The sequence below is a fragment of the Streptomyces sp. NPDC048606 genome (assembly GCF_040650855.1).
Taxonomy (GTDB): Bacteria; Actinomycetota; Actinomycetes; order Streptomycetales; family Streptomycetaceae; genus Streptomyces.
This window is the reverse complement of record NZ_JBEZIB010000027.1, coordinates 57672-113215: the sequence shown is the minus strand read 5'-3', so window position 1 is coordinate 113215 and position 55544 is coordinate 57672. Positions and strand designations below refer to the sequence as shown.

Here is a 55544-nt window from a genome sequence, read left to right as displayed (position 1 = left end):
GACGCCAGCGGAGTCAAGTTCCTCGGTACCGAGTCCACCGTCGAGGTGTACCGCATCTGTCAGGAGGCCGTCGGCGAGGAGGCCCTGGTCAGGGGCGCCGCGGCCTTCGCCGGCGGTGAGCTGGAGCGGATGAACCGCGCCGCCCAGATCAACACCTTCGGCGGCGGGGTGAGCGAGGTCCAACGGGAGATCGTCGCCATGATGCGCCTCGGCATGAAGGGGAGGAAGCGATGACCACGGCACCATCGGACACACCCCACGGCCCCCACGACCCCGGCGGTCCGCACGACGGGCCCGAGTCCGCGCAGGCGCGGTTCCACGCCCTGCTCCGGACCTTCGAGGGCCGCCCCGCCGCCACCGCCGGCCGGGCCAAGGACCCGGTGAACGCGCCGATGATCCGGCACTGGTGCGAGGCGATGGGCGACACCAACCCGGCCTACACCGGCCCCGACGCCATCGCCCCGCCCACCATGCTCCAGGCCTGGACGATGGGCGGGCTCTCGGGCCACACCGACCGCTCCTCCGCCTACGAGGAACTGTTCGGGCTCCTCGACGGCGCGGGCTGCACCTCCGTGGTCGCCACCGACTGCGAGCAGGAGTACCTGCGCCCCCTGCGCCCCGGCGACGAGGTCACCTTCGACGCCGTCATCGAGTCGGTCTCGCCGCGCAAGACCACCAAACTGGGCACCGGGCACTTCGTGACCACCCGGATGGACGTCCACGCGAACGGCGAACCCGCGGGAACGCACCGCTTCCGCATCCTCAAGTACGCCCCGGCCGCCCGCCCGCGCCCCGCCTCCCCACCGCCCGCACCCGCACCCGCACCCGCCGCCCGCCCGCGCCCCGTGATCAACCGCGACAACCAGGGCTTCTGGGACGGGGTGCGCGAACACCGACTGCTGATCCAGCGCTGCACCGCCTGCCGGACCCTGCGCCTGCCCTGGCTCCCCGGCTGCAACGCCTGCTCCTCCCCCGACTGGGACACCGTCGAGGCGAGCGGCTCCGGCACGGTCTACTCGTACGTCGTCATGCACCACCCGCCCTTCCCCGCCTTCGACCCCCCGTACGCGGTGGCCCTCGTCGAGCTGGCGGAGGGCGTGCGGATCATCACCAACATCACCGGCGTCCCCTACGACAAGGTCCGCATCGGCCTGCCCGTCCGCCTGGAGTTCCTGCGCGTCGACGACACGCTCGAACTCCCCGTCTTCCGAGGAGGAACGGGCTGACATGGACTTCCACCCCACCGAGGAACAGGCCGAGGCCGTCGCCCTCGCCGCCCGGATCTTCCGCGACCTCGCCACCCACGAACGCCTCGCCGCCGCCGGCACCGCGAGCGACGCCGAACTGTGGAAGGCGCTCACCACCGCCGGGCTCACCGCGGCGGTGGAGGACCTCGGACTGCTCGGCCTGGTGCTGCTGCTGGAGGAGCAGGGCCGCACCACCGCGCAGGTCCCGTACGCCGCCACCTGCGCCTACGGGATCCTCCCCGTCGCCGCGCACGGCACCGACGCCCAGCGGGCCCGACTCCTGCCCGCGCTGGGCAGCGGCGAAGCCGTCGCCACGGGCGCCTTCCCGGCCCGCGGCCGTGTCACCGCGGCCGCGGACGGACGCCTCACCGGTGTCGCGCCCGTCGTGCCCTGGCTGCGCGACGCCACGCACGTCCTCGTGCCCGACGCCGATCGGGCGCTGTGGATCGTACGGACGGACGCACCCGGAGCGGTCACGGAGCCCGTGGAGACCACCGCCCCCTGGGCGGCGGGCCGGCTCACCCTCACCGGCGCCCCGGCGGAGCGCCTCGGCGGGGAGGGCGCCTACGAGGCCACCCTGGCCGCCGCCCGCACCGCGTTCGCCGGCCTCCAGGCGGGCGTCTGCGCCGGCTCGCTCGCGCGCGCCGTGGAGTACACCTCCACCCGCGAACAGTTCGGGCGACCGCTGTCCACGAACCAGGGCGTGATGCTGCGCGCGGCCGACGCGTACATGGACACCGAGGCGATCCGCGTCACCGCCTACGAGGCCGCCTGGCGTCTCGACGAGGGGCTCGCGGCGCGCGAACACGTGCTGACGGCGGCCTGGTGGGCCTCGGAGGCCGGCAAACGGGTCGTGCACGCGGGCCAGCACCTGCACGGGGGCATGGGTGCCGACCTGGACCATCCGGTCCACCGCCACTTCCTGTGGGGCCGCCAACTGGACGCCTACCTGGGCTGCGGCGGCGAACTCCTGGAGGAGCTCGGCGCATCGATGGACAGGGAGCCGATCGAGGAGGAGGAACCCGCATGAACGTCGGCGACGCGCTGCCGCCACTGGAGATCCCGGTGACCCGCACCCTGATCGTCGCGGGAGCCATCGCCTCCCGCGACTACCAGGACGTCCACCATGACGCGCGGAGCGCCCGCGACAAGGGTTCCCCGGACGTCTTCATGAACATCCTCACGACCAACGGCCTGGTCGGGCGGTACGTCACCGACCACCTCGGACCGCGCTGCGTGCTGCGAAGGGTCGCCATCCGGCTCGGCGCCCCCAACTACCCGGGGGACACGATGACGCTGAGCGGCACCGTCACCGCCGTCGACGGGGACACCGCCGAGATCCGGATCGTGGGCGCCAACGGCATCGGCCACCACGTCACGGGCACGGTCACGGTGACCCTGGCGGACGCGGACGGCCCGCCCGGCCCGCCCGGCGCGTCCGTCGCGGCGGGCTCGGAGCGCGCGGGGGGTGCGGCATGAGCGTGCGGAGCAGGGACGAGCTGGGCGGACGGGCCGCCGTCGTCGGGATCGGGGCCACCGAGTTCTCCAAGGACTCCGGTCGCAGCGAGCTGAAGCTGGCCGTCGAGGCGGTGCACGCGGCCCTGGACGACGCCGGGCTCGCCCCGGCCGACGTCGACGGCATGGTCACCTTCACCATGGACACCAGCCCCGAGATCACCGTCGCCCAGGCGGCCGGCATCGGGGACCTGTCCTTTTTCTCCCGCGTCCACTACGGCGGCGGCGCGGCCTGCGCGACCGTTCAACAGGCCGCCCTGGCCGTCGCCACCGGGGTCGCGGAGGTAGTGGTCTGCTACCGGGCCTTCAACGAGCGTTCCGGGCGCCGCTTCGGCTCCGGCGTCCAGCAGCGCGAACCCTCGGCGGAGGGGGCGGCGCTGGGGTGGTCGCTGCCCTGGGGGCTGCTGACCCCGGCGTCCTGGGTCGCCATGACCGCCCAGCGCTACCTGCACGCGTACGGGCTGACCCCGGAGGCCTTCGGGCACGTCGCGGTCACCGGCCGCCGGCACGCCGCGAACAACCCCGCCGCCTGGTTCCACGGCAAGCCGATCACCCTCGCCGACCACGCCGCCTCGCGCTGGATCGTGGAACCGCTGCGGCTGCTGGACTGCTGCCAGGAGACCGACGGCGGGCAGGCGCTCGTCGTCACCACCACCGAGCGGGCCCGTGACCTGCGGCGCAAGCCCGCCGTGATCACGGCCGCGGCGCAGGGAGCCGGCCGGCGCCAGGAGGGGATGACCTCCTTCTACCGCGACGACCTCACCGGGCTCCCGGAGATGGGCGTGGTGGCCCGCCAGCTGTGGCGGACCAGTGGGCTGCGACCCGGCGACATCGACGTGGGGATCCTGTACGACCACTTCACCCCCTTCGTGCTGATGCAGCTGGAGGAGTTCGGCTTCTGCGGGCCGGGTGAGGCCGCGGACTTCGTCGCGGCCGACGCGCTGCCGCTGAACACCCACGGCGGCCAGCTCGGCGAGGCGTACCTGCACGGCATGAACGGCATCGCCGAAGCCGTCCGCCAGATCCGCGGCACCTCCGTCAACCAGGTCCCGGGGGCCGCCCACGCCCTGGTCACGGCCGGGACCGGGGTACCGACGTCGGGCCTGGTCCTCGGAGCCGACGGCTGATCCACCCCGCCCCTCGGCCGCCGCCCCCTCCACCTTCAGGAGGTGGGGCGGGGGCCCGTCCTACAACCTGAGACGGACCCGGCTTCGGCACCTGCGGCCGATTCCAGGGCCGGCGCGCGCTCCTAGCGTGGAGCCATGACCACGCCTGTGTGCACGCTCGCCTCGAATCCGACGCCGTATCCGTCGTTCTCGGCGTACGTCCGGACCCGCGGCTCGGTCCTGATGCGTACGGCGCGTTCGCTCACCGCCAACCCCTGCGACGCCGAGGACCTGCTCCAGACGGCCCTCACCAAGACCTACGTCGCCTGGGACCGGATCGAGGACCACCGGGCCCTGGACGGCTACGTCCGGCGGGCCCTGGTCAACACCCGCACCTCGCAGTGGCGCAAGCGCAAGGTCGACGAGTTCGTCTGCGACGAGATCCCGGAACGCGAGGAGCCCCCGGGCGTCGACCCCGCCGAGGCGCAGGCCCTGCGCGACGCGATGTGGCGCGCGGTCACCCGGCTACCCGACCGGCAGCGGGCCATGGTCGTCCTGCGGTACTACGAGGACCTCAGCGAGGCGCAGACCGCCGAACTGCTCGGCGTCTCGGTGGGCACGGTCAAGAGCGCCGTCTCCCGGGCCCTGGGCAAGCTCCGCGAGGACCCCGAACTCACCCCCGTGCGGTGAGGCCGAGCCGGCGGGGCCGGTGTTTCACGTGAAACACCGGCACGTGAAACACCGGCCGCGACCGACTGCCCCCGGCCCGTGTTTCACGTGAAACATCCGTAGGGGAGCCGCCGCGCCCGGTGATCGACACCTCCGTTTGTACTCCCGGGTAGTGACATGCCGACCGGTACGTGCGCAGAATCGCAGCATCCGTAAGCCGCCGCAGCGCCGCAGCGCTCACCGGGAGGACGCTTTGCTGAGCACCATGCAGGACGTACCGCTCCTCGTCACCCGCATACTCCGACACGGGATGACGATCCACGGGAAGTCCCAGGTCACGACCTGGACCGGGGAGGCCGAGCCGCATCGCCGCAGCTTCGCCGAGATCGGTACCCGCGCCACCCGCCTCGCCAACGCCCTGCGGGACGAGCTGGGGGTCCGGCAGGACGACCGCGTGGCCACCCTGATGTGGAACAACGCCGAACACGTCGAGGCGTACTTCGCGATCCCTTCCATGGGCGCCGTGCTGCACACTCTGAACCTGCGTCTGCCTCCCGAGCAGCTGGTCTTCATCGTCAACCACGCGGTGGACAAGGTCGTCCTGGTCAACGGCACCCTCCTGCCGCTCCTGGCGCCCTTGCTGCCGCACCTGCCCACCGTCGAGCACGTCGTGGTCTCCGGCATCGGCGACCGCTCGGTCCTGGAGGGCCTCGCGGTGCGCGTCCACGAGTACGAGGAGCTCCTCGACGGTCGCCCCGACCACTACGACTGGCCCGAACTGGACGAACGCCAGGCCGCGGCCATGTGTTACACCTCGGGCACCACCGGGGACCCCAAGGGCGTCGTCTACTCCCACCGGTCCGTCTACCTGCACTCCATGCAGGTCAACATGACCGAGTCGATGGGCCTGACCGACAGGGACACCAGCCTCGTCGTCGTCCCGCAGTTCCACGTGAACGCCTGGGGGCTGCCCCACGCCACCTTCATGACCGGCATCAACATGCTGATGCCGGACCGCTTCCTCCAGCCGGCGCCGCTCGCCGAGATGATCGAACGGGAGAAGCCCACCCACGCCGCGGCGGTCCCCACCATCTGGCAGGGGCTGCTCGCCGAGGTCACCGCCAACCCGCGCGACCTGAGCTCGATGAAGCAGGTCACCATCGGCGGCGCGGCCTGCCCGCCCTCCCTGATGGAGGCCTACGACAGGCTCGGCGTACGCCTGTGCCACGCCTGGGGCATGACGGAGACCTCCCCGCTCGGCACCATGGCGCACCCGCCCGCCGGGCTGAGCCCCGAGGAGGAGTGGCCCTACCGCGTCACCCAGGGCCGATTCCCCGCGGGCGTCGAGGGGCGCCTCGTCGGCCCCGCCGGGGACCTGCTGCCCTGGGACGGAGAGTCCGCCGGCGAGCTGGAGGTGCGCGGCAACTGGATCGCCGCCTCCTACTTCGGCGGGGTGTCCGGCGAACCCGTACGCCCCGAGGACAAGTTCAGCGCGGACGGCTGGCTGAAGACCGGCGACGTCGGCGTGATCAGCCCGGACGGGTTCCTCACGCTCACCGACCGGGCCAAGGACGTCATCAAGTCCGGCGGGGAATGGATCTCCAGCGTCGAGTTGGAGAACGCCCTGATGGCCCACCCGGAGGTGGCGGAGGCGGCGGTCGTCGCCGTTCCCGACGAGAAGTGGGGCGAGCGCCCCCTGGCCACCGTCGTCCTCACGGACGGCGCCACGGTGGACTACGCCGGACTGCGCTCGTTCCTCGGCGGGACGATCGCCAAGTGGCAGCTGCCCGAGCGCTGGGCGCTCGTCGAGGCCGTCCCCAAGACGAGCGTCGGCAAGTTCGACAAGAAGGTGATCCGTCGCCAGTACGCCGAGGGCGAGCTGGACGTCACGCACCTGGACTGAGCCGGTCCACCGGGGCGCCCGGCCCCGCCCCGGGCGTCAGCCCTTCGTGAGCCATGGCCGCAGCAGCCTGCTGACCGCGGGCATGGCCACGTAGGTCATCAGGGTGCTGAAGACGACGGCGAACGCGGCCGTCCGCAGCACGAAGTGCACGTCGACCAGGTACGGCCCGAGCACCGCGTTGCCGGCCAGCGAGATCGGGAAGATGGCCAGCCCCGAGCTGATCGCCATCTTCCACCGCGGCGGCGCGGGCCGGGTCGTACCCGGCTTCGCGAACCAGGTCTCCATGCCGTGCAGTTCGCGCCGGGCTATCTCGGTGTGGTGGTGGCCCTCGCAGTGCGCGAACCAACGGGCCCGCTCCGGCGAGTCCTGCCACCGCTGGAAGGCGGCCTGGTCACGGAAGCGGTGCACCAGGAACCACGGGGCCCCCTCCGCCGCCGGACGGAACAGCCCGTAGCCGAGGTGGTCCGGGAAGCCAGCCGCGGTCTCCAGGATCCCGCGCGCCCACGTCTCGAAGGCCTCCTCGTAACCCGGCTCCACCTGCCGCGCGATGAGCAGGCTCACCTCCCCGTTGTCGGCGGGGACACTGTGCTCGGTCGTATCGGTGATGGCCATCGGCCCAGGATGGCTAGTTGGTGCCGATCTTGGCCAGCAGGTCCACGATCCGACCCTGCACGTCCGTCGTGGTCGCCCGCTCCGCGAGGAACAGCACGCTCTCCCCCGACGCCAGCCTCGGCAGGTCACCCGGCTCGATGCCGGCCGTGGTGTACACGACCAGGGGGGTGCGCGTCAGCTGCCCGTTGGCCCGCAACCAGTCCACGATCCCGGCCCGTCGACGCCGCACCTGCATCAGGTCCATGACGACCAGGTTGGGCCGCATCCGGGACGCCAGCTCCACCGCGTCGGTGTCGGCCCCGGCCCGACCGACCTGGAGGCCGCGCCGCTCCAGCGCGGCGGTCAGCGCGGTGGCGATCTCGTCGTGCTCCTCGATCAACAACACCCGGGACGGGTGCTGCTCGCTGTCGCGCGGCGCGAGCGCCTTCAGCAGCACGGCGGGATCGGCCCCGTACGCCGCCTCGCGCGTGGCGTGCCCCAGCCCGGCCGTCACCAGCACGGGCACCTCGGCGGCCACCGCGGCCTGACGCAGCGACTGCAGGGCGGTGCGGGTGATCGGACCGGTCAGCGGGTCGACGAACAGCGCGGCGGGGAAGGCGGCGATCTGCGCGTCCACCTCCTCACGGGAGTGCACGATCACCGGGCGGTAGCCCCGGTCGCTGAGCGCCTGCTGCGTCTGCGCGTCGGGCGCCGGCCACACCAGCAGTCGGCGCGGGTTGTCCAGCGGCTCGGGCGGCAGCTCGTCGTCCACGGGCTGCGGTACGGGCCGGTTGACCACCTCCACGGCCCCACCGGGACCGTCCAACGGTTCGGGACCCTCGGCGGCGCCCGCCTCGGGGGCCCCTATGGCGAAGGCCCGCCCCTGCGGGGTCGGTTCGGAGAGCCGGCGCCGCCGGCCGGAGCCGGAGCCGCCCGCCGTCTGGCCGGGGTCCACGGAGACGCCCTGGCCCAGGGTGCCGAGCGCACGCACGCTGATCGGCTGCCCGGCACCCGGGGCGTCCCCGGGCTGCCGCGCTCCGGGTACGGCGACCTGCCCCGCCCCGTCGGTGTCCTCGGCGGCGGTACGGGCCGCGGGAACGGGCCAGGCCGGGGTCGCCGGCAGCGCGCGCCGCCGCCCGGTCGGGTGGGCGGTGTCCTCGGCGGGAGCGTCCTGCGGCTCGGGCTCCGCGGCTGCGCCGGCGGGCGCGCCGAGCACGCGACGGCCGCGCCGTCCGCCCGGGGCCTCGGACCCGGCGTCGGCGGGCGCGGGAGCCGCACCGGCCATCGCGGGGGCCTGCGGGGCCTGCGGAGCCTGCGGTGCGGCGGCCGGGGTCGGGCCGGCGGGCAGGGCGAAACCCCCCTCGGGGGCCACGGGTCGGGGCGCGGCGGGCGGGGTGAGGCCGGCCGCCGGCACGGGACCACCGGGCTGCCCGGCGGCCCCGGCGGGGCCCAGGGTGCGGCGGCGTGCGGCCGGGTGCTCCGTCACCGGGACGGGGGGCACGGCCGGGACGGGCGGCAGCGCGGGCATGGCGGTCCCCTGCGGGGGAACGGGCCGTACGGCTCCGGGTCGGCCGGGGTCGTCCCCGTCGTCGCCCGCACGGCCGCGCCGGCGTCCCGTACCGAGCCCGGCCGGGTTCACGGGGGACTGGGCGAGTTCGGGGCCGGAGGCACCCGGTTCGGCGGCGTTGCCGTCCGCGCGGCGCCGCCCGGACGGCAACGCGAGCGCGCCCCCACCCTCGCGGGCCTCGGGGGACCGGGCTTCGTCCGCGTCGTCCTCCAGGAAGGCGTCCACCCCGCGCCGACCGCGCCGGCCACCGGACACCGTCGCCGGGCCACCGGTGCCGTCGGCCCCGTCGGACGTCTGGGCCGCCGCCTGCGCCGCGGGCTCCTCCGCCGGCTCCGGCAGGGTCACCGTCCCGGCCCCGGAACCCAGCGGCAGCTCCAGCACGTACGCCCCGCCGGGGGCGCCCGGAACCTCCACCGTCTGCAACACACCGCCGTGCGCGGCGACGATGCCCCGCACGATCGGCTCGTGGACCGGGTCGCCGCCCTCGTAGGGGCCGCGCACCTCGATCCGTACGACGTCACCGCGCTGCGCGGCGGCCACCACGATCGTGGAGTCCCCGTACCCGCTGCCCTGGGCCGTCTTGCCGGTCGCGTCCACCCCGGCGACGTCCGCGACGAGGTGCGCGAGGGCGGTCGCGATGTGCCGCTCGTCCACCTCGGCCTCGATGGTCGGGGCGTGGACCGCGAACTGGGCGCGCCCGGGGCCGATCAGCTCGACGGCGCCGTCGATGCCGGCCGCGACGACCGTGTTGATCAGGACGTTCTTCTTCTTCAGCTTCTCGCTGCCCGCGTCCAGGCGCTGGTAGCCGAGGACGTTGTCGACCAGGGTGGTCATCCGCGAGTAGCCGGCGGCCAGATGGTGCAGCAGCTGGTTGGCCTCGGGCCACAGCTGTCCGCCGTCGTCCGCGGCCAGGGTGGCCAGCTCCCCGCGCAGCTCCTCCAGGGGGCCGCGCAGGGACTCGCCGAGCACGGCCAGCAGCTGGGCGTGGCGCGCGGCGAGGGCGTCGTAGGGGCGCCGGTCGGTGAAGGTCATCACCGCGCCGACGAGGACCTCGCCGTCGCGCACGGGGGAGGTCGTCAGGTCGACGGCGACCGGCTGACCGGCCTTGTTCCACAGCACCTGCCCGCGGACGCGGTGCTTGCGTCCGCTGCGCAGGGTGTCGGCGAGCGGGGACTCGTCGAAGGGGAACGGCGAGCCGTCGGCGCGGGAGTGCTGGATCAGCCCGTGCAGTTCGCGGTTGCCGAGGTCGGTGGCGCGGTACCCGAGGATCTGGGCGGCGGCGGGGTTGACGAGGACGACGCGGCCCTCGGTGTCCGTGCCGACGACGCCCTCGGCGGCGGCGCGCAGGATCATCTCGGTCTGCCGCTGCGAGCGGGCCAGCTCGGCCTCGGTGTCCACGGTCTCGGAGAGGTCGCGGACGACGAGCATCAGCAGTTCGTCGCCGGTGTAGGCGGGCTGGGGCTCGCGGTAGGCGTCACGGCCGTCGAGGTGGGCGCTGGTGAGCTCGACGGGGAACTCGCTGCCGTCGGTACGGCGCGCGGTCATCCGGCGCGGCGCGGTCCGACCGGTCACGTCGTCGCCGGGACGACGCATCGAGCCGGGGATCAGTTTGGAGTCGAAGTCCGGGAAGAGGTCCAGGACGCCCCGGCCGACGAGACCGGTCCCGGGGCTCTCCATGACTTCGAGCGCGATCGAATTCGCGTTGACGACCGTGCCGTTGGCGTTGACGAGCAACAGCGCGTCCGGGAGCGCGTCGAGTATTGCTGCGAGGCGAGCAGCGCCTCGGGATGGCCTGCTGCTCACGACGAGCTTCCTCCCTGACCACGACTACCGGCATGTCACGGGAGGAGTCTAAGGGCACCGTCCCGCGGCGAGGTGGCGGATGGACGGGGGAAAACGTGCATCCGCCGCATCCTCCCTGGTCAGGAACGCGCAGTCGGAAGCAGAGGTTCCAGGGCGTTCCACCGGGCGATGTCGCACCCGTCCTTGCGGCGGAACGTGGCGTTCACCTTCTCGCCGCGCCATGTTCCCGTGACGCGGGCGGTGGCGGGACCGCCGTCCTGGAAGGTGCACATCTGCCGCTTGGGTTCGGGTGCGAAGGGGGCCTCGCCGTCCTTGTGGAAGCGGTCGAGGAGGGCACAGGCCTTCTCCGCCTCGGGGTGGTCGCCGCCCACGGGCCGGCATTCCAGCCGGTACTCGCCGTCGAGGGCGGGGTTGCCGGTGTGCGAGATGTTGACGGTGAGCCGGTCCGGCGTCGCCAGCAGCCGCGCGAGGGGCAGCGGCGGCAGCGGGCCGACGGCGGCGGCGGCCAGGGCCGAGGTGACGGCGAGGGCGGCGAGACGCAGCATGGGGTCACTCCAGGTCGTCCGTACGTCGTACGCCTCACCAACGACGGGCTCGCTCCGACGTTGCGTCCGTCCCGCCGCGCGGCGGGGGCGGACACCTGTGCCGCAGGTGTACGAGTGGTCTTAAGCCTTTGCCCTGCGGGCCCGGCTCCTTGTACCGTTGGCAGCGGATTGGTGACCGGCCCCGCGGCTGTGTCATCATCTGCACGCACCCTCGTACGCGTGGGGTGTGCTGGAGGCGTCGCCTAGTCCGGTCTATGGCGCCGCACTGCTAATGCGGTTTGGGTCTTACCACCCATCGAGGGTTCAAATCCCTCCGCCTCCGCGCTTCATCGAAGCCCCGGTCCTCACGGACCGGGGCTTCGATGTGTTCGGGGGCGTGTCGGGGGAGTTCTGCGGGTGTCCGCCGTCGGAGTGCCCGGCGCGGCCCGGCATGGCGCGGGGCCGGCGGGAGCGTGGTGTGGGTCCCGAGGGTCCGTTCAGGGCTTGGAGGCGCCGCGGGGGTGTTTCGGACGGCCCCCGAGGGGAACCGGATGGCCCGGCGGGCGTCGCGCGGATCCGGCCCGACGATCTTCATCTGAGGCGTTTCCGCAGGTCAGAGGCCCTTTGGCTAATGGATTTCGCGTCCCGGCGAGGTCCATGTATTGTTGTTCTCGCAAGGCCAACGGGGCGAAAAAAACCCGGGAAGCCCAAGCACTCGTAGCTTAACGGATAGAGCATCTGACTACGGATCAGAAGGTTGCAGGTTCGAATCCTGCCGAGTGCACAGCAGGCCAGAGGTCCTCAGGAGAAATCCTGAGGACCTCTGGTCGTATGTGGGCACATGCGTTGGTGTGCGGGGGGCGGGTGTGCGCGCCGGCGGAAACAGTCCTCAAGGACGAGGTTCCCCCGGAGATCCCCCTGAAGTGCCGAGGGTCGAGATGGCTCCCGCGGGGGACGTGGACCAGGCCGCCCCTTGCATAAGGTTTTCGAAGACGTTCGCAGACGTTCGCGAACGGTCGAAGACGAAGACTGAGGGGGACCCCATGGGACTGTTCGGAAACGCGCACACGGTCGATCCGGTTTCGGCGCAGCGCGACTTCGCGCGCCTGCTGGGCAACGGGGAGCAGGTCCACGCCGCCTACCTGCTGATCCGGGACACGATCCTGTTCACCGACCGGCGCCTGGTGCTGGTCGACAAGCAGGGCATCACCGGGAAGAAGGTGGAGTACCACTCCATCCCGTACCGGAGCATCACGCACTTCGCCGTGGAGACCGCCGGTCACTTCGATCTCGACGCCGAGCTGAAGATCTGGATATCGGGCAGCGCCACGCCGATCGAGAAGACCTTCACCAAGGGGGTCGACATCTACGAGGTGCAGGCGATCCTCACCCAGTTCGTCGCGCGCTGAGGCCTCACGCCCGTCGCCCGACGCCCGGCCCGCCCTGGGGTCGGGCATCGGGGTGGACGCGGGGCAGCCCGGTGACCGACAGCACCAGTGAGTACAGCGAGGTGGTGGCGGTGATGAACAGGCGGTTGTTCTTCGGTCCGCCGAAGGCGATGTTGGAGACCGGCTCGGGGACGCGCAGGCGGCCGATGAGGTCCCCGTCCGCCGCGTGGCACCGGACGCCCGATGCCATCGCGGCCGCCCACAGCCGGCCCTGGTCGTCGAAGCGGATGTTGTCCACGCCGGGGCAGTCGGCGAAGACCCGGTCGCCGCTCAGGGTGCCGTCCTCGCCGACCTTGAAGGCTCGGATGTGGCCCGCGCGGGTGTCGGCCGCGTACAGCTCGCTCTCGTCGGGGGAGAAGACCAGGCCGTTCGGGCCGAGGAAGCCGTCCGCGACGAGACGGACCTCGCCGGTGGTCGGGTCGGCCCGGTAGAGGTTGCAGGCCCCGATCTCGCTCGGCGCGCGGTAGCCCTCGTAGTCGCTGGTGATGCCGAAGTCCGGGTCCGAGAACCACACCGAGCCGTCGGAGCGCACCACGGCGTCGTTCGGGCTGTTGAGCCGCTTGCCGTTCCAGCGGTCGGCGATGACGGTGAGGGTGCCGTCGGGTTCGGTGCGGGTGACGCGCCGGTTGCCCTGCTCACAGGTGATCAGGCGGCCTTCACGGTCGAGGGTGTTGCCGTTGGGGTGTCCGGCCCGCTCGCGGAAGACGGAGACCGCTCCGGTCGCCTCGTCCCAGCGCAGCATCCGGTCGTTGGGGATGTCGCTCCACACCAGCTGGCGCCAGGCCGGCAGGTACAGGGGCCCCTCGGCCCAGCGGCAGTCGTCGTGGAGCCGCTCCAGGCGGGCGTCGCCGTTGGCGCAGCGCCCCGTACGGAAGCGTTCGTCCAGAATCTCGTACAAGTTAAGGTCGGCAATGCCAGACATAATCTGCCCCCGGAGGTGATTGGCCGAATTTTGTTCGGTGTGATGCTGAGATTGCAGGATCCGGTACCGTCTCCGCAAGAGTCGAGGGGTATCCGGGAGGAAGATCGCGTGGACGACATCGATCGGGCGCTGGTCCTGCGCCTCCAGCAGGACGCGGGCCAGTCGTACGCCGCTCTGGGCACCGCCGTCGGGCTTTCCGCCGGGGCGACCCACGAGCGCGTCCGCAAGCTGAGGGAGCGCGGGGTCATCCGGCGGACGACCATCGACGTGGACCCGGCCGCCGTCGGCAGCGGGGTGTTGGCCTACGTCATGGTCGACTCCGACGCCTGGATGGGCGACTCGGGCGCCGCCTTCGCCGCGATCCCCGAGATCCAGGAGGCGCACGTCATCGCCGGCAGCGCCTCGGTGCTGGTCAAGGTGCGCGCGGCCTCCACCGGGCAGCTCCAGGACGTCCTGCGCCGCCTCTACGCGATCGACGGGGTCAGCGGGACGCAGGCCACGGTGGTCCTGGACACCTTCTTCGAACGGCCGCTGCCACTGTGACCTGGCAGTGCGCCGGAATGCGGTGGACGGGTGGGCGCCCCGCCATCGGCTGGTACGGGCCCGGGGGCGCGGAGCGCGACAGCCCGCTCGTGCCCGGGCGGGTGCTGGCCTTCGTCGCGCGCGGCGAGCGGCGTTGCCCGGGCGTGTGGCGGGCCGGCCGGCGTACGCCGTGCCCGCGCGAGGCGGTCGTGCCCGGGCGGGCCGGGAACGCCCAGTGCCCCGAATGCGCCCGCCTGGACCGGTCCTTCTCGGTGGCCGCCGACACGAACGTCGCCGATCCGCGCACCTACCGCGTGTACCTGGCGTGGTTCGGGCCGGACATGGTCAAGGTCGGGATCACCGCCGAGGAGCGGGGATCCACCCGGCTCCTGGAGCAGGGCGCGGTGACCTGGGCCTGGCTGGGGCGGGGCCCGCTGATGGCCATGCGCCGTACCGAGGAGCTGCTGCGGGCCGCCCTCGGGGTCCCGGACCGGATCGCCTACTCCCGCAAGCGCGCCGCGCGCGCCGCACTGCCCCCCGAGCCCGAGCGGGCCCTGGAGGTGGCGCGGCTGCACGCCCGCGCGGCGGCTCTGGAGGGGTGGCCGGAATCCCTGGAGCGGCTGGAGTGCGAGGTTGTCGACCACGCCGGGCCGTTCCACCTGGCCGCGCTGCCGACCCCCGCGCGGTCGCCGTCGCAGCTGCTGTCCGGCGCCGCCGTCGTGGGGCGCCTCGTGGCCGCCGCCGGGCCGGACCTGCACTTCGCGGACGGGCTCGTCGTCGACACCCGACTGCTGACGGGGTGGGATCTGGCGCCGGCCCCCGAGGGCGCGGTCACCGACGCGCCGCTGGTGGACATCGCCCCGCCGGCGCCCCCGGTCGAACAGGACGGCCTCTTCTGATCGTGGCCCGCGCCCCGTGGGGGCGAAGGTCAAAACTTGGATCCCTTTGGCCTCCCGGGCCGGATTGCTGTGGACATGCCCGGGGGTCGCCACGGAGGGTGGAGGGCATGAAGATCGATCCTGTTCCCGCCTTCGAACCCCCTTACGTCATGGCCGTGTTCAGCAACGTGCGCACCCCCGACGAGACGGGTTTTCCTGATACCGAGGCCCGGATGGTCGAGATCGTCTCGAAGAACCCGGGACTGCTCGGCTACGAGTCCGCCCGCACCCCCGGCGGTCTCGGCATCACCGTCGCCTACTTCCGCGACCACGAGTCGCTGGCCGCCTGGCGCAAGGACACGGAGCACCAGGCGGCCATGAAGCACGGTCGCGCCCACTGGTACGAGAGCTACACGCTGCACGTCGGGACCGTGGAGCGGAGCCACGGGCATGTCCGCAACGCCTGATACGGCTGATACGGCCGGGCAGGCCCGGGCCGGGGCGGCGACGGCGGCGGCGACGGCCGAGGCGGTCCGGGCCTTCCGGGAGCGGCTCGCCGTACCGGCCCTGGTCGACGTGCACACGCACTTCATGCCCGAACGGGTCCTGGACAAGGTCTGGGGCTACTTCGACTCGGTCGGTCCCCTGACGGGCGTCGCGTGGCCGATCGTGTACCGGCACGAGGAGGAGCGACGGGTCGCCCTGTTGCGGGAGTTCGGCGTCCGGGCCTTCACCGCGATGCTCTACCCGCACAAGCCGGCGATGGCGGCCTGGCTGAACTCCTGGGCCGCGGAGTTCGCCGCCCGTACCCCCGACTGCCTGCACACCGCCACGTTCTTCCCGGAGGAGGGCGTCGAGACGTACGTACGGCAGGCCGTGGAACGCGGGGCCAGGGTCTTCAAGGCGCACCTCCAGGTCGGCGGGTACGACCCGAACGACGAACGCCTGGAGCCGGTGTGGGGGCTGTTGGCCGAGGCGGGGATCCCCGTCGTCGTCCACTGCGGTTCGGGACCGGCCCCCGGCAGGCACACCGGGCCCGGGCCCATCGGCCGGCTGTTGGCCCGCCACCCCCGGTTGCCCCTGATCGTCGCGCACATGGGGATGCCCGAGTACGCCGAGTTCCTCGACCTCGCCGCGCGCCACCGCGAGGTGCGGCTCGACACGACCATGGCCTTCACCGACTTCTCCGAGCGGCTCGCCGCCTTCCCCGCCGACCGGCTCGGCCGGCTCGCCGACCTCGGGGACAGGATCCTGCTGGGCACGGACTTCCCGAACATCCCCTACCCCTACGAGCACCAGTTGGCGGCCCTGGAACGGCTGGGCCTGGGCGACGCCTGGCTGCGCGCGGTCTGCCACGACAACGGCGCCCGCCTCTTCTCGCTCCGCTGAGGGGCCCGCCGCCCGGTGGACCGCGTTTCTCAGGAGATTCACAGGAACCGGCAAGAACGCTCTCAGGGGCGCCGGCCAGCCTGGGGCCATGACAGCGACGACCACCTCCCACGCGTCCCCGTCCACCGGCACCCCGACGGCCCTCGTGCGCCCCGACGGGGGACCCTGCCGGGTCCTCGTCGTCGACGACGAGGCCTCGCTCTCCGAGCTGCTGTCCATGGCCCTGCGCTACGAGGGCTGCGAGGTCCGCAGCGCCGGTGACGGCGCGGGCGCCGTACGGGCGGCCCGGGAGTTCCGCCCGGACGTGGTGGTCCTCGACATCATGCTTCCCGACATGGACGGGCTGACCGTGCTCGGTCGGCTGCGCCGGGAGATCCCGCAGGTCCCGGTGCTGTTCCTGACCGCGAAGGACTCGGTCGAGGACCGCATCGCGGGCCTGACGGCCGGCGGGGACGACTACGTCACCAAGCCCTTCAGCCTGGAGGAGGTCGTGGCACGGCTGCGCGGGCTGGTCCGTCGTTCGGGCGCCGCGCAGGCCGCGCGCGGCGGCTCGGTGCTCGCCGTCGGCGACCTGCTCCTGGACGAGGACAGCCACGAGGTGGTCCGGGGCGGTCGGGAGGTCCGGCTGACCGCCACCGAGTTCGAGCTGCTGCGCTACCTGATGCGCAACCCGCGTCGGGTGCTGAGCAAGGCGCAGATCCTGGACCGGGTGTGGTCCTACGACTTCGGCGGCCAGGCCAACGTGGTCGAGCTCTACATCTCCTACCTGCGTCGGAAGCTGGAAGCGGGCACCGGACTGCCCCCGATGATCCACACCCGGCGCGGCGCCGGATACCTGATCAAGCCGGCCGAGTAGTGGCGACCGGCTCCACCGGAACCGGGTCCGCGTCGACCGGCTCCACCGCGACCGGCTCCGCGTCGACCGGGTCCACCGCGACCGGTCCGGCGGGCGGGGGCCCGCGTCCGCGCCGCTTCGGGGGCGGCCGGCGGGCGGGTCGCGGCCCGCGCCGGCGCCCCTGGTCCCTGCGGACCCGGCTCGTCGTCTCGGCGGTGGCCCTGATCGCCGTCGTGGGGGCGGCGATCGGCACCGTCACCACCCTCACCCTGCGCTCGTACCTCGTCGACCGGCTCGACGAGCAGCTGCGGGTCTCCCTGGAGATGGCCACCCGGGGCCCCGGGGGCGGGAAGGCCGCGCGGGAGAACAGCATCGGCTTCGTCCTGGCCCCCGGAAACCCCTCCGGCACCGCCGGCGTCCGTCTCGACCCCTTCGGCAAGGTGCTCGCCACCGCGCGCAGCACCCCCGCCGGCCAGGAGTCCGTCGATCACGTGCAGCCCCTCACCGAGGCCCAGACGCGGGCCTTCACCGAGGCCGCCCGCGCGGCCGCCCGGGCCGGCTCGGGCACGGTCGACCTCGACGTACCCGAACTGGGCGCCTACCGGGTCCGTACCGCCCCCGACGGACGGCTCGTCCTCGGCCTCCCGCTGCGCGAGGTCGACTCCACCGTACGGATCCTGGTGGCCGCCGAGGTCTCCGTCACCGCGGCCGGACTCATCGCCGCCTCCCTCGCCGGCCAGGCCCTGGTCGGAGCCGCCCTGCGACCCCTGCGCAGGGTCGCCGCCACCGCCACCCGGGTCTCCGAACTCCCCCTGCACAGCGGTGAACCCGCCCTGCACGAGCGGGTGCCCGACGCCGAGGCCGACCCCCGTACCGAGGTCGGCCAGGTCGGCGCCGCCCTCAACCGGATGCTGGGCCACGTCTCCTCCGCGCTCACCGCCCGCCAGCACAGCGAGATGCGGGTCCGCCAGTTCGTCGCCGACGCGAGCCACGAACTGCGCACCCCCCTGGCCTCCATCCGCGGCTACGCCGAACTGACCCGCCGGGGCCGGGAGGAGACCGGACCCGACACCCGCCACGCACTGGCCCGCATCGAGTCCGAGGCCACCCGGATGACCGGGCTGGTCGAGGACCTGCTGCTGTTGGCCCGTCTCGACGCCGGCCGCCCGCTCGACACCGGGGACGAGGGCGACGACGGGATCGACCTCGCCCCGCTCGTCGTGGACGCCGTCAGCGACGCCCGCGCCGCCGGCCCGGACCACCACTGGAGGCTCGACCTCCCCGACGAGCCCGCGCCCGTACGGGCCGACGCGGCCCGGATCCAACAGGTGCTGGTGAACCTCCTCGCCAACGCCCGGACCCACACCCCGCCCGGCACCACCGTCACGGCCCGTGTTTCACGTGAAACATCCGCCGTCCGGCTCCGGATCGAGGACGACGGCCCCGGGATCCCGCCCGCCCTGCTGCCCCACGTCTTCGAACGCTTCGCCCGAGGAGACGCCTCCCGCTCCCGCGCCGCCGGATCCACCGGCCTCGGCCTCGCCATCGTCCAGGCCGTGGTGGCCGCGCACGGTGGCAGGGTCGGCGTGCGCAGCGAGCCGGGACGGACCGCCTTCGAGGTCGAACTCCCCCTCGCGGCCGGCGCCGCGCACTCACAGACGGGTCACAGCCTGAGCACACACCGGTGACAGCGCGCCCCGCGAGGGTCGGAGCATGCCAACCGACACCTCTCCCGGGGCCCTGCCCGCACGGACGCCGCTCGCGCCGCTGCCGGGGGTGCCCGTACTCGACGTGGTGATCCCGGTCTTCAACGAGGAGAAGGACCTCGGCCCGTGCGTGCGCCGGCTGCACGCGCACCTCACGCGGTCCTTCCCGTACCCCTTCCGCATCACCATCGCCGACAACGCGAGCACCGACCGCACCCCGCGGGTCGCGGCCGCCCTCGCCGCCGAGATCGAGGGGGTGCGCAGCACGCGGCTGGAGGAGAAGGGGCGCGGCCGGGCGCTGCGCACCGTGTGGTCCGCCTCCGAGGCACCCGTCCTCGCGTACATGGACGTGGACCTGTCGACCGACCTCAACGCGCTGCTGCCGCTCGTCGCGCCGCTGATCTCCGGCCACTCCGACCTCGCCATCGGCACCCGCCTCGCCCGTTCCTCGCGCGTGGTGCGCGGGGCGAAGCGGGAGTTCATCTCCCGCGCCTACAACCTGCTGCTGCGCTCCTCGCTCGCCGCCCGGTTCAGCGACGCCCAGTGCGGGTTCAAGGCCATCCGGCGCGAGGTCGCCGAACGGCTGCTGCCGCTCGTTGAGGACTCCGGCTGGTTCTTCGACACCGAGCTGCTGGTGCTGGCCGAACGGGCCGGACTGCGCATCCACGAGGTCCCCGTGGACTGGGTCGACGACCCCGACTCCACCGTCCACCTCGTCCGGACCGCCACCGAGGACCTCAAGGGCGTCTGGCGGGTCGGCCGGGCGCTGGCCGTCGGCGCGCTTCCGCTCGACCGGCTCGCCCGCCCCTTCGGCGACGACCCGCGCGACCGGACGGCGCTGCCCGGGGTGCCGCGCGGGCTGGCCCGCCAACTCCTCGGCTTCTGCGCGGTCGGCGTGCTCAGCACCCTGCTCTACCTGGTGCTCTACTCGGCGCTGCGCGCCCTGGCCGGGCCGCAGGGCGCCAACGCGGCGGCGCTGCTGCTGTGCGCCGTCGCCAACACCGCCGCCAACCGGCGGCTGACCTTCGGCGTGCGCGGCCGGGCCCGGGCGGTCCGCCACCAGGCCCAGGGGCTCGTGGTGTTCGGCATCGGCCTCGCCCTGACCAGCGGCTCGCTCGCCGCCCTCGCGGCGGCCGGCTCCCGACCGGGGCACGGCACGGAGCTGGCCGTGCTGATCACCGCGAACCTCGCCGCCACCGTGATCCGCTTCCTGCTCTTCCGGGCCTGGATCTTCCCCGAGCCCCGGCCCGCACCCTGGCCCGCACCCCGGCCCGAGCCCGGTCCCGAGCCGCGTTCGACCTCCCGATCCGACACCGCCGTCCACACCCCGACCATCACGAAGGAGGGCCCGTGACCACGGCCGCGCCGCCGCTCTTCCCGCCCACCGAGCCCGCGCCCCCCTCCGGGGCGACGGCCGGTTCCGCCACCACCCGGTACGCCGCCGCCCGCCCCCGGTGGGAACGGCCCGCCCTCGCCGCCCTGCTGCTCGCCACGGCCCTCCTGCTGCTGTGGAACCTCGCGGCCTCCGGCTACGCCAACTCCTTCTACTCCGCGGCCGTCCAGGCCGGTTCCGAAAGCTGGAAGGCCTTCTTCTTCGGCTCCTCCGACGCGGGGAACTCCATCACCGTCGACAAGCCCCCGGCCGCCCTGTGGCCGATGGCCCTGTCCGTACGGCTCTTCGGGCTCGGCTCCTGGCAGATCCTCGCCCCGCAGGCCCTGATGGGCGTCGCCACGACCGCCGTGCTGTACGCCTCCGTGCGCCGCTGGTTCGGACCGGCGGCCGGCCTGATCGCGGGCGCGGCCTTCGCACTGACGCCCGTCGCCGCGCTGATGTTCCGCTTCAACAACCCCGACGCGCTGCTCACGCTGCTGCTGACCGTCACCGTCCACTGCGTCCTGCGCGCCCTGGACGGGGCGCGCACCCGGTGGCTGGTGTGGGCGGGGGTCGCGGTCGGGTTCGGCTTCCTGACCAAGACCCTCCAGGCGTTCGTCATCCTGCCGCCCCTCGTCCTCCTCTACGCGTTCTGCGCGCCGACCCGCCCGCTGCGACGCCTGCGGCAGCTGTCGCTCGCCGGTCTCGCGATGGTGGCGGCCGGCGGCTGGTGGACGGCGATCGTGGAGCTGTGGCCCGCCGGGTCCCGCCCGTACATCGGCGGCTCGCAGAACAACTCGTTCCTGGAACTGACCCTCGGCTACAACGGCCTCGGCCGCATCAACGGCAACGAGACGGGCAGCGTCGGCGGCGGAGGCCGCTCCGGTGGTCCGGGCGGCGGGGGCTGGGGCGAGACCGGCGTGGACCGGCTGTTCTCGGCCAACATCGGCGGTCAGATCTCCTGGCTGCTGCCCGCGGCCCTGGTGCTGCTCGTGGCCGGCCTGGTCATCACCTGGCGGGCCCGCCGGACCACCGACTCCCTGGAGGGCATGGCCCGCGCCGCCTTCCTGGCCTGGGGCGGCGGCCTGCTGATCACGGCCGTGGTGTTCAGCTGGATGCAGGGCATCTTCCACGAGTACTACACGGTCGCGTTGGCGCCCTTCGTGGCCGCGCTGGTGGGCATGGGGGCGGCCGTCCTGTGGGAGGAGCGGGGGGCGTGGCCCGCCGCGCTGACCCTGTCCGGGACCCTCGCGCTGACCGCCTGCTGGGCCTTCGTCCTGCTCGGCCGCTCGACCGGGTACCTGCCGTGGCTGCGTTGGACGGTCCTGGTGGCGGGCGTGGGCGCGGCGCTCGCGCTGCCCTTCGCCGCGCGGCTGGGCCGTCGGGCGGTGCCCGTGGTGGTGGCGGTCGGGCTGGGCGCGGCGCTGGCCGGGCCGTTGGCGTACTGCCTGACGACGGTGAGCACGGGGCACACGGGTTCCATCGTGACCGCCGGTCCGGCGGTGGCCGGTGCCCGGGGCGGGCCGGGCGGTGCGGGAGGCCCCGGGGGCGCGCCGGCGCGGTTCGGCGCGGGCGGCGAAGCCCTCCCGCGGGGCGGCATGCGGGGCGGCTTCCCGGGCGGAGCGGCCGGAGGCTTCCCGGGCGGGGCCCCGGGCCGGGGTCCCGGCGGTCCGGGTACCGCCGCGGACGGCACGGGAGCACCCGACGGCGGTGCCACGGACCGCGCCGGCCAGGCCCGCCCCGGCGGCCAGGGGGGTCAGGCCCGTCCCGGCGGCCAGGGGGGCGGTCCCGGTGGGCTGCTGGGCGGGACCAGGGTCGGTGACGAGGCGAAGGCCGCGCTGCGCGACGGCGCCTCCCGCCACACCTGGGCCGCCGCGACCGTCGGCTCCCAGAACGCGGCGAGCTACCAGCTGGCCTCCGGGGAGCCGGTGATGGCGATCGGCGGGTTCAACGGCAGTGACCCCTCCCCGACCCTGGAGCGGTTCCAGGCGTACGTGAAGGAGGGCCGGATCCACTGGTTCATCGGCTCCGGCACGCTCCAGGGCGAGCCGGGCGGCGAGGGTGCCGGCGCCGCGGCACCGGGCGGCGCGCGCGCCGGTGGTCCCGGTGGGGCAGCGGGCAACGCCATCGACGGTTGGGTCCGGGCGAACTTCCGGGCGACCACCGTCGGCGGGGCCACCTTCTACGACCTCACGTCCCCGGTGTCCGGTACGTCCTGACGCGGGCGGGGGTCGCGGCCGCCGGCGCCCCGCCGCCGACCCGCCGCGACCCGCCGTCAACCCGCCTGGATCCGGCCCCGGTCAGGTCAGGATCCAGGCATCACCCCCTAGCATCAAGAGGGCGGACCGGGCATTCCGGGCTGATCCCCTTGTGGTGAGGAGGTGCCTCCATGGTGACCGAGGCCGATCCGGGCGAGGCCAGGGCGAGTGTGTGGCTGGCCGCCGGACGCGTCACCCCGGCCCGGCGGCGCGGCGAGGCGCCTTCGGCCCTGGACCGGGACCGGATCACGGCCGCCACCGTCCGGTTGCTCGACGCGCAGGGGCTGGCCCGCTTCTCGATGCGCAGGCTGGCGGCCGAGCTGGGGGTCACGGCGATGTCCCTGTACTGGTACGTCGACACCAAGCACGATCTGCTCGAACTCGCCCTGGACAGCGCGCTGGGAGGGCAGTCGCCGCCGGCCGGTCCGCCTCCGGGGGAGCCCTGGCCCGTCGGGCTGCGGGCGTTGGCCCGTGACTACCGTCGCCTGCTGGTGGAGCACCCGTGGGTGGCCCCGCTGAGCATGGCCTACCCGAACATCGGGCCGCACGCGCGGGCCTTCGACGCCGCCCTGCACCGGCTGTTGGACGCCGCCGACCTGGTGGACCCCGGCCGGACGGGTGCCCACCTTGCCGTGTCGCGGTTCCTCAAGGGGTGTGGGGCGGACGTACGGCGCGCCCCCGAGGCGGAGTTCGACCTCGCCGTCGACGTCCTGATCGCGGGCATCGAGGCGCAGGCCGCCCGCCACGCCCGCGGCTGACGGACGCGGGCCGTCGGGTGGACCCGGCTCCTCGTCCCCTCAGTCCCCCGTGACGGTGATCTCCGCGCTGTACGCGTCGGGCGCGCCGGCCGAGGTGACCAGGACGCGGTAGGTGCCGGCGGGAACCTCGGGCACGGTGATCGCGGTGCGCAGCTCCCCCGGCTCCAGGCCCTCGGCCAGGACGGCCGCGGTGCGGGCCAGACCGAACTCGATGGTGACGAGACGGACGTCGAGGGGGTGTCCGAGGACTCCCGCGAGTTGCCAGGCGACCTGTTGCGGGCTGCGGTGCGGCCAGCGCGCCCCGTGCTGCGGGGCGCGGACCAGCAGGTGGGCGGCGTCCGGGAGCACCGCCGCGTCCGGGTGTTCGGGGCGGCGCAGCCGGCGGGCGAGGGTCGTGAGGGTGGTTCGGATGGACATGCTGTTCCTCGCCGGGGGCCGGTGCGCGCGCCCGGGTCGGTCGTACGCCGGGCACGGGTTCCAGCATGGGCGCCCGGGCCGCGCGGGTCTCCGGGCCCGAGGTCACCGGTGTCGGGACCATGGGCCCGCGCCCGCCGGGACCCCCCCTCCCCCGAACGGCCGGTGCCCCGTCGCCCCCGGGCGGGGGTGACGGGGCACCGGTGGGTCGTCCCGGGGCGCGGGGCCTACGGCCGGTCGACGCTCGCGGACCCGGCGGACCCGGCGGACCCGATCGGGGCCGGAGCGGCCTGCGCGGAAGCGGTGGCCCGTGCCTCACCGCTCTGGGCCGGGACGGGGATCTGGGTGGTGCCCTCGGCGGCCGGGGTCGTGGCGGACGGCTTCGACTTCAGCGCGACCTCCTTGATGAAGAGGCACAGCACCAGCGACAGCAGCGCGAAGGGGGCGGCGTAGAGGAAGACGTCGCCGACGCCGTGCCCGTACGCGGACTCGATGACGGTGCGGATCGGCGCGGGCAGCTTGTCGAGGTCGGGGATCCCGCCCCCGCCGGTGCCGCCGTGGCCCATCGCGGCGGCCTTCGGGCCGAGTGCGGTGAGGCCGTCCTGGACGTAGTGGGTGACCCGGGTGGCCATGACGGCGCCGAGCGCGGAGACGCCCATGGCACCGCCCAGGGAACGGAAGAAGGTGACGACGGAGCTGGCCGCGCCGAGGTCCTCCGGGGCGACCTGGTTCTGGGTGGCGAGGACCAGGTTCTGCATCATCATGCCGAGGCCGAGGCCGGTCAGCGCCATGAAACAGGCGATCTGCCAGTACGCCGTGTCGTAGCGCAGGGTGCCCAGGAGGCCGAGTCCGGCGGTCAGCAGGACGCCGCCGGAGACCAGCCACGCCTTCCACCTGCCGGTCTTGGTGATGATCTGGCCGGAGACCGTCGAGGAGACGAAGAGGCCGCCGATCATGGGGATGGTCAGGACGCCCGACATGGTGGGGGACTCGTTCCGGGCCAGCTGGAAGTACTGGCTGAAGAAGACCGTGCCGGAGAACATCGCGATGCCGACGAAGAGCGAGGCCGCGGAGGCCAGGCTGATGGTCTTGTTGCGGAACAGGCGCAGGGGGATGATCGGGTCGCTCGCGCGGGACTCGACGAGCAGGAAGAGCAGGCCGAGCACGAGCGCGCCGCCGGTCATCGCCAGGGTGGTCCAGGACATCCAGGCGTACGAGTCCCCGGCCTGGGTCACCCAGATCAGCAGCAGGGACACCGCGCCGCTGATGAGGAAGGCGCCGAGCCAGTCGACCTTGACGTCGCGGCGGACGACCGGCAGGTGCAGGGTCCGCTGGAGGACGATCAGCGCGATGATCGCGAACGGTACGCCGACGTAGAAGCACCAGCGCCAGCCGAGCCAGTCGGTGTCGGTGATCACGCCGCCGAGCAGCGGGCCGCCGACGGTGGCGACGGCGAAGACCGCGCCGAGGTAGCCGCTGTAGCGGCCGCGCTCGCGCGGGGAGATCATCGCGGCCATCACGATCTGGGCGAGGGCGGAGAGGCCGCCGACGCCGATGCCCTGGACCACGCGGCAGGCGATCAGCATGCCGGTGTTCTGGGAGAGGCCGGCCACGACGGAGCCGAGGACGTAGATCACCAGGGATATCTGGACGAGCAGCTTCTTGCTGAAGAGGTCGGACAGCTTGCCCCACAGGGGGGTGGCGGCCGTCATCGACAGCAGGGCGGCGGTGACGACCCAGGTGTAGGAGGACTGGGTGCCGCCGAGGTCGCTGATGATCTGCGGCAGGGCGTTGGAGACGATCGTGGAGGACAGGATCGCCACGAACATGCCGAGCATGAGCCCGGACAGCGCCTTCATGATCTGGGGGTGGGTCATGGGTGCGCCGTCGGACGAGGCCTTCGACCGGCCGCCTTCCCGCACACCGGAGGGTGTGGTCGTAGCCATGTGGTTCCTTTGGTCTAGAAGCTCGATCGGAGTCGGGCCAGCAGGGTGTTGAGCGTGTCGATGTCCTCGGCCGACCAGTCGGCGAGCGCCTTCTCCAGCGCGACCGTGTACCGGGCGCCGAGCTCGGCGAGCAGGTCACGGCCCGCCGGGGTCAGGCGCAGGATCCGGCAGCGTCCGTCGCCGGGGTCGGTCTCCCGGTCGATCCAGCCGCGTTCCGCCACGTGGGCGACGTGTCTGCTGGAGACCGAGATGTCGACGGCCATCAGCTCGGACAGCCTGCTGAGCCGCATCGGGCCGTGCCGGTCGAGCACGGTCAGCACGGCGGCGGCTCCGGGCGGGCAGTCGGCGGGCAGGGTGCGGGCGAGGTCCCTCTTGACCGCGCCGATCCCGGTGAGCCGGCGGGCCAGCTCCTCGTAGCGGGTGCCCCGTGCCGTCGGCGCCTGCGTGGTCACGGGACCACCCCCCATCTCGTTGCTTAGGGCAACGATAGAAGCGGATGGTTGCTACAGGCAAATGAATTCGGGGGGTGGGGCGGTAAAGGAATCGGAAAACCCCGCAGCGGGCCCCGGAGGGCTCGCCACGGGGTCGCGGCAGGGGCGCCGCAGGGTTGCGGCGGGGTCCGTCAGCTCCAGCCGGCCGTGACCGCGCGGGTCTCGACGCGCATGCCCAGGGGGACCCGCCAGGCCTCCACGCACACCGTGTAGGTCTGCGTCTTCGAGGCGCCTCCGGCGAGGGGGGCGGGCAGGGGCTGCGTGGTGGTGACGGTGGCCCAGTCGACGCCGAGCGCGCCGATGATGTGCGTGGCGAAGGACACGGTGCCCGAACGGACCGCGGTGCCGCCGGTGTTGGTGAAGGTCACGGTGACGCGCTCGCACCGGCGCTCGGACGCCGCCGCGCGGATCGGGGCGCCGACGGTCACCCGGGCCGGGCTCGCGGGCGGTGGTGGCGTGGTGGTGGGCGGCCTCGTCCCCGGTCCGGTGCCGGGCGGGGAGGTGGGCGGGGTGCCGGGCGGGTTCCCGGAGCCGCCGGAGCCGCTGGAGGAGCCCGTGCCCCCCGAGTCCCCCGAGCCGCCGGAAGTGCCCGAGCCGCCGGAGCCGCCCGTGCCGCCCGCGCCCCCGGTGCCGGTCTGCGGGGGTGGTCCCGCCGGGTCCCGGGGGGTGCCGGGCGCCGGTACGGAGCCACCGGGGTCGGCGGCGCTCGCTCCGCCCCCGGCGGAGCCCCCGGGTGCCGGGAACCCCGAGGAGCCGGGCGACGTAAGGGCGGTGGCGGAGTCGGAGGCGGCGGGAGGTGTCGGAGCGGGCAGCGACTGGAACTCCAGGCCGCCCCGGGGCGCGACGTTCTCCCCCGCGCCCCGCTCGGGCCCGGGGGCCGCCGCTCCCACGGCGGTGTAGCCGTCCCGTCCCGGGCCGCCGCAGCCGGTCAGGGCGGCGGCGGCCGTGCAGCACGCGGCGACGGTGAGGGTGAGCGCCGTACGGGGTCCCCTTCGCATCGCGCCAGTTTTCCTGACGTAGCGTCAAATGAGAACCCCGAAGCCGGTGTTCACCGACCGCCGGTCGGGGTCTACTCGCCGATCAGGCCGGCGCGGAGCTGGGCCAGGGTGCGCGTCAGCAGCCGGGAGACGTGCATCTGGGAGATGCCGACCTCCTCGCCGATCTGCGACTGGGTCATGTTGGCGAAGAACCGCAGCATGATGATCTGCCGTTCCCGGGGCGGGAGTTTGGCAAGGAGCGGCTTCAGGGACTCCCGGTACTCGACCCCTTCGAGCGCGGTGTCCTCGTAGCCGAGCCGGTCCGCGAGCGAACCCTCGCCGCCCTCGTCCTCGGGGGAGGGCGAGTCCAGGGAGGAGGCGGTGTACGCGTTGCCGACGGCGAGACCGTCGACGACCTCCTCCTCGGAGACCCCGAGCACGGCCGCGAGCTCCGGCACGGTGGGCGAGCGGTCCAGCTTCTGGGCCAGCTCGTCACTGGCCTTGGTCAGCGCGAGGCGCAGCTCCTGGAGCCGGCGCGGGACGCGGACGGACCAGGAGGTGTCCCGAAAGAATCGTTTGATCTCGCCCACGACGGTCGGCATCGCGAACGTCGGGAACTCCACGCCGCGTTCGCAGTCGAAGCGGTCGATCGCCTTGATCAGGCCGATGGTGCCGACCTGGACGATGTCCTCCATCGGCTCGTTGCGGCTGCGGAAGCGGGCCGCCGCGTAGCGCACGAGGGGCAGGTTCAGCTCGATCAGGGTGTCGCGTACGTAGGCCCGTTCGGGGCTGTCCGCGTCCAGGGTCGCCAGGCGCTGGAAGAGGGAGCGGGAGAGGGTGCGGGTGTCGATGGCTTCCGAGCGGTCGGACACGGCGGGCTCTTCACGCTTGACGAGCGTGAGCACCTTGGAGCTGCCCTGGTCTACGGACATGCCACCCCCTTGAGGTCGCGGACGGTCGCGTATGGGCGCGCCCGTCGGAGGAACGCAGCCTCCACCTGAATACCGGAGGCGGGGCTGCGGCAAACGCGGTTCCAGCAGAATGTCACATGTCGGCAACACGCTGTAGCGTCATGTCGACAAGTATCTCCAGTGACAGAGCGCCGGCCGAGCGGAATGAGCCGGTTCTGTAGGGAAACGCTGAAATCCCTCCACCCGATCCGGTTAGGCCTCGATCCTGTTTGCGGATCTCAGACGGGCGAAGCTCCTCGCGAGCAGCCGGGAGACGTGCATCTGCGAGACGCCGAGTTCGGCGCTGATCTGCGACTGCGTCAGGTTGTTGTAGTACCGCAGGAGCAGGATGCGTTGCTCGCGCTCGGGGAGCTGGACCAGCAGGTGGCGTACGAGGTCCCGGTGTTCGACCCCGGCCAGTTCGGGGTCCTCGTAGCCGAGCCGGTCGAGCAGGCCGGGCATGCCGTCGCCCTCCTGGGCGGCTTCGAGCGAGGTCGCGTGGTAGCTGCGGCCGGCCTCGATGCAGGAGAGCACCTCGTCCTCGCTGATGCGCAGCCGCTCGGCGATCTCGGGGGTGGTGGGGGTACGGCCGTGGAGGGTGGTGAGGTCCTCGGTGGCGGCGTTGACCTGCACCCACAGCTCGTGGAGCCGGCGCGGGACGTGGACGGTGCGGACGTTGTCGCGGAAGTAGCGCTTGATCTCGCCCACGACGGTCGGCATGGCGAAGGTCGGGAACTGCACGCCGCGTTCCGGGTCGAAGCGGTCGATCGCGTTGATCAGGCCGATGGTGCCGACCTGGACGACGTCCTCCATCGGCTCGTTGCGGCTGCGGAAGCGGGCCGCCGCGTACCGCACGAGCGGGAGGTTCGCCTCGATGAGGGCCCCGCGCACCCGGTGGTGCTCCCTGGTGCCCGGTTCCAGGCCCTTCAGCTCCCCGAAGAGCACCTGGGTCAGGGCCCGGGTGTCGGCGCCCCGGCTCGACGTCCTGGGGGCGGGAGGCGCCTCCTCCCGGACCTCCTCCCGCGGGTGCTCCCGGGCGTCCTCCCGGGCGTCCGCCGAGGCGGCGGCGGGAGCCTCCGCCCGGGTCGCCGCCGGAAGGTCCTCCGGCGGCTCCTCCGCATCGGCGCGCGCCTCTTCGCGCGCCTGCGCGCGCCCCTGCTCTCGCGCGCCCGTACGCGCCCCCCGGGGCGCCTCCGTACGGGCCTCCGCGCGCTCCTCCGTACGGGCCTGCTCCCGGTGGTGGCGGAGCTCTTGCTGGGGAGGCACCTGAGGCGCAGTACTGGCCGGCACGGTCACGCCACCCCTTCGTTCAACTCATCCGTCAAAAGCGGTCATAGCATCACAAGAGATGTGGACTGTGTGCAAGCACCGTATATCGCCGTGTTGAGGGCAAGTTGGGCATATGGGGCATTCGGTGTGGCGGTCGGGAACGCGAAAAGCCCCCCACCCGTCGGAGTGGGGGGCCGGAAAGCCTGGAATCCGCTTCAGCGTACGGGTTCAGTTCACCAGTTCGGTGATGAACTCGCCGATGCCGGAGGCGGCATCCGATATGCCTTGGAAGCCTATTCCGACCATCTCGGCCGCCCGCTTGGGCTGGGTGATGATCACGAAGAGGACGAACACGGTGAGGACGCCCGTGATGAGCTTCTTGGTGTCCATGAACGGTGTCGGCCTCCCCAACCGGTCCTGCGAAGTCGGGTGAGTCTAACTGTTCGAGTTTGGACACTCACCCGCCCTTTATGGACCAATGACCCGTTGATCCGGGCCCTTTGCCGGTGGGTGTCCGGTCGTGAGAGGCGCAGGATTGAACACGAGCCCACCGGTTCTGGCAGGAAATCGGTGGGTGAGGGACAGGACCTCACTGCGGGGTCCGAGCCGCAAGCTTCCCCCCTGACTGCGGCTCGGACTGGCAGGTTCCGTCCTCCACGGGGGAAGTGGCTTGTCCCCCCGATGCCACTTCCCCCGTCCCACGATGAAGGTCCCGACCCCGGTCGGGGCCTTCTTCGCGTGCGCTCCTACTCGATGGCCCCGGCGAGCTCGACGATCGGCTGGACGGGCGCGATCACGGGGGCGAGCTGGTCCGGGAGGGTCATCAGCTGGTTGAGCTGGTTGGCCCCCTGGCTGAGCTTCCCGCCGATCTCCTGGACCGAACGGGGCTGGGCGCCCGGCGGCATGTCCGCCGCCGGCGACGGCAGGTCCGGGAGGGTCAGCGGGGCGAGGGGCGCCGCGGAGGCGGCGGGTGCGGCGAGGCCCGCGGCGGCCCCCGCGAGGGCGAAGGCGGCGAGCATGCGCTGGGTCTTGGTCATGCCGTGACAACGGCCGAACGGGCGGGCGGTCACGCGGGCGAACGCGAGAGCCCCGGTTCGTACGAACCGGGGCTCTCGATCAAGAGCGGTAGTGGAGGGATTTGAACCCCCGATGGGTTGCCCCATACTCGCTTTCGAGGCGAGCTCCTTCGGCCACTCGGACACACTACCGAGAGAGATCCTAGCCTACGGTGGGGAGTGCTTTGCAAATCCGCCGTGCGCGGCCCGCCCCGGAGCCCCTCGGAGGCTCCTCACCGGCTCCTCACCGGTCCCGGAAGAAGTCCGTCAGCAGGTGTGCGCACTCGTCCTCCAGCACCCCGCGGACGACCTCCGGGCGGTGGTTGAGCCGGCGGTCCCGCACGAGGTCCCACAGGGACCCCGTCGCGCCCGCCTTCTCGTCCCCCGCGCCGAAGACCACCCGGGCCACCCGGGACTGCACGAGCGCGCCCGCGCACATCACGCACGGCTCCAGGGTCACCACCAGCGTGCACCCCGTCAGACGCCATTCCCCGAGCCGGGCGGCCGCCCGGCGCAGCGCCAGCACCTCGGCGTGCGCCGTGGGGTCGCCGGTGGCCTCCCGCTCGTTGTGCCCGACGGCGAGGAGGTCGCCGTGCGGGCCGAGCACGACGGCACCGACCGGCACGTCGCCGGCCGGTACCGCCAGGGCGGCCTGCTCCAGCGCCAGGCGCATGGAGTCCAGCCAGGGATCCCGTACGGGATCGGGGTCGTACGTGATGTCGTGCGCGGCGGTCACTAGCGGACGGCCTCCAGTACGTCGGTGGCGCCGAGCGCGTCGGCGATCTCCGTGAGGGCGTCTCCGTCGAGGGACATGAGTTCCTTGTGGCCGACGCCGAGGTCGTCGAGCAGCCTCGGGTCGCCGAGCGGTCCGGCCGTCACCGGTTCGGTGCCGGGTCGGGACGTGTCGTCCTCGTCGTCCTCCTCGTCCGTGAAAGCGGTGAGGGGTGTCTCCTCGCCGTCCTCGGTGCCGTCCAGGTCCAGTTCGTCGAGATCGTCGTCCTCCTCGTCGCTGCCCAGCAGCTCTTTGGTCAGCATCGAGCCGTAGGAGCTGCGGTCGGCGGCGGAGGCGTTCGATACGAAGTACCGGGGGTCCTCCTCGCCGTCCACGCGGATGACGCCGAACCAGGCGTCCTCCTGCTCGATGAGGGCGACCACCGTGTCGTCGTCGACAGCGGCGGATCGGGCGAGATCGATCAGATCACTGAGGGACTCGACGTCGTCGAGTTCCAGGTCGCTCGCTTCCCACCCGTCTTCGGTGCGCGCGAGCAGTGCGGCGAAATACACCGTGACTCTCCCACTGGTCATAGGCGTGCCGGTTGGAGGTCCCCCCGGCCGGAGGTTGGGGTGCGACGGTCGTGGTGCTCACCGGCGCGTGCCCCGCCCAATCGGCATCGTGGCAGAAACAGCGGCTTTGCGAGAGGTCTTCCGCGCGGCGGCCGTGTCGCGGCGCCGGTCACCAGCGGAAGGTGCGCATCCGCATTTGCTGGCGCATGCGGGCCGCTCGGGCACGCCGGGGCTGTACCCGGTCACGCAGCTCCCGGGCCTCGTTCAGATCGCGCAGGAACTGGGCGCGTCGCGCCCTGCGCTGCGCCGCCGTCTCCGGCGGCGCGTCCGGTTCGCTCCCGTCCGTCGTCGTCGTACCGCTCTGCTGAACCTCGGGCATCGGCCACCACCCCGGGCTGGTCCGGTCGTCCTCCTCCGCCGGCGCGAAGCAGACCCCCCTCGCCTCCACCTTCCCCCGGCCGGCCCGATTGATGCCACCCCCACGCGGATCGACCCAGGTCAGAAGGGCCCGTGTGGCCGGTGGGGACCGCAGGGGCGACCGGACGGGCCGGATCGGCAGGGCTCAGGCGTCCTCGGCCCCGTCGGGCAGCGTCGGTACGACGGCCACCGGGCCGTGCGCGTGCTGGAGCAGGGCGGTGGCCACCGAGCCCATCAGCAGCCCGCGGCGGCGCGGATGGTGGCGGCCGACCACGACCAGCGCCGCGGCCCGGGACGCCGTCACCAGGCGCCCCGCCGCGTCCCCCGGCACGGCCGCCTGCTCCACGGGCACGTCCGGGTACCGGGCCCGCAGCGGGGCGAGCCGCTCGGTCTGGGACCGCAGCATCTCCCGTTCGGCTGGTACCGCGTCGCCCCCGTCGGCGAGGGCCTCGGGCGGGATCACGGCGAAGGGGCTGTCGATCACCATCGTCGGACCGGGCGGGATCGCGTACGCCGAGACCACCTGGACGGTGGTCCCCCGCGCGGCGGCTTCCGCGAACGCGAAGGCCAGTACGTCCTCGGGGGTCTCGGCGGCGTGCAGCCCGAGGACCACCCGCCCGGCGGAGGGATCCGCGGCGGCGGCCCGCGCGTCGCGCTCGGCGTGCGGGACCACCACCACGGGGCAGGAGGCGGTGGTGGCGACGGCCCGGCTGCTGGATCCGAGGAGCAGGCTCGCGAACCCGCCGCGTCCCCGGGAGCCCATCACCAGCATCAGCGGCGCGCTCTCGGCGCCGACGGCCCGCAGCGCCTCCGGTACGGAGCCCTCCAGGGCCTCGTAGCGCACCTCGCGGGGCAGCTCGGGGGCGGCTTCGAGGACGCCGCGCACGTGGTCGCCGACCGGGTCGGGGTACTCCTCCGGCTCGTTCGGGTCGTGCAGGGCCGAGCGGCGGCCCGCGTAGAGCTGGGAGACGTCGGGCAGCACGTGGGCCACCATGAGGGCGGCGTCGTGGCGCAGGGCGGCCAGCCGGGCCCACTCCAGGGCCCGCAGGCTGTGCTCGGATCCGTCCACGGCCGCGATCACCAGTCCGACGCTCATCCGTCAAGGGTGGTCGCGACGGACCCGGACCGCATCTCGGACCGGCGCCGGCTGACCGCGAGACGGCCTCGGGAGGACTTCGGGCGGACTTCGAGACGCCTTCGAGGCGGCCGGGACGCGGCCGGGACGCGGCCGGGACGCGGCGGGGCCGTGGTGGGGACGCGTCGGGGTCGTACCACCGCGTAGCCTTTTGGTGCGGGTCGCGACGTGCGGCCGTGTTCGCAGGTAGCAGGGTCACAGGTCACAGGTCGAAACCCGGCTGAGTCTTGTCTTGGAGGATGTTGTGCGTTTGCAGGTCGTCGATCACCCCTTGGTGGCGCACAAACTCACCACCCTGCGCGACAAGCGCACCGACTCCCCCACCTTCCGTCGCCTCGCCGACGAGCTGGTGACCCTCCTCGCCTACGAGGCCACGCGCGACGTGCGCACCGAGGCGTCCGACATCGAGACCCCGGTCGGCCCGACCACCGGCGTCAAGCTGTCGTACCCGCGTCCGCTGGTCGTGCCGATCCTGCGCGCCGGCCTCGGCATGCTCGACGGCATGGTCCGCCTGCTGCCGACCGCCGAGGTGGGCTTCCTGGGCATGGTCCGCAACGAGGAGACCCTGGAGGCCTCCACGTACGCGACGCGCATGCCCGAGGACCTCTCCGGCCGTCAGGTCTACGTCGTCGACCCGATGCTGGCCACCGGCGGCACGCTGGTCGCCGCGATCCAGGAGCTCATCAAGCGCGGCGCCGACGACGTGACCGCCGTGGTGCTGCTGGCCGCGCCCGAGGGCGTCGAGATCATGGAGCGCGAGCTGGCGGGCACGCCGGTGACGGTGGTGACGGCCGCCGTGGACGAGCGCCTCAACGAGCACGGCTACATCGTGCCGGGCCTGGGCGACGCGGGCGACCGCATGTACGGCTCGGCCGAATAGGGCAGGGCCCGGGCCGTTCGGCCGCCGGACCGTCGGGGAGCTCCCGGGTCCGGCGGTCCGGCCTGCGGGGTGATCAGCACTTCGCGGTGGGCGTGGGCACCGGGTTGGCCAGGATGGCCAGCGCCTTGTCCGCGTCCGCCTTGGGCTTCAGTTCCTTGAAGGCGTCACCCAGGATCAGGTCGATGTCCGCGCCCTCGCGCGCGTCGGTCTGCTGGGTCACGCCGTCGAGTTGGGTGGCGAGCACGGAGTAGGCCGCCTTGTCGGTCCGGGGGGAGCCGAGCAGTATCCCGGGCCCGGGGACCTTCTTGTCGAAGTCGGCGGGGGCGTTGCCGACCTGCCCGACGGCGAAGCCGCGGTTGCGCAGCTCGTCGCCGACGGCCTTGGCGAGGCCCGCGCGGGGGGTCGCGTTGTAGACGTTGACCGTGATCTGGCCGGGCTGGGGCAGCGCGGCGGCGGGGGACGCGGAGGCGCTCGCCGCCGCGTTCGGGGCCGAGACGGGCTTGGCGGCGGCCCCGGCCTTTCCGGTGGAGGCCGAGGGGCAGGGCTTGCCGGCCGCGGTGGTCCGCTTGCCGGTGTCGCCGCCGCGGAACACATCGATGAGCTGCAAGGACCCGTATCCGAGCAGGGCCAGCGCGAGGGCCGAGCCGAGCACGGTGAAGACCAGCCTCCGGCGGCGCCGGGGACGGCTCATGCGGGGGTAGGCAGCTCCCGTGACGCGGTACTTTCCGCCCATGCCGGGGGGAGTGAGCATGCTCATGGGCGCAGCGTAGTGCCGCGTCGGGACGATGCCTACTAAATGATCTATTGATCGGGCAAGGCTGACCCGAAAGGCGCAATCAGTCCATTTCCAGGACGCGCGCGTGCAGGACCTGGCGCTGCTGGAGGGCCGCGCGGACGGCGCGGTGCAGCCCGTCCTCCAGGTAGAGGTCGCCCTGCCACTTCACGACGTGCGCGAAGAGGTCGCCGTAGAAGGTCGAGTCCTCGGCGAGCAGGGTTTCGAGGTCCAGCTGTCCCTTGGTCGTCACGAGCTGGTCGAGCCGGACCGGGCGCGGGGCGACGTCCGCCCACTGCCGGGTCGTTTCCCTGCCGTGGTCGGGGTACGGCCGGCCGCTTCCGATGCGCTTGAAGATCACACGGAAAGCCTACCGGGCCCGCGCCTCCGGGCGCAGCCTCGTGCGGGTGGTGCAAAAGTGGCAGAGGGTATGAATGGGTGACTACGGGAGTCCGGAACCCGCAGTCCGGGAGCTCGGGAGTGATGCATGAGCCAGCACGCGGACCCTTCCGTTCCGCTCGACCCCGCCGCGCGGATCGCCGACGGGTACGCCTTCGCCGGACCCGCCCTCGACCTCGGCGCCCTGCTGTGGGACGGCGTCGTCCTGCCGGACCGCCAGATCCGCATCCCGCTGTCGATGCTCAACCGCCACGGGCTCGTCGCGGGCGCGACCGGCACCGGAAAGACCAAGACCCTCCAGCTCATCGCCGAGCAGCTCTCCGCGAACGGCGTCCCCGTCTTCCTCGCCGACATCAAGGGCGACGTCTCCGGCATCTCCGCGCCCGGTACCGACAACGAGAAGGTCCGTCAACGGGCCGCCGACGTCGGCCAGGAATGGGACCCCGCCGGTTGCCCCGCCGAGTTCTACGCGCTCGGCGGCATCGGCACCGGCATCCCCGTCCGGGCCACCGTGACCGCCTTCGGCCCCGTCCTGATGTCCAAGGTGCTCCAGCTCAACCAGACGCAGGAGCAGTCCCTCGGCCTGATCTTCCACTACGCCGACACCAAGGGCCTGGAGCTGATCGACCTCAAGGACCTGCGGGCCGTGGTCGCCTTCCTCGTCTCCGACCAGGGCAAACCCGAACTCAAGGGCATCGGCGGCCTGTCCACCGTCACCGCCGGGGTGATCCTGCGGGCGCTGACCGCCTTCGAACAGCAGGGGGCGACCGAGTTCTTCGGCGAGCCCGAGTTCGACACGAGCGAGTTCCTGCGCACCGCCGCCGACGGCCGCGGCACGGTGTCCGTCCTGGAACTCCCGGCGGTGCAGGACAAACCGCAGCTTTTCTCCACCTTCCTGATGTGGCTGCTGGCCGACCTCTACACGGACCTGCCCGAGGTCGGCGACCTGGACCGGCCCAAGCTGGTCTTCTTCTTCGACGAGGCGCACCTGTTGTTCAACGGTGCCTCGAAGGCCTTCCTGGAGTCGATCACCCAGACGGTGCGGCTGATCCGGTCCAAGGGCGTCGGCGTCTTCTTCGTGACCCAGACCCCCAAGGACGTGCCCGGCGACGTGCTGGCGCAGCTCGGCAACCGGGTCCAGCACGCGCTGCGCGCCTTCACCCCCGACGACGCGAAGGCGCTGAAGGCGACCGTGAAGACCTTCCCCAACTCCGCGTACGACCTGGAGGAACTGCTCACCGGCCTCGGCACCGGAGAGGCCGTGATCACCGTGCTGAGCGAGGGCGGCGCCCCGACCCCCGTCGCCGCGACGCGGCTGCGCGCGCCGCGGTCGCTGATGGGCCCCGTCGACGCGGCGACCCTGGAGGGCGCGGTGAAGGCCTCGCTGCTGTACTCGCGTTACGCGGAGCCCGTCGACCGCGAGTCGGCGTACGAGAAGATCAGCGCCGAACAGGCGGCGGCCGAGGCCGCGGCGGAGGCGGCGGCAGCGGCCGCGGAGGCCCAGAAGCAGGCCAAGGCGGCCGAGAAGGAGGCGGCGCGCGCGGCGCGCGCGGCCCCGAAGCCGGACCCCTCGCTGGCCGAACAGGTGGTGGGCAGCGGTCTGTTCCGCTCGCTGGCCCGCTCGATCGGCACCCAACTCGGCCGGGAGATCTCCCGTTCGATCTTCGGCACGGCCCGCCGCAGACGGTAGGAGCGGGCGCCGGCGGCCCGCGCGGGCACGCGCGCCCTCCAGGCGGAATCAAGCGAACCGGTTGTCGGGGGTGCGGTGGGCGCTGACAGACTCGGGGCATGCGGACCGAACTCACCGACACCACGTCCAACAAGGTCGACCGGGCCCTGCTCGAAGCCCGCCGAGCCGTCGGCAGCCCCACCATGGGACTGGTGCTGACGCTCGTCGTCGTCACCGACGAGGAGAACGCCTACGACGCCGTACGCGCGGCCTCCGAGGCCTCGCGCGAGCACCCGTGCCGCATCATCGCGGTGATCAAGCGCAGCGGGCGCGGCCCGCAGCGCCTGCGCCAGAGCCGCCTCGACGCCGAACTGCGCGTCGGCTCCGACGCCGGATCCGGGGAGATCGTGCTGCTGCGCCTGCACGGAGAGCTCACCTCGCAGGCCGGCTCCGTGGTGCTCCCGCTGCTGGTTCCGGACGCGCCCGTCGTGGCGTGGTGGCCGGCGGACGCCCCCGCCGACCCGGCCCGCGACGAGCTGGGCGCACTGGCGCAGCGACGCATCACCGACGCCCAGGAGGCCCCGGACCCGGTCGCGGCGCTCGACGGCCGGGCCGCCGCGTACGCCCCCGGCGACACCGACCTGGCCTGGACCCGGCTGACGCCGTGGCGTTCGCTCCTGGCGGCGGCCCTCGACCAGAAGCCGCTCCCGGTGACCGGCGCGGCGGTGGAGAGCGAGGCGGACAACGCCAGCGCCGAGCTGCTCGCGCGCTGGCTGGAGGACCGGCTGAAGGTGCAGGTGCGCCGGGTGGTCACCGACGGGCCGGTCATCACCCGGGTCCGGCTGGAGACCGAGGCCGGGGAGATAAGGGTGGACCGGCCGGCGGGGGTGCTGGCCACGCTGGTGCTGCCCGGATGGCCCGACCGCAGGGTGGCCCTGAAGATCCGCAGCGACGCCGAGCTGATCGCGGAGGAGCTGCGCCGGCTCGACGCCGACGAGGTCTACGCCTCGGCGTTGCGCGGACGCCCGGCCCAGGCCTCGCTCTCCGCGTAGTGGTTGTCGTAGACGGGCTGGCTGTCGATGATGTCCTGCACGGTGGCCTCGCCCGCGCGCACCCGTCCCAGGAGGCGGTAGTAGTCGAAGCGGGCCATGCCCGGGGTGAAGCCGACGAACACCTCGGCCGTGTGGCCCGCGGCCGGGGCGAAGGCGTGCTTCACGCCGGGCGCGACGCTGATGAAGTCGCCCTTGGTGAGGGTGTGGATCTCGTCGCCGACGAGGACGTCGAGGACCCCGTCGGTGACGTGGAAGAACTCGGTCGCCTTGGTGTGGAAGTGCACCGGGGCGCCGGCCGCGCCGACCTCGAAGCTCGCGGTGTTGCAGGTGAGTTCGGGGGTGTCGGTGAGCAGCGTGATGACGCTGCCGGGGCCGTCGGAGATGGACTCGGCGCTCGTGGCGCGGGTCAGGTTCTCGATCATGGAATCGACCCTACGGCCCGCCCCGCGCCCCGCCGGCGCCGCCCGCCCCGGTCCGTCACCTCGACCCGCGCCCTTTCCCCCGCTCCGCCTACTTCGCCTGCTTGGCGGCGGCCTTCTGCGCCTGCTTGTACTCCCGGACCTTCGCCAGTGACTCCGGGCCGGTGATGTCCGCCGCCGAACGGTGCACGCCCGCCGGCCCGTAGCCGCCCGCGGCCTCCCGCCAGCCCTTGGGGCGCACGCCGAAGCGCTTCCCCAGCAGGGCGAGGAAGATCTGCGCCTTCTGCTCCCCGTAGCCCGGCAGCGCCTTCAGCCGCTCCAGCAGTTCGGCTCCGGTGGCGGCGTCCGCCCAGATCGCCGCCGCGTCCCCGTCGTAGTGCTCCACCAGGTACGCGCACAACTGCTGGATCCGCTTCGCCATCGATCCCGGATAGCGGTGCACGGCCGGCTTGCGCGAGAGCAGCTCGGCGAAGGCCTCCGGGTCGTAGGCGGCGATGGCGTGCGCGTCGAGGTCGTCGGAGCCGAGGCGCCGCGCGATCGTCCAGGGCCCCGAGAACGCCCACTCCATCGGTACCTGCTGGTCGAGCAGCATGCCGGTGAGGGCGGCGAGCGGGCTGCGGGCGAGGAGGGCGTCGGCCTCGGGTTGCTGGGCGAGCCGGATGGTGATGTCGTCCATGCCCTCCAGCCTCCCCCGACCGCCCGCCCGCCGCGCGGTGGGGCCGCCGTCGCGGCCGTCGCGCGGATGTCCGGCCCCCCGCCTAGCGTGGAGACGACGGACACGCACACACGCAGGTGCAGGGACAGGTACAGGGACAGGGACAGAGGACGACACACAGGAGTCGATCGACCATGGCTGAGTTCGAGGAGGGCGCCCCGTGCTGGGTGGACGCGATGTTCACCGACGTGGCGGCGGCCAAGGAGTTCTACGGTGACGTGCTGGGCTGGACCTTCGGCGAGGCGAGCACCGAGTACGGGAGCTACACGCAGGCCTACTCCGACGGCAAGGCGGTCGCGGCCGTCGTACCGCCGATGCCGGGGGCGGACGCGCCCTCGCAGTGGTGCCTGTACTTCGCCTCGCCCGACGCGGCCGCCACCGCCCGGAGGATCGAGGAGGCGGGCGGCGACCTGGTGATGGAGCCCATGCGGGTCGGTTCCTTCGGCACGATGGCCATCGCGAGGGAACCGAGCGGCGCCGTCTTCGGCCTCTGGCAGCCCGGCGAGCACAGGGGCTTCGAGAAGACGGGGGAGTCCGGGGCGTACGCCTGGGCGGAGGTCTTCACCCGGGAGCCGGAGAAGGCGGACGCGTTCTTCACCCGCGTGTTCTCCTACAGCGCCCAACAGATGGAGGCGGGCGACGACCCCGAGGAAGAGGGGATGGACTTCAAGGTCTTCGGCGTCGGCGGTCCGGAGAACCCGGTGCTCGGCCGGATGCGGATGGGCGAGGAGTTCCCGCCGGAGGTGCCGTCGTACATCCAGGTCTACTTCGCCGTCCCGAACTGCGACGAGGCGGTGGAGAAGACCAGGGCCCGCGGCGGGGCGCTGCACTTCGGCCCGATGGACAGCCCGTTCGGGCGGTTCGCGGCCCTCGCGGACCCGCAGGGTGCGGCCTTCGCGGTGATCGACCTGACGACGACGGTCGGGGAGATGCCGGAGTTCACCTGAGCGCCCCGTGCAGGCCCCCGCGCAGGCCCCCGCGCCGACGCCCGCGTCCCCGCCCGCGTCTCAAGAAAGGCCTGGTCAAAGGCAGGTTGGGCGCAGGGGCGAGCCGTACGGGTGGATTCGGGTGGCGGATGCGAGGGGTTGAACACGGGTCAAAGCGGAACGGCCTAGTTTCGGTTGCGTGCGGTCCTTCCCGGACGCACGTGTTTCCTAGCGCAAGAGGTCGAACAGTCATGAGCCTGAGCATCCGCAACCAGATCGCCGGCACCGTCACCGCCGTCACCGCCGGAGAGGCGATGGCCACGGTCAAGGTCCGCCTCGACGGTGGCCAGGACATCACCGCCGCGATCACGGTCGACGCGGTCAAGGACCTGGGCATCGCCGCCGGTTCCCCGGTGAAGGCCCTGGTCAAGGCGACGGAGGTGGCCCTGGCGACCGGTCCCGTCGAGGGGCTGTCCATCCGCAACCAGATCGCCGGCACCGTCGTCGACGTGGCCACCGGTCCGGCCATGGCCTCCGTCAAGGTCGACGTGAACGGGGGCGGCCTGACCGCCGCCATCACCGCCGACGCCGTCGAGGCCCTCGGCCTGGCCGCCGGTTCCCCGGTCGTCGCGCTGATCAAGGCGACCGAGGTCTCCCTCCAGGCCGCGTAGCCGAAGCATGCGCCGCGCCGGTCGCCTCCCGCCACGCGGGGGCGACCGGCGCCGCACCGGGCCCCGTTACTGGATGAACAGGCTCATGCCCGGGGCTGGGCGGACGAGTTGCCCCGGCAGGACGAAGGCCGTCACGCGCCCGTCGCAGTGGGGACCCGACCACACGGCCGCCGTCTCGTTGGTGAAGTTGCCGACCTCCGAGGGCACGAAATCGCCCAACGGGTAGCAGCCGGACGGGTCGTGGATCGCGGCCCGGTCGATGAACAGCACCCCGTCGGCCGCCTGCGCCGCCCCCGGCGTCGCCAGCGCCAGGGTCACCGCCGCCGCGCACGCCCCGAGCACCCGCGCCGCGCGTCGTGTCTCGCGCATCCCGCGCCCACCTCTTTCGCTTTCCCGATTCCCGAACCTCTGTCGTCACCGACGGTAGGGTGTCGCTACTCAAGGTGACACGGCGTGCGGTGGTGAAGGAGGGGCGCGTGGAACTCCAGGAGCGCCTGGACGCGCTGGTCGCGTCCGGGGCCGAGAGCGGCGTCCAGGTGGCCGCGTACCGCGACGGCCGCCCGCTGGTGGAGGCGTACGCGGGTGTCGCCGGCCCCGACACCCTGATCCACGGCTTCTCCACCGGCAAGGGCTGCACCGCCACCCTCGTGCACGTCCTCGCCGCGCGCGGGCTGCTCGACTACGAGGCCCCGATCGCCCGCTACTGGCCCCGGTTCGCGGCCCGCGGCAAGGCCGAGGTCACCGTCCGGCACGCCCTGACCCACTCCGCCGGGATCCCCCACCTGCCGCGCTCCCTGACCGTCGCCGAGCTGTGCGACTGGGACCACATGTGCGAGGTCGTCGCCGACCTGCGCCCGCTGTGGGAGCCGGGCACCGACAGCGGCTACCACGGCTGGACCTTCGGCTGGATCCTCGGCGAGACCGTCCGGCGGGTCACCGGCCTCACCCCCGGTCAGGCGCTGCGGGAGTACGTGGCCGAACCCCTCGGGATCGCCGACGAGCTGTACTTCGGGCTGCCCGCCTCCGAACTGCCCCGGGTGGCACCGCTGGTGGAGGGCGGCTGGGAGGCGTACCTGGCCGGGCTGCCGGCGCAGGCCCCCTTCACCCGGCTCATCGCGCCCAACCGCGGCCTGTGGACCACCGCCGGCCTCGCCGAACGCCCCGGCTACCTCCTCGCCGACCTGCCCGCCTGCGCCACCCTGACCGCCCGCGCCGCGGCCCGGATGTACGCGGCGCTGCTGGGCGAGGTGGACGGCGTACGGCTGCTGTCGCCCGACCGGGTCGAGGCCGCCGCGCGGACGGCGGTGGACGGGCGGGACCGGATGCTGCTCGTCCGGTACGCCAAGGGGTTGGGCTGGTTCGTCGGCATGACCCCGATGGGCGGCGAGCCCACCACCTTCGGCCACCACGGCAGCGGTGGCTCCCTCGCCTTCGCGGACCGCGCGCGGGGCCTGTCGTTCGCCTTCGTCCACACCCGGCTGGTGGCCCCCGCCGACCCCACGGCCCGCAAACTCGCCGACGCGGTACGGGCGCTCGCGGCGGAGACCGCCTGAGGACCGCCTAGGCGGGGGTCAGGGCCGGGACCCGCAGGGCCCCGAACCAGACGTGGGTGACGGCGCTGACGTACCGCGCCCCGCAGCGGTCCGACGGCACCACCAGCTGGCTGCCGGCCCCGTCGAGCTCCTCGCCGTCGAGGCGGGTGGCCAGCAGGACCGGACAGTCGCGGAAGTCCGGGTCCAGCTCCGCCCACGACAGGACGGTGTGGTGGCCGTCGCCGCCGCCGACCGCGAGGACGTAGCGGCCGCGGTCCTTGCGGCGCCGGGCGTCGAAGACCGGCCCGGCCCCGGTGACGACGTCCCGCAGCAGCACGCCCTTGAAGACGTGTCGCTGCGGGCCGTTCGTCGCGCAGTCGAAGGTGACCTCCGCGCGGTGCTGCGGCCAGGCCCGCAGGTCGGCGACGCTCAGGGTCGCGGGACGGTCGAGTTCGCCGTGCAGCAGGAAGGAGGCCATGCGGATGTCATGCCCGACTCGTGTCCCGCTGGAACCTCATGTGCAAGGTTCATGGGGACATACGAGTCGCATACGGGTCACGATTCGGCGGATTCACCCTGCATCTTCCGGTGGATCCGCCGCCAGACGACGTCCCGGGTCAGCGGCATCTCCGTGAAGCGGATGCCCGTCGCGTCCCGCAGGGCGTTCGCGAAGGCCGGGCCGACCGGGTTGAAGGGGCTCTCGGACATGGACTTGGCGCCGAGGGGCCCGATCGCGTCCGAGGTCTCCATGAAGTGGACCTCGGTGCGCGGGACGTCCGCGTACTGCGGCAGGCGGTAGCGGCGGAAGGCGGCCGTGGTGACCTCCCCGCGCTCGTCCACCCGTACGGTCTCGAACAGGGTCGCCCCCAGGGCCTGGGCCACGCCGCCCTCGACCTGGCCCCGGCACTGCACCGGGTTCATGACCTTGCCGGCGTCCGCCGCGTGCACGCTGCGCAGGATCCGCATCTCGCCCGTGTCCGGGTCCACCGCGAGGCGGAACCACTGGGCGTTGAAGGCGACCGAGCGGGGCGAGCCGCCCCAATGGCCGTCCGCCGAGACCTCCTCCGGCCGGCCCTGCGCGTACGCGGCCTCGTGGAGCTCCTTCAGCGTGACGACGCGGCCCGCGCAGTCGAAGGCCTCCGCCTCCAGCCTGCACAGGTGCCGGGCCACGCCGGTGTGGCGGGCCGCGAAGGTCCGCAGCCGCTCCGCGAGCGAGTTCGCCGCCAGCATCACCGCCTTGCCCGCGACCACGGTGCCGGCCGAGCCGAAGGCGCCGGTGTCGTGGCGCACCACGTCGGTGTCGGACTGGCGGACCGCGATCCGGTCGACGGTGGTGTTCAGCGCGCCGGCGGTGATCTGCTTGTGGACGGTGGTGGTGCCGTTGCCGAACTCGGCGGTGCCGACCGCGATGTCGTACGTGCCGTCGGACAGCAGGCTGACCGTGGCGTCGGCGAAGTGGCCGCCCGGGGGGCCCGTGGCGATCATCGCGACGGCCGATCCGGTGCCGGTGAGCCAGCCCTCGGGGACGTCCTCGTGGCTGCGGTCGTCGGCGATGGCCCGGCGTACGACGTCCATGCACTGCCGCATCCCGTAGGAGGCGATGAACAGGTCCTCCTCGTGGCCGATCGGGGTGACGAGGTGGTCGCCCGCGCCGATGACGTTCTTCTCGCGCAGCACGAGCGGGTCCATCCCGAGCGCGACGGCGAGTTCGTCCATCATCGATTCGAGGGCGAAGAGGACCTGGCCGAGGCCGTAGCCGCGGAAGGCGCCCGCCGGTACCCCGTTGGTGTAGACGGAGTACGCCTCGACCTCCTTGTTCGGCGCCTTGTAGACGGCGAAGGACTCCCCGACGCTGTGGAACATGACCGCCGGGCCGTGGTTGCCGTAGGCGCCGGTGTTGGAGAGCACGCGGATGCGCAGGGCGGTGAGGGTGCCGTCGGCCTTGGCCCCCATCTTGATGGTGATCTTGAAGGGGTGGCGGGTGGTGGCCCCGTAGAACTGCTCGGCTCGGGTGAACTCGAGCTTCACCGGGCGCCTCAGCTTCAGGGCGGCGAGGACCACGATGTCCTCGGTCAGCATCTCCTGCTTGCCGCCGAACCCGCCGCCCACCCGGCCCGCGACCACGCGGACCTCGTCCTCGTTCAGGTCGTACAGGGCGCACAGCGCCCGTCGGGTCAGGAACGGGGCCTGGGTGGAGGAGCGGACGGTGACGCGCTCGCCCTCCCCGTCCTCCTTGGGCTCGAAGTACGCGACGCTGCCGTGGGTCTCCAGGCTGGCGTGCTGCACCCGCTGGGTCCGGAAGGTCTCCTCCAGGACCACGTCCGCCTCGGCGTAGCCCCTCTCCATGTCGCCGATGGTGGCGTGGACCTCGCCGCACACGTTGTTCTCGGCCCGGAAGATCCCCGACTCGGGGCCCTTGGGGTGCAGCACGGGCGCGCCCGGCAGCATGGCCTCCTCCGGGTCGGTGACGTAGGGGAGCTCCTCGTACGTGACCACCACGCGCCGGCAGCCCTCCTCCGCGGCCTGCTCGCTGTCGGCGACGACGGCCGCCACGCGCTGGCCGACGAAACGGACGACGTCGTCCAGGACCCGGGTGTCCATCGGGTCCTCGGTGGGGTGCTCGTGGCGGGCCGAGGAGTACAGCCGGTCCGGGGCGTCGTGGTGGGTCAGGACGGCGTGGACGCCTGGGACCTGGAGCGCCTCGCGGGTGTCGATGTCGACGATCCGGGCGTGCGGGTGCGGGGAGCGCAGCAGCTTCATGTGGAGCAGGCCGGGCACCTCGACGTCGAAGGTGTAGCGGGCGGTGCCGGTGACCACCTGCGGGCCCGCGGGGGCCCCGGGGCTGCGGCCGACGGCCTGACCGGCCTCGGGCTCCTCGGTGTGCCTGACCCCGCGCACCGCGTCCTCGATGGCGCGGTAGCCGGTGCAGCGGCAGATGTTGCCCTTGAAGGCGCGCGGGAGGTCGTCCAGCTTCCCGTCGTCGTGGGCGGTGCCCTCCTCGGCCTGGAGGGCGGCGGTGGTCATCAGGAACCCGGCGGTGCAGAAGCCGCACTGGAAGCCCTGGGCGTCGAGGAACTGTCGCTGCGCCGGGTGGAGTTCGCCGCCGGGTCGGGCGAGGCCCTCGACGGTGGTGACGGAGCGGCCCTCGGCGCGGACCGCCGGGTAGAGGCAGCTGTGGACGGGCTGCCCGTCGACGTGGACGGTGCAGGCCCCGCAGTCGCCCTGGTCGCAGCCCTTCTTCACACCGAACCAGCCGCGTTCGCGCAGGTAGGTGCGCAGGCACTGGCCCGGGCGGGGCTCGTCCTCGAAGCGCCGCTGGTTGATCTCGATGCCGTAGCTCATCGGGAACCCTCCTGAGGTGCGCCGGGTCGTGGCCCGGTCGCGTCGGTCAGCTCGCGGCGGATCTCCTCGGCCAGGTGCAGGGCCATGTGCCGCCGCCAGTCGGGCAGGCCGTGGATGTCGTCGAACCACTCGTCGGGGCGTACGCCGTCGTCGATCGCGGCGCGCAGTTCGCCGGCGGTGGGCGGCAGCGCGAACCAGAAGCGGAACGGGCGCGTCGTGGCCGCGGAGACGGTGACGGCCAGCGATCCGTCGCGCGGGTCGAGCGCGCCGATCACCAGGGCGCCGGAGCGGCCCAGCCCGTACAGCGAGGCCTGCCGGAAGGCCGTACGGGTGTCCAGGGCGTACGCGGGGATCCGCACCGAGCGCAGCAGCTCGCCGTCGCGCAGGTCCTTGACGCCGGCGCCGCGAATGAAGTCGGTGACGGGCAGCCGGCGGGTGGCGCCGTCCTGGCCCTGGAGCAGGACGGTGGAGTCGAGGGCGGCGGTCAGGGAGATCATCGGGCCGGCCGGGAGGCCGTTGCAGAGGTTGCCGCCGACGGTGGCCATGTTCCAGATCTTGAAGCTCGCCAGGAAGGCGCGGCAGCACTGCTCGACGAGCGGTGCCGCGGCGGCGGGCAGGGTGCGGCCGAAGCGGGACAGTTCGGTGATGGTGCAGGTGGCGGCGATGTCGAGGGAGCCGTCGGGCTGCCACGACAGGGGCGGCCAGCCCATGCGGGAGAGGTCGAAGAGGCGGCGGATGTGGGGCTGGGGCTCGGAGAAGAGGTACGTGCCGCCGCCGAGCCAGGCGTCGCCGGGACGCCAGGGTTCGCGGCGGCGGGCGTCGCGCACGTCGAGCACGGTGTTGAGGTCCAATTCGCGCCACCAGCCTTCCTGATCCCGGGGTTTCGCTTCAGTGAAGCAACCGCCGACGGGCGGAAACGACTGGTCTCGGCCACGGAAAGCAGCCAACTCGGGACGGTTCGCCTTGGTGGATCAACCAAGACCCGTATACGCGCGTTGCCCTTGCATTTACGATGTGGTTTCTCGTATTCACCTGGCGAATGTGGGTCACCCCCACCGCAAGGAGTCCCTGCCATGCACGTCCTCGACCTCCTCCAGTCCGACAACCTCGGCCTCACCCTGCTCTGGGGCGAGGAAGCCCTTCTCGGCCAGGAGGTCAGCGGCGTCACCGCCACCGACCTGGAGGACCCGGGCCGGTTCCTGGGCCCCGGCGAGCTCGTGCTCAGCGGTCTCGTGTGGTGGTCGGACGCCGACCCGGCGAAGACCGACCGCTTCGTCTCCGCCCTCGCCGAGGCCGGGGCCACCGCCCTGCTGGCCGGCGAGGAGACCCACGGCCGGGTCCCGGACGAGCTGATCGCCGCCTGCCGCGCCCACCGGGTGCCGGTGGTGGCCGTCCCGGCGAGGACCAGCTTCCGGTCGGTCACCGAGGCCGTGTACCTGCGCCAGTGGGGCGACCTCAGCCGCCGTCCGACCCGGATCTTCGCCCTGCCCGAGAACGTGCGCGGCGAGCTGAGCCGGCTCCTGGAGAGCGGCGCGGGCCCCGCCGAACTGCTCGACCGCGCCTGCGCCCACCTGGGCCGGATCAGCTGCTACGTGCTGACCGCGAGCGGGCGGACGGTGGCCCGTACGCCCTCCGCGCCGCCGCTGCCCGCCCGGCGGGCCGCCGTCGCGCGCGACGGGCTCTCGCTGCGCGTCGAGGCCGACGGATCCCCGTACGACGCCTGGCGGCTGCACCTGCCGGACGCGGACGCGGCGCCGCCCCGGGTGCTCCACGAGATCGCCGAGGTGTTCGCCCAGTACCGCGACCGCGGGGCCCGCCGCACCGCCGCCGAGCGCGCGGCCGGACAGGAGCTGATCGCGCTGCTGTCCCGCGAGGCCGATCCGGCCGCGCTGGAGGAGGCGCTGACCGCCGCCGGCCTGCCCACGACCGGCCCGTACCGGGTGCTGACGGCCACCTCGGGCGAGGCCCTGGCCGAGGCCCTCGGGCACCTGGAGGGCCTCGCGTGGACGGCCGGCGACACCGCGGCGGTGCTCCACGAGGACCCGCGCGCGCAGCTCGACGTCGTGGCGGAGCTGCGCGGACTGTGGCCACTGCTGCGGGCGTGCGCACCGCAGGGGTCCGAGCCGCGGCTCGGCGCGGGCGCGCGGACGGCGGGCCCCGAGGGGCTGCGGGCCTCCCTGAACCAGGCCGCCTTCGCGTTGACGGCGACCGACGAGGACGCCCCGGTGCGGGGAGTCGAGCAGCTGGACACCCTGGCCGAACTCCTCGGCGGGGTGCCGCCGGAGGTGCGGTCCGTCTTCGGGACGCGCACGCTCGGCCCGCTGGGCGACGGCATGCTCCGCGAGACCCTGGAGGTCTTCCTGGCCAACAACTGCTCGTGGGCCCGCACGGCGGAGGCCCTGCACCTGCACGTCAACACCGTGCACTACCGGATCGAGCGGGTGGAGGCCCTGACGGGCCGCGACCTGTCCCGCCTGGACCACAAGCTGGACCTCTACGCGGCGCTGCGCTGCGCCTGAACCGTCCGCACGGCCCGCCCGCTCAGACCACGTCGACGTGCACGTCCGTCGACTTCACCCGGGCGGTGACGCGCACCCCGACCGCGATCCCGAGCTCCTCCACGGACTCCCGGGTCACCACCGAGACGATGCGGTGCGGCCCGGACTGGATCTCCACCTGGGCCGCCACCTCGTCGAGCCGTACCGCCGTGACGATCCCGGCGAAGGCGTTGCGCACGGAGGTGACGGGGGCGCCCTCGGGCAGCGGGTGCATCCCGGCCGCCCGCTCCTTGGCGAACGCGGCCAGCACCGCCCCGTCCACCGCGCGGTTCCCGTCGGGCCCGCGCGGGGCGTCCAGCCGCCCCGCGTCGGCCCAGCGGCGGACGGTTTCGGAGCTCACGCCCAGCAGGCCGGCGGCCTGCCCGATCGAATACGACGGCACGCGCGCAGCATAGCCGCGTGGGCCTTCGAGGCTCGGACCGCGACGGAAACCGAGACGGGGAAACGCCAGAGGGCCGGACCGCTGACGCGGCGGAGGAAGGCGAATGCGACCGGAACCGGAACTGAAACCGGAACCGCAACCGCTGTCCGACTACTTGTGGCTCGCCGGGCCGTACCACTGGAGGGGCTGGCCGGTGACCGAGGCGATGCACTCGAAGTCGTGGTCCCGATGCAGGAGGGTGAGGCCCTGCAATTCGGCGGTCGCGGCGACGACGAGGTCGACCGCACCGGCGCTGCGGTGCTTGCCCTGCTTGGTGAGGGCCTCCTGGACCTGCCAGGCCCGGTCGTAGGCGCGGTCGTCGACCGGGACCCAGCCGAAGATCAGCCTGATGTCCTCGATGCCCCGCGCTCTGTCGGCGGCCGATCGGGCGCTGTAGAAGAACTCCAGCTCCGTGATGGGGCACGTGGCGATCAGGCCGGCCGCCGCTGCCTGGTCCCAGCCGTACTGCTCCGCGTCACCGTGCAGGAAGCGGGCGAGAGCGCTGGTGTCGATCAGGTAGAGAGCGGCGTTCACCGTCGGTAGTTCCTCTTTTCCTCGAACAGCGTCAGGTCGAACGCGCCTTCGTCGGCGGCGGCGCGCAAGCGGGTCAGGGCCAGCGCGCGCCGCCTGTTCTCCAGCACCTCGCGGAGGGCCGTGTTGACCGTCTCCTTCTTGGTGCTGGTCCCCAGCGCCTTGGCCACGTCCGCGACCAGCTCGTCATCGAGGTCGATCACCGTGCGACTCATGGTGCACCTCCTTGATATCAAGTATGGAGGCGAGTATATCTCCGAAGGTTCATCGCTGCGCCGCGTGTGAGACGGAAACCGAGACGGGAAACGCCAGAGGGCCGGACCGCTGATGCGGTCCGGCCCTCTGGGCTGGCGGAGGATACGAGATTCGAACTCGTGAGGGGTTGCCCCCAACACGCTTTCCAAGCGTGCGCCCTAGGCCTCTAGGCGAATCCTCCGCCGCAAACAATACAAGACGTTGAGGGGTGCTCGCGAACACGATCCCGATCTTGGGGTCGGGGAGGGTCCCGGTCGGGACGGGGAGCCGGGGCGGCTCGATTCTCGGGCCCGGTATCCGCTAGGGTGGGGCCCAGCCCCTCACGTGGCGCTATCTCACCCAACTCCCCCAGGGCCGGAAGGCAGCAAGGGTAAGTGGGCTCTGGCGGGTGCGTGGGGGGCGCTTTGCGTTCCGGGGCGGCGTGGGGCCGCTGTTGTCGGTGGGCCCGGATAACCTCGTAGACGTGTCGTCCCTTGCGCTGTACCGCCGCTACCGCCCCGAGTCGTTCGCCGAGGTCATCGGGCAGGACCATGTCACGGTCCCGCTGATGCAGGCCCTGCGGAACAACCGGGTCAATCACGCGTACCTGTTCAGCGGCCCGCGCGGCTGCGGCAAGACGACCAGCGCGCGCATCCTGGCGCGCTGCCTCAACTGTGAGCAGGGTCCCACCCCCGACCCGTGCGGCGAGTGCCAGTCCTGCCGCGACCTGGCCCGCAACGGACCGGGGTCGATCGACGTCATCGAGATCGACGCCGCCTCCCACGGTGGTGTGGACGACGCCCGCGACCTGCGCGAGAAGGCCTTCTTCGGGCCCGCCTCCAGCCGGTACAAGATCTACATCATCGACGAGGCCCACATGGTCACCTCGGCGGGCTTCAACGCCCTGCTGAAGGTGGTCGAGGAGCCGCCGGAGCACCTCAAGTTCATCTTCGCCACGACCGAACCCGAGAAGGTCATCGGGACCATCCGCTCCCGTACCCACCACTACCCCTTCCGCCTGGTGCCGCCCGGCACGCTGCGGGACTACCTCGGCGAGGTCTGCGGCCGCGAGGGGTCCGTGGTCGAGGACGGCGTGCTGCCGCTCGTCGTGCGGGCCGGGGCCGGCTCCGTGCGCGACTCGATGTCCGTCATGGACCAGCTCCTCGCCGGCGCCGGCGAGGAGGGCGTGACGTACACCATGGCCACCTCCCTCCTCGGGTACACCGAGGGCTCGCTGCTCGACTCCGTCGTGGACGCGTTCGCCGCCGGTGACGGCGCCGCCGCCTTCGAGGTCGTCGACCGGGTGGTCGAGGGCGGCAACGACCCCCGCCGGTTCGTCGCCGACCTGCTGGAGCGGCTGCGCGACCTGGTGATCCTCGCCGCCGTGCCGGACGCCGGGGAGAAGGGCCTCATCGACGCCCCGGCCGACGTCGTGGAGCGGATGCAGGCCCAGGCGTCGGTGTTCGGCGCCGCCGAGCTGTCGCGCGCCGCCGACCTGGTCAACGCGGGGCTCACCGAGATGCGGGGCGCGACCTCGCCCCGGCTCCAGCTGGAGCTGATCTGTGCCCGGGTGCTGCTGCCCGCCGCCTTCGACGACGAGCGTTCCTTCCAGGCCCGCCTCGACCGCCTGGAGCGCAGCGGCCCGCCCGCCGGCGTGTCCTACGCCGCCCCGGCCGCCGCGCCCGCGCTGGGCTACGTCCCCGGCCCCGAGGCGCACGGCATGGCCCCGGCCGGCCCGGCCGGCGGTGTCGCCGCCGCGCGGGCCGCCGTACGGGCCCCCGAAGCCCCGCCGGTGGCGGCCCCCGCCCCGGAGCCCGTCGCCGTACACCCGCCCGCGCCGGCCCCCGCCGCCCAGGCCCCGGCCGCCCCCGCCGCCGCCCCCGCCCCGGGCGCGTGGCCCGGCGCCGCGCAGCCCGGCAGCGGCGCGCCCGGCGCCTGGCCGGGCGCCGCCACCCCGGCCGCGCCCGCGCAGACCGCGCAGCCGCAGGCCGCCCCCGCCGCCCCCGCCCCCGGCGCCTGGCCCAGTGCCGCCGCCCCCGGCAGCGGCGTCCCCGCCCCGGCCGCCCCGGCTCCCGTCGCGGCGGCTCCCGCCCCCACGCCCGCCGCGGCCCCGTCGGCGCCCTCGCCCGGGATGGCCGCCGGCGCCGGGCAGGTCCAGGCGATGTGGCCCGGCGTCCTGGAGGCCGTCAAGAACCGCCGCCGCTTCACCTGGATCCTGCTCAGCCAGAACGCCCAGGTCACCGGCTTCGACGGCACGACCCTCCAGCTCGGCTTCCCCAACCCCGGCGCCCGCGACAACTTCGCGAGCAGCGGCAGCGAGGACGTCCTGAAGGCGGTGCTCGCCGAGCAGTTCCAGGTCAACTGGAAGATCGACGCAGTGGTGGGCGGCGGCGGCCCGGCTCCGGTCCAGCACTCCTCCTACGCCGCCCCGCAGGCGCCCGTCGCCCCGGCCCCGGTCCCCTCCGCGCCCGCGTACGAGCCGCCGGCCGCGGACCGGCAGCCCCCGGCCCCCGCGGACCGGCAGGCGTACCGGCCGCAGGCCCCGCAGCAGGAGGCGCCGCGGCCCGTCGCGCAGCAGGCGCCCCCGCCGGTCGCCCCCGAGGACGACGTGGCGGAGGCGGACGACCCGGACCTGGTGGAGAGCGCGTTGACCGGACACGACCTGATCGTGCGCGAGCTCGGAGCCACCGTTGTGGAGGAATACACGAATGAGTAGCCCCTCGTAGTTGGGTGGCCGCACGAAACCCGCCACGCCGTCCGGGCTACCCTGGGCGGCGTGAAGGTCCTCGTCATCGGCGGCGGCGCCCGCGAACACGCCCTGTGCCGCTCTCTGTCCCTCGACCCCGACGTCTCCGCGCTCTACTGCGCTCCCGGCAACGCCGGCATCGCCGAGGTGGCGGAGCTGCGTCCGGTCGACGCCCTCGACGGCGACGCGGTCGCCGCCCTCGCCGGCGAACTCGGCGCCGACCTGGTCGTCGTCGGCCCGGAGGCGCCCCTGGTCGCCGGGGTCTCCGACGCCGTCCGCGCGGCCGGCATCCCCGTCTTCGGCCCGTCCGCCGAGGCCGCCCGACTGGAGGGCTCCAAGGCCTTCGCCAAGGACGTGATGGCCGCGGCCGGCGTCCCGACGGCCCGCAGCTACGTCTGCGTCACCCCCGAAGAGGTCGACGCGGCCCTGGACGCCTTCAGCACCCCCGGCGCCCCCTGGGTCGTCAAGGACGACGGCCTCGCCGCCGGCAAGGGCGTCGTGGTCACCGAGGACCGCGCCCTGGCCCGCGCCCACGCGCTGGCCTGCGACCGCGTCGTCATCGAGGAGTACCTCGACGGCCCCGAGGTCTCCCTCTTCGCCATCACCGACGGCGTCACCGTCGTCCCGCTCCAGCCCGCGCAGGACTTCAAGCGCGCGCTGGACGGCGACGCGGGACCCAACACCGGCGGCATGGGCGCCTACTCCCCGCTCCCGTGGGCCGACCCCAAGCTGGTCGACGAGGTCATGGAGCTGGTCCTCCAGCCCACCGTCGACGAGCTCCGCCACCGCGGCACGCCCTTCTCCGGGCTGCTCTACGCCGGTCTCGCCCTGACCGGCCGCGGCACCCGCGTCATCGAGTTCAACGCCCGCTTCGGCGACCCCGAGACCCAGGTGGTCCTGGCCCGGCTGCGCACCCCGCTGGCGGGCGTGCTGCTGCACGCGGCGAAGGGCACGCTGGCCGACGAGCCGCCGCTCAGCTGGCGCGACGACGCGGCCGTCACGGTCGTGATCGCCTCCCACAACTACCCGGACACCCCGCGCACCGGCGACCCGATCGAGGGCCTCGCCGAGGTGGCGGCCGAGGACGGCCCCGACGCCTACGTGCTGCACGCCGGGACCCGGCGCGAGGGCGGGGCGATCGTCAGCGCGGGCGGTCGGGTGCTGTCGGTGACGGCGACCGGTTCCGATCTGGCCCAGGCCCGCGAGAAGGCGTATAAGGCCGTCGGACGGATCCGCCTGGACGGCTCCCAGCACCGTACGGACATCGCCGCGAAGGCGGCGGAAGGCCGCTGACCTGCACGGCGGTCACAGCACGGGCCCGGGGCGCGCGGACGCGCACCGGGCCCGCGCGCATGTCCGCGTACGAGTGCATCCGGCCGCGTTCGAACGCATCCACCTTTACCCAAAGCCATTCCATCGGGTGATGGACACCCGGTCTGCCTGACGTCCGGCCGCTCCCCAACTAGGGTGCGGCGCAAGCATTCCGGCACATGGCCCACCGGCATTGCGATGTCGGTGGCGGGTGTCACAGTGGGGGAGTGAGCAACACCGTCGCAGGGCAGAGGGGGTGAGGTCCGGTCGTGTCCGGAACGGGTTCGATCGCAGACGCGGACGTGCCGTCCGCACGTTCACGCGCCCTCGCCGTACTGCGGGTGCGCAGCAGGGCGCTCGCCGTCCTGCTCCTGCCCGCCGCCTTCGCGGTGGTGCTCGTCGCCGCCCGGATGACGGGCCGGCTCGCCGGTGAGCCCTGGCCGGTGGTGACCCTGGTCGTGTGCGTGGTCGCCGCGCTGGTCCTGCTGGTCGGCGGGGTCTTCGGGGCCGTCGTGCTGCGGGCGGGCCCCGCCGTGACGCCCACGGTGCCACTGCCCGAGAGCGCCGCGCCGGACCTCTACCGGCTCGTACGGGACCTGGCCGACCGGATGGACGTCCCCGCGCCCTCCGCGATAGCCCTCACCCCGGACTGCGACAGCTGGCTGGAGGACCGCGCGCACCCCGCGCACCGGCGCGGAGGCGGCATATCCGCGGGGCCCGAGGCGGAGCCCGGCGCGGCTCCCGTGCTGGTCATCGGTTCGCCGTTCCTGTGGTGGATGCGGGTCGCTGAGCTCCGGGCGGTCCTCGCGCCCGTGATCGCCGGCACCGGCCCCTCGGCGCACCCCGACATAGCCGACGCGCGCGGCTTCGTCCGCGGACTCGACGCGGCCGTGGACATCGGCGGGCGGCCCGGCCTCGGCTGGATCGCCCGACCCGCCCGGCTGCTGCTGAGGCTGTGCCGGACGGACGCCGCCGAGATGGAGCGCGGCGTCGCCGCCGCCGCCTCGGACCGCGCCCACGACGTGGACTACGCGCTGCGCATCACGGCCCAGGAGCAGGTCGGCCTCGCCTACGCGGGCTGGGACCGGCTGCTGACCCGGGTCGCGCTGCCCGCCTGGCGGATGGGCCGCTGGCCCGCGCACCTCGACGCCGGGGTGGTCTCCGCGCTGACCGAGCTGTCCCGCCGGGACCGCTTGGCCGACGGGTTCACCACGCGCCTGGGCGAGCGCCCGGCCTGCGACCTGCTGGAGCAGCCCGGGGTGCTCGACGAGGCGGCCTCCCTGTTGGCCGCGCGGCTGTTCCACGGGGGCCCCGCCGAGACCGGGCCGGACTGGTCCCCGGTGGACTGGGCGGAGTATCCGCAGGAGGTCGTCGACCGCAAGTGGCGTACGGAGGCGGCCCGACTGCACGCCGCCCTGGACGCCCTCGCCGTCCCCGGCACCCCGACGACGGCGCCCCCGGCCACCGCGCCCACCGCCACCGCGCCCACGGCCCGGGCCGACCGGACCGATCGCGCGGCGCGGGTCTCCCTCTCCCCGCCCACCGAAGGACCCGGCGGGCTCGGCGGCCCCACCCTGGAGCGGGTGCTCGGCTACCTCACCGATCCGGCCGGGGACTGCCTCGCCGGCGAGGCCCTCGCCGGACGCCTCAGCGGGGACCTGGCCCGGGAGGAACGCGCCGCCGATTCCCGCGTGGCGGCGGACCGGGCCCGGGGGGCCGACACGATGCCGCTCTTCCCGCTCCAGCCCCCGCGCAGCGGCCGGGACCTGCTGGCCGACCACGTCACCGCCCTGGTCTGCTGCGCGGCGGTGGACTACGCGGGCGCCGGCCCGGGCCTGGACTGGCTCGACGGCCCGGTCCTGCTGGTCGGCGGCGAGCGCCGCTCGGACCTCGCGCCGCACGTGCTGGCCCTCGTCGAGGACGGGGACCCGGGGCCGCTGCGGGAGTGGCTGGCCGAGGTCGGCGTCCGCCCGGAGAAGCCGGTCCGCCTCGTCTGAACCGTCCGCCCCGCGGCCCGGTAGGCCGGGGCGAGGCCCGGGGGCGAGGCCGGGGCCCCGGCCCGGCACGCCCGGGGCCAAGCGGTGGCCCGCCTTCCGTTCACGTCAATTCGCGACGAACGGTGACGGACTGCGTGCGTTATGTGATGTGCTGGGACCGGTCGCACGGAGGTGTCCGAAACCCGCCGCGCACCAAGACGACGAAAACGCGTTCGGGGGAGCGGGGGAGGGGAGCGGTATGGGTGCGGACCAGATCCGGCGGTGGGAGTCAGGTGCGCTCGCGCACGCGGTGAACGACCCCTTCGGCCAGGGCCCCCTGCCCTGGTTCCGGGGCAGCGAGCTGTACTTCGGCGACACCGGCCAGGTCGTGCCCTGGTACGTGGACCCGGCCGCCACCCCCGGCACCCTGCCGCGCCCC

54 protein-coding genes, 4 tRNA genes, 1 other RNA gene and 1 pseudogene (2 of these 60 cut by a window edge) are annotated in these 55544 nt (G+C 73.4%); 31 read left to right on the top strand and 29 right to left on the bottom strand.

Annotated elements, in window-relative coordinates; all coding sequences use genetic code 11:
* The 7 genes from AB0D01_RS26940 to AB0D01_RS26910 all read left to right on the top strand — a co-directional run.
* Positions 1 to 234, top strand: partial view of an acyl-CoA dehydrogenase family protein gene (locus AB0D01_RS26940; protein ID WP_363059571.1) — the final stretch only. Its footprint begins 936 nt before the window's first position; only the last 234 of its 1170 coding nucleotides appear in the window; its start codon lies beyond the left edge, outside the window; its stop codon occupies positions 232 to 234.
* Entirely contained in the window at positions 231 to 1226 is a 996-nt protein-coding gene (locus AB0D01_RS26935) for an OB-fold domain-containing protein (RefSeq protein ID WP_363059569.1), read from the top strand. The genes AB0D01_RS26940 and AB0D01_RS26935 overlap by 4 nt, the downstream gene beginning before the upstream one ends.
* Position 1227: 1 nt before the next feature.
* Entirely contained in the window at positions 1228 to 2277 is a 1050-nt protein-coding gene (locus AB0D01_RS26930; RefSeq protein ID WP_363059567.1) for an acyl-CoA dehydrogenase family protein, read from the top strand.
* Complete coding sequence (locus tag AB0D01_RS26925) at positions 2274 to 2726, top strand: MaoC family dehydratase (protein ID WP_363059565.1); 453 nt, start codon at positions 2274 to 2276, stop codon at positions 2724 to 2726. Before AB0D01_RS26930 ends, AB0D01_RS26925 begins: the two co-directional genes overlap by 4 nt.
* A complete protein-coding gene (locus tag AB0D01_RS26920; protein ID WP_363059564.1) occupies positions 2723 to 3889 on the top strand; it encodes a lipid-transfer protein in 1167 nt (388 codons plus the stop codon). Before AB0D01_RS26925 ends, AB0D01_RS26920 begins: the two co-directional genes overlap by 4 nt.
* A 135-nt stretch (positions 3890 to 4024) precedes the next feature.
* A complete protein-coding gene (locus tag AB0D01_RS26915; RefSeq protein ID WP_363059562.1) occupies positions 4025 to 4558 on the top strand; it encodes a SigE family RNA polymerase sigma factor in 534 nt (177 codons plus the stop codon).
* 232 nt (positions 4559 to 4790) lie between these two features.
* Positions 4791 to 6440 carry a long-chain fatty acid--CoA ligase gene (locus tag AB0D01_RS26910; protein ID WP_363059560.1) on the top strand — a complete coding sequence of 550 codons (1650 nt, stop codon included), beginning with the start codon at positions 4791 to 4793 and terminating at the stop codon, positions 6438 to 6440.
* A gap of 36 nt (positions 6441 to 6476) precedes the next feature.
* On the opposite strand, the gene AB0D01_RS26905 is transcribed toward AB0D01_RS26910, so the two are convergent.
* The 3 genes from AB0D01_RS26905 to AB0D01_RS26895 form a co-directional block, all read right to left on the bottom strand.
* On the bottom strand, positions 6477 to 7052 hold the full coding sequence (locus AB0D01_RS26905) for an antibiotic biosynthesis monooxygenase (RefSeq protein WP_363059558.1): 576 nt from the start codon (positions 7050 to 7052) through the stop codon (positions 6477 to 6479).
* 13 nt (positions 7053 to 7065) lie between these two features.
* Complete coding sequence (locus tag AB0D01_RS26900; RefSeq protein WP_363059556.1) at positions 7066 to 10401, bottom strand: PAS domain-containing protein; 3336 nt, start codon at positions 10399 to 10401, stop codon at positions 7066 to 7068.
* A gap of 119 nt (positions 10402 to 10520) precedes the next feature.
* Positions 10521 to 10946, bottom strand: a complete 426-nt coding sequence (locus tag AB0D01_RS26895) for an SSI family serine proteinase inhibitor (RefSeq protein ID WP_363059554.1) — start codon at positions 10944 to 10946, stop codon at positions 10521 to 10523.
* A 231-nt stretch (positions 10947 to 11177) separates the two neighbouring features.
* On the opposite strand from AB0D01_RS26895, the gene AB0D01_RS26890 reads away from it, so the two are divergent.
* The 3 genes from AB0D01_RS26890 to AB0D01_RS26880 all read left to right on the top strand — a co-directional run bounded on the left by AB0D01_RS26890 (position 11178) and on the right by AB0D01_RS26880 (position 12334).
* Positions 11178 to 11268, top strand: a tRNA-Ser gene (locus AB0D01_RS26890).
* A 368-nt stretch (positions 11269 to 11636) separates the two neighbouring features.
* Positions 11637 to 11709: transfer RNA gene (locus AB0D01_RS26885), tRNA-Arg, on the top strand.
* A gap of 259 nt (positions 11710 to 11968) precedes the next feature.
* Positions 11969 to 12334, top strand: a complete 366-nt coding sequence (locus AB0D01_RS26880) for a PH domain-containing protein (RefSeq protein WP_363059552.1) — start codon at positions 11969 to 11971, stop codon at positions 12332 to 12334.
* 4 nt (positions 12335 to 12338) lie between these two features.
* Here the strand turns inward: AB0D01_RS26880 and AB0D01_RS26875 are convergent, their stop codons facing one another.
* The gene (locus tag AB0D01_RS26875; protein ID WP_363059550.1) at positions 12339 to 13295 is read right to left on the bottom strand and encodes an SMP-30/gluconolactonase/LRE family protein; all 957 of its coding nucleotides are present in this window, start codon (positions 13293 to 13295) and stop codon (positions 12339 to 12341) included.
* A 108-nt stretch (positions 13296 to 13403) separates the two neighbouring features.
* Here AB0D01_RS26875 and AB0D01_RS26870 point away from each other — a divergent pair, with 108 nt between their 5' ends.
* The 9 genes from AB0D01_RS26870 to AB0D01_RS26830 all read left to right on the top strand — a co-directional run bounded on the left by AB0D01_RS26870 (position 13404) and on the right by AB0D01_RS26830 (position 23013).
* Positions 13404 to 13838 carry an Lrp/AsnC family transcriptional regulator gene (locus AB0D01_RS26870; RefSeq protein ID WP_363059548.1) on the top strand — a complete coding sequence of 145 codons (435 nt, stop codon included), beginning with the start codon at positions 13404 to 13406 and terminating at the stop codon, positions 13836 to 13838.
* Between the two features lie 17 nt (positions 13839 to 13855).
* Positions 13856 to 14716, top strand: a complete 861-nt coding sequence (locus AB0D01_RS26865; protein ID WP_363059609.1) for a DUF2797 domain-containing protein — start codon at positions 13856 to 13858, stop codon at positions 14714 to 14716.
* A 107-nt stretch (positions 14717 to 14823) separates the two neighbouring features.
* Positions 14824 to 15162 (top strand): antibiotic biosynthesis monooxygenase, encoded by a 339-nt coding sequence (locus tag AB0D01_RS26860; RefSeq protein ID WP_363059546.1) that lies wholly within the window; start codon positions 14824 to 14826, stop codon positions 15160 to 15162.
* On the top strand, positions 15146 to 16084 hold the full coding sequence (locus tag AB0D01_RS26855; RefSeq protein WP_363059544.1) for an amidohydrolase family protein: 939 nt from the start codon (positions 15146 to 15148) through the stop codon (positions 16082 to 16084). Before AB0D01_RS26860 ends, AB0D01_RS26855 begins: the two co-directional genes overlap by 17 nt.
* Before the next feature lie 88 nt (positions 16085 to 16172).
* The gene (locus AB0D01_RS26850) at positions 16173 to 16940 is read left to right on the top strand and encodes a response regulator transcription factor (protein ID WP_363059542.1); all 768 of its coding nucleotides are present in this window, start codon (positions 16173 to 16175) and stop codon (positions 16938 to 16940) included.
* 167 nt (positions 16941 to 17107) lie between these two features.
* Positions 17108 to 18607 carry a HAMP domain-containing sensor histidine kinase gene (locus AB0D01_RS26845; RefSeq protein WP_363059607.1) on the top strand — a complete coding sequence of 500 codons (1500 nt, stop codon included), beginning with the start codon at positions 17108 to 17110 and terminating at the stop codon, positions 18605 to 18607.
* Positions 18608 to 18632: 25 nt separating this feature from the next.
* A complete protein-coding gene (locus tag AB0D01_RS26840) occupies positions 18633 to 19979 on the top strand; it encodes a glycosyltransferase (RefSeq protein ID WP_363059540.1) in 1347 nt (448 codons plus the stop codon).
* On the top strand, positions 19976 to 22216 hold the full coding sequence (locus tag AB0D01_RS26835; RefSeq protein WP_363059538.1) for a glycosyltransferase family 39 protein: 2241 nt from the start codon (positions 19976 to 19978) through the stop codon (positions 22214 to 22216). The genes AB0D01_RS26840 and AB0D01_RS26835 overlap by 4 nt, the downstream gene beginning before the upstream one ends.
* 170 nt (positions 22217 to 22386) lie before the next feature.
* Entirely contained in the window at positions 22387 to 23013 is a 627-nt protein-coding gene (locus tag AB0D01_RS26830) for a helix-turn-helix domain-containing protein (protein WP_363059536.1), read from the top strand.
* Between the two features lie 39 nt (positions 23014 to 23052).
* Here AB0D01_RS26830 and AB0D01_RS26825 read toward each other — a convergent pair whose 3' ends face one another.
* The 13 genes and pseudogenes from AB0D01_RS26825 to AB0D01_RS26765 form a co-directional block, all read right to left on the bottom strand.
* Positions 23053 to 23430 (bottom strand): hypothetical protein, encoded by a 378-nt coding sequence (locus AB0D01_RS26825; RefSeq protein ID WP_363059534.1) that lies wholly within the window; start codon positions 23428 to 23430, stop codon positions 23053 to 23055.
* A 233-nt stretch (positions 23431 to 23663) separates the two neighbouring features.
* Positions 23664 to 25373: pseudogene (locus AB0D01_RS26820) on the bottom strand (MDR family MFS transporter); the annotation flags it as partial.
* Between the two features lie 14 nt (positions 25374 to 25387).
* Complete coding sequence (locus AB0D01_RS26815; RefSeq protein ID WP_363059532.1) at positions 25388 to 25840, bottom strand: MarR family transcriptional regulator; 453 nt, start codon at positions 25838 to 25840, stop codon at positions 25388 to 25390.
* 155 nt (positions 25841 to 25995) lie between these two features.
* A complete protein-coding gene (locus AB0D01_RS26810) occupies positions 25996 to 26862 on the bottom strand; it encodes a hypothetical protein (protein WP_363059530.1) in 867 nt (288 codons plus the stop codon).
* 71 nt (positions 26863 to 26933) lie between these two features.
* Positions 26934 to 27773, bottom strand: a complete 840-nt coding sequence (locus AB0D01_RS26805; protein ID WP_363059528.1) for an RNA polymerase sigma factor SigF — start codon at positions 27771 to 27773, stop codon at positions 26934 to 26936.
* 231 nt (positions 27774 to 28004) lie between these two features.
* A complete protein-coding gene (locus AB0D01_RS26800) occupies positions 28005 to 29057 on the bottom strand; it encodes an RNA polymerase sigma factor SigF (protein ID WP_363059526.1) in 1053 nt (350 codons plus the stop codon).
* A 231-nt stretch (positions 29058 to 29288) separates the two neighbouring features.
* Positions 29289 to 29450 (bottom strand): hypothetical protein, encoded by a 162-nt coding sequence (locus AB0D01_RS26795; RefSeq protein ID WP_164720920.1) that lies wholly within the window; start codon positions 29448 to 29450, stop codon positions 29289 to 29291.
* Between the two features lie 356 nt (positions 29451 to 29806).
* Complete coding sequence (locus AB0D01_RS26790) at positions 29807 to 30097, bottom strand: hypothetical protein (RefSeq protein ID WP_363059524.1); 291 nt, start codon at positions 30095 to 30097, stop codon at positions 29807 to 29809.
* A gap of 86 nt (positions 30098 to 30183) precedes the next feature.
* Positions 30184 to 30268: transfer RNA gene (locus tag AB0D01_RS26785), tRNA-Ser, on the bottom strand.
* Between the two features lie 91 nt (positions 30269 to 30359).
* Positions 30360 to 30788, bottom strand: a complete 429-nt coding sequence (gene tadA, locus AB0D01_RS26780; protein ID WP_363059605.1) for a tRNA adenosine(34) deaminase TadA — start codon at positions 30786 to 30788, stop codon at positions 30360 to 30362.
* A 62-nt stretch (positions 30789 to 30850) separates the two neighbouring features.
* Entirely contained in the window at positions 30851 to 31399 is a 549-nt protein-coding gene (locus AB0D01_RS26775; protein ID WP_363059523.1) for a hypothetical protein, read from the bottom strand.
* A 169-nt stretch (positions 31400 to 31568) separates the two neighbouring features.
* Complete coding sequence (locus tag AB0D01_RS26770; RefSeq protein WP_363059521.1) at positions 31569 to 31778, bottom strand: hypothetical protein; 210 nt, start codon at positions 31776 to 31778, stop codon at positions 31569 to 31571.
* A gap of 183 nt (positions 31779 to 31961) precedes the next feature.
* A complete protein-coding gene (locus AB0D01_RS26765) occupies positions 31962 to 32912 on the bottom strand; it encodes a universal stress protein (RefSeq protein WP_363059520.1) in 951 nt (316 codons plus the stop codon).
* A gap of 283 nt (positions 32913 to 33195) precedes the next feature.
* Between AB0D01_RS26765 and upp the strand changes: the two genes are divergently transcribed.
* On the top strand, positions 33196 to 33831 hold the full coding sequence (upp, locus tag AB0D01_RS26760; protein ID WP_363059518.1) for a uracil phosphoribosyltransferase: 636 nt from the start codon (positions 33196 to 33198) through the stop codon (positions 33829 to 33831).
* Between the two features lie 73 nt (positions 33832 to 33904).
* Here upp and AB0D01_RS26755 read toward each other — a convergent pair whose 3' ends face one another.
* Positions 33905 to 34588, bottom strand: a complete 684-nt coding sequence (locus AB0D01_RS26755) for a LytR C-terminal domain-containing protein (RefSeq protein ID WP_363059516.1) — start codon at positions 34586 to 34588, stop codon at positions 33905 to 33907.
* Between the two features lie 79 nt (positions 34589 to 34667).
* Positions 34668 to 34964, bottom strand: coding sequence for a type II toxin-antitoxin system VapB family antitoxin (locus tag AB0D01_RS26750; RefSeq protein WP_008740979.1), 297 nt, complete (start codon positions 34962 to 34964; stop codon positions 34668 to 34670).
* 126 nt (positions 34965 to 35090) lie between these two features.
* Between AB0D01_RS26750 and AB0D01_RS26745 the strand changes: the two genes are divergently transcribed.
* Both AB0D01_RS26745 and opcA read left to right on the top strand, forming a co-directional pair.
* Positions 35091 to 36692, top strand: a complete 1602-nt coding sequence (locus AB0D01_RS26745) for a helicase HerA-like domain-containing protein (RefSeq protein WP_363059514.1) — start codon at positions 35091 to 35093, stop codon at positions 36690 to 36692.
* Positions 36693 to 36790: 98 nt separating this feature from the next.
* Positions 36791 to 37723 (top strand): glucose-6-phosphate dehydrogenase assembly protein OpcA, encoded by a 933-nt coding sequence (opcA, locus tag AB0D01_RS26740; protein ID WP_363059512.1) that lies wholly within the window; start codon positions 36791 to 36793, stop codon positions 37721 to 37723.
* On the opposite strand, the gene AB0D01_RS26735 is transcribed toward opcA, so the two are convergent.
* Together AB0D01_RS26735 and AB0D01_RS26730 are read right to left on the bottom strand one after the other, a co-directional pair.
* Positions 37672 to 38145, bottom strand: coding sequence for a cupin domain-containing protein (locus tag AB0D01_RS26735; RefSeq protein WP_363059510.1), 474 nt, complete (start codon positions 38143 to 38145; stop codon positions 37672 to 37674). The two genes, opcA and AB0D01_RS26735, sit on opposite strands and share 52 nt — an antisense overlap.
* An 88-nt stretch (positions 38146 to 38233) precedes the next feature.
* Complete coding sequence (locus AB0D01_RS26730; RefSeq protein ID WP_363059508.1) at positions 38234 to 38818, bottom strand: HhH-GPD-type base excision DNA repair protein; 585 nt, start codon at positions 38816 to 38818, stop codon at positions 38234 to 38236.
* A 173-nt stretch (positions 38819 to 38991) separates the two neighbouring features.
* On the opposite strand from AB0D01_RS26730, the gene AB0D01_RS26725 reads away from it, so the two are divergent.
* The gene (locus tag AB0D01_RS26725) at positions 38992 to 39804 is read left to right on the top strand and encodes a VOC family protein (protein ID WP_363059506.1); all 813 of its coding nucleotides are present in this window, start codon (positions 38992 to 38994) and stop codon (positions 39802 to 39804) included.
* A 230-nt stretch (positions 39805 to 40034) separates the two neighbouring features.
* Positions 40035 to 40454 (top strand): TOBE domain-containing protein, encoded by a 420-nt coding sequence (locus tag AB0D01_RS26720; RefSeq protein WP_363059504.1) that lies wholly within the window; start codon positions 40035 to 40037, stop codon positions 40452 to 40454.
* 66 nt (positions 40455 to 40520) lie between these two features.
* Here AB0D01_RS26720 and AB0D01_RS26715 read toward each other — a convergent pair whose 3' ends face one another.
* Positions 40521 to 40823, bottom strand: coding sequence for a hypothetical protein (locus AB0D01_RS26715; RefSeq protein ID WP_363059502.1), 303 nt, complete (start codon positions 40821 to 40823; stop codon positions 40521 to 40523).
* Between the two features lie 107 nt (positions 40824 to 40930).
* On the opposite strand from AB0D01_RS26715, the gene AB0D01_RS26710 reads away from it, so the two are divergent.
* On the top strand, positions 40931 to 42007 hold the full coding sequence (locus tag AB0D01_RS26710) for a serine hydrolase domain-containing protein (protein WP_363059500.1): 1077 nt from the start codon (positions 40931 to 40933) through the stop codon (positions 42005 to 42007).
* A 7-nt stretch (positions 42008 to 42014) separates the two neighbouring features.
* On the opposite strand, the gene AB0D01_RS26705 is transcribed toward AB0D01_RS26710, so the two are convergent.
* The 3 genes from AB0D01_RS26705 to AB0D01_RS26695 all read right to left on the bottom strand — a co-directional run bounded on the left by AB0D01_RS26705 (position 42015) and on the right by AB0D01_RS26695 (position 46179).
* Positions 42015 to 42464: a molybdopterin-dependent oxidoreductase gene (locus AB0D01_RS26705; RefSeq protein WP_363059498.1), complete on the bottom strand. Its 450-nt coding sequence runs from the start codon at positions 42462 to 42464 to the stop codon at positions 42015 to 42017.
* 77 nt (positions 42465 to 42541) lie between these two features.
* Entirely contained in the window at positions 42542 to 45328 is a 2787-nt protein-coding gene (locus tag AB0D01_RS26700; protein WP_363059496.1) for a molybdopterin-dependent oxidoreductase, read from the bottom strand.
* Positions 45325 to 46179, bottom strand: coding sequence for an FAD binding domain-containing protein (locus AB0D01_RS26695; protein WP_363059494.1), 855 nt, complete (start codon positions 46177 to 46179; stop codon positions 45325 to 45327). Before AB0D01_RS26695 ends, AB0D01_RS26700 begins: the two co-directional genes overlap by 4 nt.
* Before the next feature lie 222 nt (positions 46180 to 46401).
* On the opposite strand from AB0D01_RS26695, the gene AB0D01_RS26690 reads away from it, so the two are divergent.
* Positions 46402 to 47847, top strand: a complete 1446-nt coding sequence (locus tag AB0D01_RS26690) for a PucR family transcriptional regulator ligand-binding domain-containing protein (protein ID WP_363059492.1) — start codon at positions 46402 to 46404, stop codon at positions 47845 to 47847.
* A gap of 22 nt (positions 47848 to 47869) precedes the next feature.
* Here AB0D01_RS26690 and AB0D01_RS26685 read toward each other — a convergent pair whose 3' ends face one another.
* The 4 genes from AB0D01_RS26685 to AB0D01_RS26670 all read right to left on the bottom strand — a co-directional run bounded on the left by AB0D01_RS26685 (position 47870) and on the right by AB0D01_RS26670 (position 49274).
* Positions 47870 to 48268, bottom strand: a complete 399-nt coding sequence (locus tag AB0D01_RS26685) for a TOBE domain-containing protein (protein ID WP_363059490.1) — start codon at positions 48266 to 48268, stop codon at positions 47870 to 47872.
* Between the two features lie 150 nt (positions 48269 to 48418).
* Positions 48419 to 48841, bottom strand: a complete 423-nt coding sequence (locus tag AB0D01_RS26680) for a PIN domain nuclease (RefSeq protein WP_363059488.1) — start codon at positions 48839 to 48841, stop codon at positions 48419 to 48421.
* Entirely contained in the window at positions 48838 to 49053 is a 216-nt protein-coding gene (locus AB0D01_RS26675; RefSeq protein ID WP_037920122.1) for a type II toxin-antitoxin system VapB family antitoxin, read from the bottom strand. Before AB0D01_RS26675 ends, AB0D01_RS26680 begins: the two co-directional genes overlap by 4 nt.
* Before the next feature lie 133 nt (positions 49054 to 49186).
* Positions 49187 to 49274, bottom strand: a tRNA-Ser gene (locus AB0D01_RS26670).
* A gap of 130 nt (positions 49275 to 49404) precedes the next feature.
* Here AB0D01_RS26670 and ffs point away from each other — a divergent pair.
* The 5 genes from ffs to AB0D01_RS26645 form a co-directional block, all read left to right on the top strand.
* Positions 49405 to 49503: signal recognition particle sRNA small type (gene ffs / locus AB0D01_RS26665), an RNA gene on the top strand.
* A gap of 53 nt (positions 49504 to 49556) precedes the next feature.
* Positions 49557 to 51788 carry a DNA polymerase III subunit gamma and tau gene (locus AB0D01_RS26660; protein ID WP_363059486.1) on the top strand — a complete coding sequence of 744 codons (2232 nt, stop codon included), beginning with the start codon at positions 49557 to 49559 and terminating at the stop codon, positions 51786 to 51788.
* 60 nt (positions 51789 to 51848) lie between these two features.
* Positions 51849 to 53111: a phosphoribosylamine--glycine ligase gene (gene purD, locus AB0D01_RS26655; protein WP_363059484.1), complete on the top strand. Its 1263-nt coding sequence runs from the start codon at positions 51849 to 51851 to the stop codon at positions 53109 to 53111.
* A 287-nt stretch (positions 53112 to 53398) separates the two neighbouring features.
* Entirely contained in the window at positions 53399 to 55126 is a 1728-nt protein-coding gene (locus tag AB0D01_RS26650) for a hypothetical protein (protein ID WP_363059482.1), read from the top strand.
* 238 nt (positions 55127 to 55364) lie between these two features.
* A protein-coding gene (locus AB0D01_RS26645) for a N,N-dimethylformamidase beta subunit family domain-containing protein (protein WP_363059480.1) crosses the window boundary here: on the top strand, positions 55365 to 55544 show its beginning. It continues 1314 nt past the right edge of the window; the window shows 180 of its 1494 coding nt (coding positions 1-180); its start codon is at positions 55365 to 55367; the stop codon falls past the right edge of the window.

Coding starts and splice junctions, on each gene's coding strand:
- AB0D01_RS26875 (WP_363059550.1), bottom strand. CDS start 13,295: ATGTCTGGCATTGCCGACCTTAACTTGTACGAGATTCTGGACGAACGC.
- AB0D01_RS26715 (WP_363059502.1), bottom strand. CDS start 40,823: ATGCGCGAGACACGACGCGCGGCGCGGGTGCTCGGGGCGTGCGCGGCG.
- AB0D01_RS26705 (WP_363059498.1), bottom strand. CDS start 42,464: ATGGCCTCCTTCCTGCTGCACGGCGAACTCGACCGTCCCGCGACCCTG.
- AB0D01_RS26855 (WP_363059544.1), top strand. CDS start 15,146: ATGTCCGCAACGCCTGATACGGCTGATACGGCCGGGCAGGCCCGGGCC.
- AB0D01_RS26730 (WP_363059508.1), bottom strand. CDS start 38,818: ATGGACGACATCACCATCCGGCTCGCCCAGCAACCCGAGGCCGACGCC.
- AB0D01_RS26810 (WP_363059530.1), bottom strand. CDS start 26,862: ATGCGAAGGGGACCCCGTACGGCGCTCACCCTCACCGTCGCCGCGTGC.
- AB0D01_RS26745 (WP_363059514.1), top strand. CDS start 35,091: ATGAGCCAGCACGCGGACCCTTCCGTTCCGCTCGACCCCGCCGCGCGG.
- AB0D01_RS26905 (WP_363059558.1), bottom strand. CDS start 7,052: ATGGCCATCACCGATACGACCGAGCACAGTGTCCCCGCCGACAACGGG.
- AB0D01_RS26720 (WP_363059504.1), top strand. CDS start 40,035: ATGAGCCTGAGCATCCGCAACCAGATCGCCGGCACCGTCACCGCCGTC.
- AB0D01_RS26860 (WP_363059546.1), top strand. CDS start 14,824: ATGAAGATCGATCCTGTTCCCGCCTTCGAACCCCCTTACGTCATGGCC.
- AB0D01_RS26755 (WP_363059516.1), bottom strand. CDS start 34,588: ATGAGCATGCTCACTCCCCCCGGCATGGGCGGAAAGTACCGCGTCACG.
- AB0D01_RS26830 (WP_363059536.1), top strand. CDS start 22,387: ATGGTGACCGAGGCCGATCCGGGCGAGGCCAGGGCGAGTGTGTGGCTG.
- AB0D01_RS26770 (WP_363059521.1), bottom strand. CDS start 31,778: ATGCCCGAGGTTCAGCAGAGCGGTACGACGACGACGGACGGGAGCGAA.
- AB0D01_RS26930 (WP_363059567.1), top strand. CDS start 1,228: ATGGACTTCCACCCCACCGAGGAACAGGCCGAGGCCGTCGCCCTCGCC.
- AB0D01_RS26805 (WP_363059528.1), bottom strand. CDS start 27,773: ATGTCCGTAGACCAGGGCAGCTCCAAGGTGCTCACGCTCGTCAAGCGT.
- AB0D01_RS26895 (WP_363059554.1), bottom strand. CDS start 10,946: ATGCTGCGTCTCGCCGCCCTCGCCGTCACCTCGGCCCTGGCCGCCGCC.
- AB0D01_RS26920 (WP_363059564.1), top strand. CDS start 2,723: ATGAGCGTGCGGAGCAGGGACGAGCTGGGCGGACGGGCCGCCGTCGTC.
- AB0D01_RS26850 (WP_363059542.1), top strand. CDS start 16,173: ATGACAGCGACGACCACCTCCCACGCGTCCCCGTCCACCGGCACCCCG.
- opcA (WP_363059512.1), top strand. CDS start 36,791: ATGCGGACCGAACTCACCGACACCACGTCCAACAAGGTCGACCGGGCC.
- AB0D01_RS26915 (WP_363059562.1), top strand. CDS start 4,025: ATGACCACGCCTGTGTGCACGCTCGCCTCGAATCCGACGCCGTATCCG.
- AB0D01_RS26925 (WP_363059565.1), top strand. CDS start 2,274: ATGAACGTCGGCGACGCGCTGCCGCCACTGGAGATCCCGGTGACCCGC.
- AB0D01_RS26935 (WP_363059569.1), top strand. CDS start 231: ATGACCACGGCACCATCGGACACACCCCACGGCCCCCACGACCCCGGC.
- AB0D01_RS26700 (WP_363059496.1), bottom strand. CDS start 45,328: ATGAGCTACGGCATCGAGATCAACCAGCGGCGCTTCGAGGACGAGCCC.
- AB0D01_RS26880 (WP_363059552.1), top strand. CDS start 11,969: ATGGGACTGTTCGGAAACGCGCACACGGTCGATCCGGTTTCGGCGCAG.
- AB0D01_RS26795 (WP_164720920.1), bottom strand. CDS start 29,450: ATGGACACCAAGAAGCTCATCACGGGCGTCCTCACCGTGTTCGTCCTC.
- AB0D01_RS26675 (WP_037920122.1), bottom strand. CDS start 49,053: ATGAGTCGCACGGTGATCGACCTCGATGACGAGCTGGTCGCGGACGTG.
- AB0D01_RS26690 (WP_363059492.1), top strand. CDS start 46,402: ATGCACGTCCTCGACCTCCTCCAGTCCGACAACCTCGGCCTCACCCTG.
- AB0D01_RS26765 (WP_363059520.1), bottom strand. CDS start 32,912: ATGAGCGTCGGACTGGTGATCGCGGCCGTGGACGGATCCGAGCACAGC.
- AB0D01_RS26840 (WP_363059540.1), top strand. CDS start 18,633: ATGCCAACCGACACCTCTCCCGGGGCCCTGCCCGCACGGACGCCGCTC.
- AB0D01_RS26790 (WP_363059524.1), bottom strand. CDS start 30,097: ATGACCAAGACCCAGCGCATGCTCGCCGCCTTCGCCCTCGCGGGGGCC.
- AB0D01_RS26735 (WP_363059510.1), bottom strand. CDS start 38,145: ATGATCGAGAACCTGACCCGCGCCACGAGCGCCGAGTCCATCTCCGAC.
- AB0D01_RS26865 (WP_363059609.1), top strand. CDS start 13,856: ATGCGGTGGACGGGTGGGCGCCCCGCCATCGGCTGGTACGGGCCCGGG.
- AB0D01_RS26825 (WP_363059534.1), bottom strand. CDS start 23,430: ATGTCCATCCGAACCACCCTCACGACCCTCGCCCGCCGGCTGCGCCGC.
- AB0D01_RS26815 (WP_363059532.1), bottom strand. CDS start 25,840: ATGGGGGGTGGTCCCGTGACCACGCAGGCGCCGACGGCACGGGGCACC.
- AB0D01_RS26725 (WP_363059506.1), top strand. CDS start 38,992: ATGGCTGAGTTCGAGGAGGGCGCCCCGTGCTGGGTGGACGCGATGTTC.
- tadA (WP_363059605.1), bottom strand. CDS start 30,788: ATGCGCCTGGCGCTGGAGCAGGCCGCCCTGGCGGTACCGGCCGGCGAC.